Origin of the sequence: Cupriavidus sp. DL-D2 (genome assembly GCF_039710735.1) — a bacterium.
GTDB lineage: Bacteria > Pseudomonadota > Gammaproteobacteria > Burkholderiales > Burkholderiaceae > Cupriavidus.
Map to the genome: position 1 here is coordinate 340,167 of NZ_JBDKXK010000002.1, position 48,100 is coordinate 388,266.

The window sequence follows — 48,100 nt, forward strand, 5'->3', positions numbered from 1 at the left end:
CATCGTACTGCTTGCGATGAAACAACACGTTTGCCTCTTGCTCTTGCAGATCCGGGTGAGTTCCAACGATCTCTGCAGCTTGGCGAAGGCATTCGATAGATCGATCCTGTAGCCCGAGATACTCTTCGTAGATAATCGAAAGCGGGCGCGTAGACGCAATAAGCAAGGCGTCACATTTCCATGCGCTGGCAAGCTCGATTGCTCTGCTAAGAATCGCGCACGCATAGTCCCAACGAGGGGAAGGCCGCTTGGATTCGGCTACCCAAGCACGATCAATTAGTAGGCTGTGATTTGCGAAGAACGGAATGCTGAATGCCTTGAGCATTCGTTCTCTCGAGTGAGAACTGCATGCACTCAGGGCAGTAAGGATGGCATCTTGATACTCGATAGTCTCGCAACGTGAGTACATGAATCCAAAGAGGACCGGTACGAGATCGTCTCCGAGATCGGGCTGGCCTGGCAAGTGCCGGAGTCGGGACATGCCATCAATAAGTTCCGGGAAGCGGGATTCATTGCGTACCAGATCCTCGATGGCGTGAATGATGGTTGCGGCAGAAAGGTTGCCCCCTGTGGCAGCAGAGACGACAAAGGCTCGGATAAATTGACTGCTCTCACGGAGTTGACCGTGAGGCAAGCGTTCAATCTCTTCCGACCATCTGCAGGCCACTTTCTCTAAAAGATCAGGCTTCTCTTGTTGAGCTACTTTGAACTGAAGCGTCCGCAGAAGTATTGAGCAAGTAGCACTGAATGGCACGGCAGGATCTGTGCCGCTTGATCCCATTAGCAAAAGTGGGGCGAGGTCCTCGTACACCGCATTCTTTGCGTCGCCGTCTTCCATTATCAGTGAGGTAAGCATGTTGCCGAGGCGTGCCTGGTCTTTACTTTGCCAAGCATGCATCAGGATTTGAAATGCCTCATTGACTTGGATATTCTTACGCTGGATGAACGCGTCGAAGAGATGTCCGTGGACCTCTTCCACCTTGCGCTCTGGCCAGGCAAGCTTTGCTTGGCCGGAGAGCAGGGGCGTAACTCGAAAGCTGCTTTTCCCTTGGCTTTCTACCCATCGTCCGATTAGCTGATCTAAAACGTCTCCTGGTGCGGACAGCCCATCGATCTTGCTGCCAACGTGTAGTGCCACATCACGTCGGAAGGGTAGGGACGTAAGGCTCAGTGAATAGAGGAGCTCGCGAGCTTCAATCTGTAATGTGCGTGAAGCAGTCTGACGCGCGACTGTGCGGGCTTCGTCAATGCTGTGGGGAGGGGTAATCCACGAGTCGATCGTAGAAGAGGGCCATCCTTCCTCCCGAAGTTCCAGTCCTCGCAAATAAACTAGCTTTGGATGGCCACCGCCGGTTTGGATTAGCGTGCATTTCGCCCAGCGCTGCGCTTCCGTTTCATTGCATCCGAGTGCCCGAAGGAACTCATATATTTCTTCGAGAGATAGATCAGGTACGTCGACTAGTTCGATCTTTGCTAGGCGGACACGTGGGTCAACTGCTTCGATATGTACGCCTTTTGCAGTGATGATCAATTCGTGGTGTCGGGCGTGGCACTCCTCAATGATCAGCCTTAGGCGAGTCCAATTCGCATCCGTAAGCCCTTCACTAACGGGAAAATCGTCCAGTACGATTACCTGTCTATTGCCCGCACTGCGCAGTCGAACTAGTACGGATTCGACCGTCGGCAGCAGCGCTTGGTCGTCAATTCCGGAGAAGTCGATCCAGCGTGCGGGGGCATTGATCCGCCGAGCGGTGAGATTTGCTACCGTTGTCTTACCCCTGCCTTCTGATCCGACGATGAGGACTGCACGCGTCTTCGATAACGCAGACAGAACTCGGTCTATGACGGCAGAACGCTCTAAGGGAAAATCCGGAAGCGGAGGCTGGCCGAGATCCAGAGGTGTTGGTAAGAACGTAAGACGGCCCGAACCGCCCTGAGGAAAGGCTTGGGCAAGGAGCGCATCGCCCATCTGAGCGAGTAGCCCGCTAGCGGCAGGGATCACCAGGCTAGTCTTTGACTCAAATGTCAACTGGCGATCTTCGCAGGTCAAACTTCGCAACTGTGCTGTCGGCTGGCAGGCTGCTTCCCAGCACCGGGCCAAAAACCCGTCCACCGCCGACACGGATATGGAGGCGGAGATGCCGGCGAGTCTTCCCATCTCGATAGTCATCCGCCTTACTGCCAACCGTACTGCTTCGGAATCTTCTTCTTCAGTTACCCAGTCAATGGGCGCGATTAGGCGTTCGCGGAGCTCTGATGGATTCGCCTCCCGCAGAAATTTGTCCAGAGTGGGCGGCGACTCATAACTAGCGAGATAGCGGCCAATTGAAGAAGCAGCGACATCATCGCCGGCTGCGGCCTTTCGCCAGACATCAATCCCTTTTTCTTTGCCAAAAAATTTCGATTGCTCGGCCCGAATGCCACCCCGAGTCAGAAAGCGCAGCGATGGCCGTCGTCCCGGATTTCGCTCGCATAGTTTCCAAAATTGAACGATGGCTGTCCGGACGTCAGCAGAGCCCAACGATATGTCTTCGGCGGAACGCTTGATCTGCACGGCCTGCGCGCTGGTAGCGTTGATTACATCGTAGTCCTCTGCGCACTCTAAGAACAACGTGTCGCCCTCGGAAAGGCGTAGCCATGCTTCAACCGATCGCCAGATTTGGTAGTCGTATCCACCTAAGGCCGCTACGGCCTGACGGCGGGGGTCTCCCAGTAGAGGCCAACGAGCGCTATCGTCGTCTTGTGTGTTCATAGTTCTTGCGCGGATCTGCGGCTGACGATTGGGGTTGCCTGTGTGCTCATGACTTCCACCCGGCAAAATCAATGACTATCGACGGAGTTGGAAGACATGGAAGGCGCGCCTGGCGAGACGAGCCAACTATAGCAGCCTGGCTGTCCCTCCCTTCCAATCCACTGCGGGACACATAGAAAACGGCGTGGCAATGTGGCAACGCCCCTCTGCTGCTCTGTAAGGCGCGATAAATCAAGAAATGCGCGCCCAAGGATCGCCACACAATGAGGTGTGGGGCGTCGCCGATTCCGTGGCTCAAAAAATAGGCAGCCCTTTGAAACTGTGGCACACCGCCTTCTGTCATTTCTCAGCCTTTCTCTCTCTTTCTCTTTGATTTTAAAAGAAAAAAAGAAGGAATGCCGGGGGTGGCGCCGAAACACCCGGTGTGGCAAACGGCGGCCAAAGTGTGGCAAGAGCAAGAGAAATTGTGATGCTTGTTTCCTTATAAATCAAAGACTTACCGGTCGAATTACACGGTGCCACGCCCATTTTTTCATTGCGCGGTATCCAATCCCAATGAGGCTATAGGAAGCGTCGGGCGTGGCTGGAGGAAGCCCGGCAGCAATCTGGGAGAGCGGGCAAAGCCCAAAACAAAGGCCCGCGCATGGCGGGCCTGGTAGAGGGCGGATAGAGGGACCGCTACGGCGCGGCTATCGAGTATCTTCGATTTCGGGTATAGCCGCGAGGCCGAGTCGTTCCAGGCTCGGGACGCTGATGGCGGTCATGTGGGCATGGCGCCGACCATGGATGCGCTTTTCAACATCGTCCAGCAGCTTGCCGGCATGCTTCGGTACGACGCCGGACTGCAGCAACTGCTGTTTGAAGATCCGTGCCGTTTTGATGGGCAGCGAGTCGAACTTCTGCCGCAGGTGCGGTGCTGTCGAGATATGGTCCATGACGTGGCTCGGTCGGACAAACAGGGCCATGACATTTCCTTCGTCAGTCTGCACGGTGTCCCAGCAGCGGGGGAATTCAAAGCGGCGCGCAGCTAGCTCGGACAGCAAAACATCCATTACCCAAAACCACGGCAGGCGTGCGCCATCGGTTTCTGCAATGTGAGCAGTCATTTCCGCTAGGACGTCCTCTACAAAGCCGCCCTGGTCGACATCGATGTCGGTGAACTCGGCCAACAATGCCCACGCTGTCATAACAGCCGCGTAGTTCTCCATCATGCGCCGCGCGGTGGCGTCGGGTGATGCGACACCGCTGCGCTTCACACACTCGGCGATGAAGGCCTCGTGAAGGTCTCTAATGCGCGCAGGCTCAATGGCCGCAAGAAACTGCAGCCATTCCCACACCGGAAACTGTGGCGTGTTGTGCGGGACTATTGCTCCCTGCCTGGCCACCGCCAGTGACGTGCGGCAGATCTTTGACTGCAGGCTCGCTACGTCTACCTCTTCACCGGCCAGCAAGACAGGGGCGCACATCAGGTACGGCGTGAGAGATGAGCCAACACGTGTGAACTCGAAGCGATACGTGGACTGCAGCAGACCGTCGATGTCCGACAGAACTGCCTTGGGCAACTTGGAAAACTCATCCCATCCCACGGGTTGCGTTGTCCATGAGACAGAGGCGCGGCGGCGGTGGTCCGTCTTCAGCATTTGGCCAGACAGAACTTGAAAGGCGAGGGTGCTTTGCAGGCTTTCCAGCAGCTTGGATTTCCCGGAGCCCTTTTCGGCTTGCATCTGCAGATGTGGGTAGAAGCCAAGGACCGTTTTCAGATGCGTTCCAAGCGCCCAAACGAGTCCAATGGCTGCTGCATTGTTTCGGAAGGTTGCCTGGTACGCTTTGATGACCGCGCGAGCGTTCTGGCGCGTTCCACGCGGAAAGGTCATGTTGTAGTACAGGCATTGCTTCTGTGGCTCAATGAAATAGCAATCGCTGCCCTCAAGAGCCGCGAGCTCACCGCCGCGCCACGCCAGCCCAACAAAGTTGACCACATCACGCGCGCCGAGCTCGGCAGCCCGCTCCAAGACGTTGACCATGCGCGCGAAGTTGGCGGGCATCCAGATATGCCCAAATTTTCCCCGCCACCATTCGAGGTTGTAGAGCTTGTCATCGCCAACAACTTCGCGCTGTAAGACTGCTCCATGGCGTGGCACTTGCGCACTGATGCCGAAGACCGTCTCAGGCTGGTTGTCCGGTGTGCCGTTAATGGTCGCCAGATGGCTTTGAATGCGCAAGCGTGAGAAGCTGGCGACGCGGAACGAACAGAGGTCGCCAATTTCTTCAGAGCGGCGTGGTTGGCCATCATCACCGTCCCCCTCCTTGTACTTCTGCACGTATTGCGTGAAATCTTCTTTGACACGGAAGCGCCAGTAGACCGCAAAGTCATGACTCGGCAGAAAAACCCGGCGCGTTCCTTCAAGGCGCTCGCCACCTCCCGGCATGCCTGGTATCAGCCAATGCTCAAGACGCTTGAGCCGCTTGGTCAGCTCATCGACCCCGAGCTGCTGCAGGACATCGTTAATGTCCTGTCCTTCCTCCCAATCCTGCATGTCAACGAACATTGCGCCGATGTCCGCCGCTGTCAGGGCTTCTGACAGCTTCCATGCGGCGGTTAGGCCGGCACGGTTGCCGGTTCGCTCGTTGACGGCATCGGTATGATCGAGCGCAATCATGACGCGCTTGCCGCGGAGAAATGTCCAATCGATCTTGTCCACGTTGGTGGTGCCCCGGATGGCAAACGCCGCAGTGCCGTCGGCAAGATGGCACGATTCGACGGACAGCGCATTGATCGGGCTTTCGACGACAAACACAGTGTGTGCGCGGCGCAGTCGCATGGCGTCGCTCGTCCATCCATGCCCGAGCTTTTCACCTTGGCATTGCGTCTTGACGTTGCCATTCAGCGTGGGGTCTGCATACCGAAGATCCACAGCCACGACGCGACCTGTGCTCGGCTCGCAAACGATGAACGCGGCCGCAGGCCCACCGTGGCCAACTTCGCCAGCCGGAACCTTCTGGCTTTGCCAGGTGTTCCATCCAACGGTGCCGGCCTTAATGGCGCGGCGCGCGACCGCTTCATCGATGCCTCGGCCCAATAGATAGGAAACTGCAGGACTTGCATCAGCGCGAGCTTTATCCGCGATGTATTCCTCCGTGCTTTTCTTAGCCGGAAGGCCGCGCGGCTCGGTACTTGGCATGGGCATCCCGTACCAGTCCCCCAACAACTTGGCTGCGTCCATCGGGCCATCGATGTCGGGGAGGCAATGTATGACGAGATCGATGCAGGAACCGCCTGTCTCGGTAGACCAGTCCTTCCAAGAACGTCCATTGTCATAAATCGACAGAGAAGGGCTCTTGTCGGTGTGGTGAGGGCTGTGATAGTTGCCTTTGGCGCCGCTGCGCCTTAGGTCCAACCGCTCAGCCACGTCGTGCAAATCGATGCTGCGCTTGAGGTCATCGAACCACGCGCGCAAGGCGGGATTGGCCTGTGTATGCATGGGCGACCTCACAACATGTCATGGACATGGCTCAGTGCTTCGTCCAGGCGTTGTTTGAGGGGGCTCAGCAAGCAATGCAGGCTGTGATGGGCGGGGGATCGATCGCTCTCAAGGTCAAGGAAGCGCAGGATGCCTTCGAGGCCGGCGCTTACCCTCAGCAGCTCGTGGCAGCTGTCTTGTGCGGTTTCTCGAATGCTCTCGCTCAGTGCATTGATCTGGGCAACGGCACAGGACAGCTCTGCTTTGGATTGGCGGTTCGCCGGGCGGATCTGCGACACGAGCTGCGACAGCATATCGCGTTGCCGGAAGAAGGCGAGCTGATTGCCTGTGAGGTGCTGAGTCTCATGCATGGCGCACCTCCGCTTGGGCGATGGCTGCGACGGCGACCAGGGCGTCGCCAACGATGTCGAGCGATGCGCGTTCCGTGGGGGCATCAACCGCGTCGCGCAAAGCGACGCGAACAATGGCGAGGATTTGGGGAAATGCAGTCTGCTCAGGACGAGCGAGGTCAATAGGCATTGGAGGCCTCCTAGAACTAAAAAGGAAGCCCGCCGCTCATTTCCACATGAGGGGTGGCGGGCCTGACAGCGGGGGTGGAAAACCGGCGTTCTAGGAAACCGGCCAGCCCGAAGGCTGCCCCGCCCGGCCCGCCATAGAAAGTGTAGGCGCGCGCGTGCGCAACGGACGAAAAAAATGCCGCAAGAGGCGGCTGTCCGCCTAGAACTGATCGGGTTTCCACACCCGGTCACCGCTGTTTCGGTGACGGTTGAATTCTTCATCATCTGCTTCAGGGTGTCAAGGTTGCTATCTCCCCGGCTTCAGCTGGGCGGAAAGTGGTCGGATCCCGGCTTGATCCGGGGCCGGCATTGCGTTGGCCGAGCGGCCTGCGAGCTGCCGGGCAATGTCGGGGTCTGGGATGCAGCTCGGAGAAAGTGTGCGTACCACTTCCACCAGGCTGACAAACGTGTGACCGCAGTTGAGATTCGCGCACTGGCAGTACAGTTCTCGCGTCATGCGGGAGATAGAGCGGCTGGTGCGAATGTTTGCTTTCGAGCCGCAATGCGGGCAGTCCATTCTCATAGGAAACAAGTGCTCCTTCGCAAGGACGGGGATCAAATCAGCGGCCGCCGCCCGTGCGCAGAAATGTCAGCAGTCGGTTGTGATGGTGTCGCTGTGTTGCGACGAGTACCGCTCAGTGTTTGCGGTCAAGCGGGCACTGTCGGACCGGGAGAACATGTGTTCGCAGCGCAAGTTCTTGCAGCGATACAGTGCCTCACGATTTCCACTGCCGCATTCAACGTAGCCTTCGGCGGGTGTCAGGGCACGGCACTTCGGGCATTTTTCTGCTTGCATCATGTTTCCTTAGGAGAGAGTGTCCGCAGCAGCTTCACGGAGCCGTGCTTTGCGCTTGGAAAGTTCGGTGCGCACCCTTTGCACCGTCGCCGCGTAGGCCGGCGGAAAATTGGCACGTCCGGAGGGGCGCTCGATGTTGGAGAGCACGTGGTCGTGCGCAGATGTCTTGCCATATTCCTTGACGCACTTGCGAACGACCGAGAAGGCTTCTTCGAGAGCTGCGTCCATTGCGGTCGCGTAGCCCAGCTTCTCCCATTGAGCGCCGCCTGGGTCTCGCGCTTGGCACGAGTACGCGTCCGCAAGAATATGAATCGCATGGGCAAAGGGCTGGAGCGTCTGACTGCTGGAGCGCAGCAGCTCTTCTGCATGCTGACTTACAAGCCCTGTGTAGGCGTACGATTCCGCGAGATGCGCGACGCGAGCTTCGAGCGTTGCTTCATCCAATGCAAGCTGAACTTCTGCGATGATGGACCGGTAGTCCTCCGCAAGCGTGTAAGCAGCGCGCTCTTTTCCCTTCAGGTCGCGAAGCTGCTTCATCGAAGCATCCGAATCGCGCATCAGTGACGCTGCTTCGTTGCGCGCGGCAAGCGCTTCAGCATCTGCAGCTTGTGCGGCCTTGGTGTGCTTCTCCAAGTCCGCTTTCATTCTGTTCGCTGTGCCTACGGCAGATTCGAATGCGGTCACCGCGTTGCGGTATCGGTCCAAGGCTGTCTGGACTTCCTGGTTGAGTGGTTGTGTGGTCATAGTGGTATGGGTTACGGCCGACGTGACGCAATGCGTGACTGCATCCATTGCCTGATCTCGCTGGAGAGCCAGGCGACGCTTTTGCCAGCCAAGGGCACTGGCTTCGGAAAGTCGCCGCGCCGCATCCTGTCGTAGATGGACGATGCGGGCAGGCCACAAACAGCCACGACTTCAGGCAGTCGCATGAAGCGTTCTGCTTCCGCAGTCCCGGTGTCGTGCAGGACGAGACCGGAAACGGTGCATGCCGTGGAGGTTCCGGCTTGCGGACTCATCATCTGTCTTCCTCATCTAGGTTCAAAGGTACGAACAACACGACTCCGTATTGCTCGGCGTTACTCAATGCTGCTCAGAGCGAACATAGTGTCCCGATAGCGTGCAGATCATCGCAACGGCATCGTGTTGTGCCGTTGTCGTTAACAACAAGGTGGCGGGCGTCACAGGGCGCACGGCACGCAGTTGGACCTGCGGAGCTATCGAGGCGGATGTGCAGCGCACGCTTGCGGCGCGCTCAGGACGCCTGTTGCTCTGCGACGGGATAGGCTGGGCGTTCAACCCTCAGCGCGCGGTTGAGACCCCGCCTCACCCGCGCGCTTCATCGAGCGGTTTTTATGCACCCGTTGTAGAGGCATGGCGCCGCGCTGGTACTGGCTTGCAAGGCAGACGGCACCCTGCAAGGAATTACGCAGAATTACGCACCTCCAGCACTGTTTGTCGGAGTGGAGGGCGACGGGGTGGGATCCCACGGCGGCATGTATGTCGGACGAAATGGAGGGCCGTCGACAATCACGTCGTGTGTCGCCTGCAGCCAAGCCCCAGCGTTCGCGAGATGTGGCGCCTCCCGTGGATGACTCGTGAGGACGTCGACAACGGCGTCGCTAAGAGCATCGACAAGGGAGCGGTTGGACGTTCCGGAATACCACTCATCGATGTGCCTCCGCACGATGCTGCCGATGGTCCCGGGCAGGGCTACTCCTGCATTTCGGGCGGGGCCGCAGTGCATCAACTGCAGCTGGTCCTGCAGGTGTTGCAAGAAACCGATGGACTCCTCGCGATGAAGGCCACCCAATGCCACGAGCTGCCTGTGAAGCTCCGAATAGGGCATGCACGCGCCATGGGTTGCGCAAGTCTCCAGGCGGGTCAGATACCGCGCGGCGGTCTGAGTGCCGGCGAGGTGGGCGCGAGTGCTGGGAGTGGCAGTCATTGGGCTTCCTTCGCATTGAAATTGGCAGGGTCTGCAATCCAGGCATGAACTGCCGAGAAGTCGTAGAGGGTGCAGCGGGTGGTGAGCCGAAGGGGAGGGGGCGCTTTGCCTTCGTTCACGAGCTGGCGCCACTTTTCGCGACTGATGCCGACGAACGGGGCAATGTCTTGCCAGCGCCCGCGCCCAAGTTGGGGTAGTCGCTCAAGTCGCGGGGTGGAGGGATGTCGAGCTTTGGTAGGGGGTGCCGTACCAGTGCGTGTCGAACTTTTGGCTGTGCTTGCCATCGGTAGCCTCATGTAGCGAACTATTGCAGTTCGGATGACGTGAGGCTACGGAGTGATGCGCTGGATGATAAGGTGGGATGCTAGGCGAAAAGTTATTTTGCCTAGCGCCGCTGCTATTTGCTTAGCAAAATGGGTATCACGCTAGGCTCTTGCGAACACATTTAGCCGTGTTGATTCTTCTGTTCCAGGCGATATTCGCGAATGAGTTTTGAGATCTGAGCATGCGACAGATTGAACTCGTTCATGCGGATCATGCGCGAAGCACCGTCTTCGGCGGAAATTTTAGGGCTGATGTGGTCCCTGATGTAGGTCAGAGCCTTGTTCCTGCGCTTGTCATAAGTATTCCCTCGACCCTTCGCCCCTTGCGACGCAATTTGCCGGCGATCCTGCCGCTGCACTATGAGTCCATGGCTTGCTCCGAGGCTGAACTTTGCTTCCAGAAGAAAATGCACGGCCTCGAAAATGAGGTCGTCGTCCAATGACGCCTGTGCCATTTGCAGATTCGTCATGCCCTCGGCAATGCCGTCGAGTATGGGTTCGTTGGTCACGCTGCGCGGTCTCGCTTTGCGCAGGAATAGTTCAGCGGCCTCGATACATGCAATGTCCATGGCGGCAGCTTCTGGAGATGCAGTCGGTGCGGTACCGGCGACGTGCGATTGCATGGAGCGGGCGACCATCCCAAGCAACGCCATGATGTTCCCGTTGGGCCGCACACCAAATTTCTTTTCGTAAGCGTCCTCCACTTCCGGCAAGCCTTCTTCCAGGCGAATGCCGAAGGCTTCCGCAAACATCGTTTCCATTTGCTCGACTGACTCGCGGATTTTCTTTTGCAGCACCGTCTTTGTGTCTCTCGGATCTTGTGTCATGTTTGGTCCCCGTTCCTATGCTGCGGCTTTTTCTGTCGTGCTAGAAGAGGCTGCGCGCTGATCGATGAAGTCAGCCCACCACTGCATTACCCGGCGACGCTCGGGCATGTACTTGGCGTGGTTATATGCCGCAATAGTTTGGTTGGTTTCTTTGTGGGAGAGCTGTGCCTCAATGACGCGCGGATCGAAAAGACCCGACTCATTCAGAAGCGTGGACGCAAGGCCACGAAGCCCGTGGACAGTCTGTTGACCTTTGAAGCCTATCGAATGAAACACCTTGTTCAGCGCCTCGCCAGTGACAGGCTTGAGGACACTCACGGCGCCAGGGAACAGTAGGGCGAAGTGCCCCGTGTATTGCTTCAGGTCTTCGAGAAGGGCGATGGCTTGGCGAGATAGCGGCACCACGTGCGGTGTTCCGGAAAGCTTGTGCCACAGCCGACCTTTCATGCGGCCAGATGGCACGTGCCACTCCGCATTCGCAAAGTCGAACTCCGACCATGCTGCGTACCGCAGCTCTCCGCCGCGAATGAAGGTCAAGACGGCCAGCTTGACGGCGGCGACGGTCTCCGGCCTTCCCGTGTATCGATCGATACGCTGGAGTAAGTCGGGTAGTTGCACGTCTGACACGTGCGGATAGTGCTGAACCGGAGGGCGAGGCTTTAGTTGGGCAACCATTCCTGCAGAAGCATCAACGGTCGCGCGGCCCGTGCCTATGGCGTACTGGAAAATCTGGCCGGCTGTGACCAGGGCACGGCGCGGCATTTCATAGGCGCCGCGCTTTTCGATCTTGCGTGCGACGGTGAGAAGGAATGCGGGGGTGATCGATGCAATGGGGTGCTGGCCGAGGTCCGGATAGAGATCACGTTCCAGCAGTTGTTTCGTCTTCTGGGCGTAACCGGCGCTCCACGTATCGTTCCTGTGTTCCAGCCACTCTTCTGCAACGGCACGGAAGGTGTTGCGTGCGGCCTCGGAGACGGTGGCTCTGGCCACGTCGCGGGCGAGAGCCGGATCGGTGCCATCCGCGAGCTGTGCGCGCGCTTCGTCGCGGCGCTCGCGCGCTGCACTTAGGCCGACTGCAGGATAGTCGCCGAACGTGAGGAGGTTCTCGGATTTGGATCCCGGTTTCTGATACTTCATGCGCCATTTCTTGGCGCCGCTGGGGAGAAGTTCCAGATAGAGACCGCCGCCATCGCGGAGGCGGTTGCCGCCTTCTGCGCTGTATTTGGCCTGGCGACACTGGATGTCAGAGAGGGGGAGGATTCGCTTGGGCATGGTGTAAAAACTCCGTACCCTGAAAACTATACCCCCATACCCGATTACTTACCCCAAAAAGTGATGGTTGGTGCTGGTCAACCACGGGCAACGATAGGCAACAAAAAACCCCGGAAGCCGCTTGGCGCCGGGGTTTTCAGGCAACGTTAGGTGTTGCTGACCATTATACTGGTGGGTGGTACAGGGATTGAACCTGTGACCCCTGCCGTGTGAAGGCAGTGCTCTACCGCTGAGCTAACCACCCCTTTCTGCTTCGTCACCGTTGTTGCTGGTGTCGTGCAGCGGAGAAACGAGATTATGCCGATGGGCCTGTATCTTGTAAAGCCCTTTTTTGGACTTTCTTCGAGAAATTGACTCGGCCTTACTGAACCGTCGCGCCGGTGGGGACTTCGGAAGGGATTTCGATCTTCCATACGGTCTTGCCGCCGCTGGCCTTGTCGAGGTCCTTGAGGACGCTGGCGTGGGCCGAAACCTCCGCTTCGTTGGCAAGCAGCACGGGCAGCGTAAGGACGGACAGGTCAGCCGTGGTGCGGGTTTCGCCCTGGGCGGCGCTGGTGTCCAGCGCATCGATGACCAGCGAGTTCTGGCCGCGCGTCATGGCCAGGTAGACCTCGGCCAGAATTTCGGCATCGAGCAGTGCGCCGTGCAGCGTGCGGTGCCCGTTGCTGACGCCGAGACGGTCGCAGAGGGCGTCGAGCGAGTTTCGCTTGCCGGGAAACATGGTGCGGGCTTCACGCAGCGTGTCGATCACGTTGCCGGCGTGCGAGCGGAACGACGGTAGTCCTTCGCGCTGGAACTCCATGTCCAGGAAACCCAGGTCGAACGACGCGTTGTGAATGATCAGCTCCGCGTCCTGTACGTATTCGCGAATCTGGTGAACGACTTCCGAGAACTTCGGCTTGTCGGCCAGAAAGGCGGCGGTGATGCCGTGGATGGCCACAGCTTCCTCGGGCACATCGCGCTCCGGGTTGACGTAGAAGTGCAGGTGGCGGCCGGTCAGGCGGCGGTTCACCATTTCCACGCAGCCAATTTCGATCAGGCGATCGCCGGTGGCTGGGTTCAGGCCGGTGGTTTCGGTGTCGAGAACGATCTGTCGCATGGGGCGGGATTGTAAACGGTCGGCAGGGGAGGCGAAAATTCAGGCGCGTCGCGGCGGGGCTTCCCGTCGCTCGGTGCGCTCAGGCGTTCAGCGATTCCACACCGCGATTGGCCAGGCGGTCGGCGCGTTCGTTGCCGGGGTGACCGTTGTGGCCGCGCACCCAGTGCCATGAGATGGTGTGTGGCTGGCGGACCTCGTCAAGGATCTGCCAGAGGTCAGCGTTCTTGACCGGTTTCTTGTCGGCCGTCTTCCAGCCGCGCGCCTTCCAGCCAGTGATCCACTCGCTGATGCCCTTCTGCACGTACTGGGAATCCGTATAGATATTGACGATGCACGGCCGCTTGAGCGCGCGCAGGGCCTCGATCACGGCCATCAACTCCATGCGGTTGTTGGTGGTGGGGCTCTCGCCGCCGAACAGTTCCTTCTCGTGTTCGCCGGAGACAAGCACGGCGCCCCAGCCGCCCGGGCCAGGGTTGCCCTTGCAGGCGCCGTCGGAGTAGATCGTAATTTCTTGCATTGCTGAATGTTGGAACCTGACTGGAACCTAGATACTCGAGTCAGGCGTGGTTGTCCGGGCCTTGCCGTGTGTGCCGGTGGGGGTTGCCACGGGAGCCGCCACTGGCTTGAGGGCGGGTTTGGCGGTTTTCCAGCTTGGGCCTACGAGTCGGATGTTCTTGACGCGCTTGACGGCCGAAATCATGTAGACAGAGCCGAAGATCGGCCACCAGCGGTCGCCGGCCTTTTCCATGAACGCCGCGCGCTGCAGCCAGCGGTCGGTCCGGTAGGGCGGGCAGTAGCAGCCGAAGCTGCCGCCGTCGATCTCGAAGCCCAGCAGCTTGAGCCAGTCCTTGATACGGACGAAACCGGTGGTTTGCGCATCGCTGGGCAGGAACGGCGTGGCGCCCAGCCGGTTCAGGCCCTGCCGGGCGCCCCACAGGCTCATGGGGTTGAAGCACGTGACGATCACCCGGCCTTCGGGCATCAGCACCCGAGAGACCTCGCGCAGGACTTCGTGCGGGTCCTCCGAGAATTCAAGCACGTGCGGCAGCGTCAGCAGGTCGATACTCTGCGTTTCGAATGGCAACTCGTCGAACCGGCACAGCAGTTGCCGTGCATCCGGGTGGGTCTGGCGCGGCCCGTGGGGTCCCGCCCGGCCGTCGAGCGCAAGTGCCGAAAACGGCATGCGATTCTCGCGCAAGGTGTCGATATGGGGCAGGCCCAACTGCACGGCGTGGTATCCGAAGATGTCCGCGACCGTCCGGTCGTATTGCTGCGCCTCCCACCGGAGCATGTATTGCCCGGGCGGTGAAGCGAGCCATTCTTCCCAATCTATAATCGCTCGGTTGGACATAGGAGCACACATGTTGAAAGTGGAGCCGATCCCCGCATTCCAGGACAACTATATCTGGGCCATCCATGACGGGCATAGTGCCGCGGTCGTGGACCCGGGCGAGGCCGCGCCCGTCCTGCGCTTTCTGGCACAACACGGTCTGGCACTGGGCGCTATTGTAATCACGCATCACCATGGAGATCATCAGGGCGGCGTGGCCGACCTGCTGGAAGCACATCCTGCAGGTCCGGATGGTGCGCCGGTTCCGGTCATCGGACCCGCGGGCGAGCGCATTGGCCACCGTACCCAGGCCGTCCGCGAAGGCGACTTCGTGACGCTGCGGCATCCGGCTGCCACCTTCCGCGTGCTGGACGTGCCGGGGCACACCGCCGGCCATGTCGCCTACACGGCGGATGCGGCCGGGTTGCCCGGCTCCGGGCCGGCGGTCTTCTGCGGCGATACGCTGTTCGCCAGCGGCTGCGGGCGACTGTTCGAAGGCACACCGGCGCAGATGCTGACTTCGCTGGACAAGCTCGCCGCGCTGCCCGCCGAGACCAAGGTCTACTGCGCTCATGAATACACGCGCAGCAACGTGCGCTTTGCCCAGGCCGTGGAGCCAGACAATGCCGACCTGGCCGCATGGTCGGCGCGCGTCGACGCGCTGCGTCAGGCCGACATTCCCACGGTGCCCACCACGGTTGGCCAGGAGCGGGCCGTCAATCCGTTCCTGCGCTCCCGCGACGCCGCCGTCCGACGCGCCGTGGCTGGGCAGGGCGGCGATGTCAGCAACGATGCCGCGGCATTTGGGGCGCTGCGTGGATGGAAGGACAACTTCCGCTAGGCATGTTCGCCTTCCGTCCTGCGGACGAGGGCCGCACCAAATTGCATCTTGGGGAAAATCTCATTGACGCCAACTCGGCTTTTCCATAGGATCAGCCCACATTTTTGGCGTCACTTTCAGAGAACTTAATGCGATTTGGTCGATTTCTGGCGGTAATTGCGAGTGCCGCGCTGCTTGCAGCGTGTGCCGGCACTCCCAATCCGCCTGCCGGCGAGATGGCCGGTACGCCGACCGCCCTGGAATCCGGTCCGAAGAAGGACCCGCTTAACACCCTCAACAGCACAGGTAGCGCCGGCATCCTGCCCGGCACCGCGGTGGTCAACGTGGACCAGACCAGTGTCGACTGGCTGCGTGGCCCGTCCACCGATATCTGGGACCGGATCCGCAAGGGTTTCGGAATGCCTGACCTCGAAGGCACGCTGGTCGATGATCGCACGCAGTGGTACGCGGCGCGTCCCGACTATATGGAACGGATGGTGGGCCGGTCGAGCCGCTACCTGTACCACATCGTGGAGGAGCTCGAACGGCGCAAGATGCCCACCGAGCTGGCATTGCTGCCGTTTGTCGAGAGCGCTTTCAACCCCCAGGCGGAGTCAACGGCCAAGGCCGCGGGCATGTGGCAGTTCATCCCGAGTACGGGCAAGAGCTACAACCTCAAGCAGAACATGTTCCGCGACGAGCGGCGCGATGTGCTGGCGTCCACCGACGCCGCGCTCGACTACCTCTCGCGGCTCTATGACATGTTCGGGGACTGGCATCTGGCGCTGGCGGCCTACAACTGGGGTGAAGGGGCCGTGTCGCGCGCTATTGCGCGCAATCAGGCGCGCGGGCTGCCCACGGACTACGCCAGCCTGACCATGCCGAACGAGACGCGGTACTACGTGCCGAAGCTGCAGGCGGTCAAGAACATCATCGCCAACCCCGCTGTCTACGGCGTGCGGTTGCCGGGGATTCCGGACCATCCGTACTTCGTCACGGTCACCACGTCACGCGATATCGACGTGGCGCTGGCGGCCAAGCTGGCCAATATGCCGCTGGACGAGTTCAAGGCGCTGAACCCCTCGTTCAACCGCCCGGTCATCCTGGGCGCGGCCAATCCGCAGATCCTGCTGCCGTTCGATAACGCCGAGCGGTTTCAGTACAACCTGAACACCTACCGTGGCGGCCTGTCGAGCTGGACGGCATTGACGGTGGATAGCCGCGAGCGGGTCGAGTCGCTGGCGGCGCGTCTCAATGTCGATGCCGACACCTTGCGAGAGATCAACCGCATTCCAAAGGGCATGCGGCTCAAGCCCGGCTCGACGGTGATGATTCCGCGCTCGGACCGGCATGACCAGGACATCAGCGCGTCGCTGGTGGATACCGCGATGCTGGCCGTGGAGCCCGACGTGCCGGACGCCAAACGCGTGGTGGTCAAGGCCGGGCGGCGTGACACGGTGTCGTCGGTGGCGCGCCGCTATGGCGTGAGCACACGGCAGGTGCAGTCGTGGAACAAGCTGTCGGGCAGCAAGCTCGTGGCGGGGCAGAGCCTGGTGCTGATGCTGCGTCCGAACTCGGCGGCAGCGGCGCGGGCCGAGCGTGGCGACGATGGGGATGATGCGCCCCGGGCTGCGGCGCGCGGCAAGAGCCGGGCGGTCGCGAAATCGTCGAAGTCCACGAAGGTTGCCGCAGAACCCCGCAAGCGCGCCGTGGCCGAAGCCACGCCACGCAAAACGGCCAGCAAGACATCGGAAAAGTCGTCGAGCAAGGCCCCGGCTGCGACCAAGTCCACAGCCAAATCGGCCAAGGGTCATACGCGCTAAGACGCGCCGGGTGTCTGCCGGGCGGACCGATGTGACGGCATCCTGTCCTGCCAACGTGGCGGGACAGGATGTGCATTGACACATCTCAAGGATATTCGTCAACGAAGCAAAGGAAGATGACAGGTTTCCATCCTCCTGCTCATCTCCATGTCCCTGTTCCGAATCCTGCTGGGCATGCCACTCATCGTGGCCTGCCTTGGTGCCGCGTGCGACAACGGTAACGACGACACCACCTCGCCAATCACCGCCGAGACCGCCGCGCCCAAGCTGGTGGCTCATCGCGGCGGCACGGCGGATCGCCCCGAGAACACCCTCGTCGCCATCGAATCGGCGCTGGCCCAGCGTGCGGACATGATCTGGCTGTCGGTGCAGGTCAGCGCCGATGGCGTGCCGGTACTGTACCGGCAGGCTGCGCTGGAGTCTCTGACCAACGGGACTGGCAAGGTCGCCGACTGGCCGGCCGCGACGCTCGCGCAACTGAACGCTGGCTGGCAATTTGCCGAGACCAGCGCCGACGGCATCAAGCAGTATCCGTATCGCACCCGCCCCGTCGGCATTCCCACCTTGCGCCAGGCACTGCGTCTCATACCTGCGGAAGTGCCGATCATTCTCGATATGAAGGCGATGCCCGCCGCTACGCAGACTGCTGCCGTGGCGCAAGTGTTGGCGTCCGAGAACGCCTGGGGTCGTGTACTGATCTACTCCACGGAGCAGGACTACCAGCAGACGTTTGCACAGTGGCCTCGCGCCCGAGTATTCGAATCGCGCGATACCACGCGAGGCCGGCTGGTGAGCGCGACATTGGGGCAGACATGCAGCACACCGGCCCCCGCATCGGGCACCTGGGCGGGGTTCGAGTTGCGCCGCAAGGTGGAAGTGGTCGAGACCTTCACGTTGGGGGAGGGGCGGTCATCCGTGGACGCCTTGTTCTGGACTCCGGCATCGGTCAAATGCTATCGCGCCAAAGGGGCGGCGAACCTTGTGGCCTTCGGTGTCAACGATCAGGCGGCGTACTGTGACGCCAAACGGCTGGGCATTGATGCGGTCATGGTAGATTCTCCAGAAAAGATGGACGGCATCCGTGCCAAGGTGGTGAAGAACCCGGAGGTTTGCGGTAATTAGCTGCAAGCCAGACGCTTCCGAGACTGCACTGCCGGCAACGCCGCTGCCATCCGCACCGCATTCCACACATAGATATAGAAGCGGAGGAGACACATCATGACGGCAAGCCGTGCGCTGCACGCGCGTTCCCTGTCCGACAAGGCGGGATTCTGGGCCGAGCAGGCTGCGAGGATTGATTGGGAGACGCCTTTCGAGCGCGTGCTCGACGATAGTCGCCCACCGTTCGCCCGCTGGTTCGTCGGCGGGCGCACCAATATCTGCCACAACGCGATAGACCGGCACCTCGCCGCGCGTGCGGATCAGCGCGCGCTGGTCTACGTCTCCACCGAGACCGAGACGGAACGCACGTACACCTATCGGGAACTGCACGACGAAGTGAGCCGTATGGCGGCCATCCTCCAGGGGCTGGGAGTGCAGCGCGGAGACCGCGTGCTGGTCTACATGCCGATGATTCCCGAGGCGATGTTCGCGATGCTGGCCTGCACGCGCATTGGCGCCGTGCACTCGGTGGTGTTCGGCGGGTTTGCGTCAGTCAGCCTGGCGGCGCGCATCGACGATGCGAAGCCCAAGGTCATCGTCAGCGCCGACGCCGGATCGCGCGCCGGCAAGGTGGTGCCGTACAAGCCGCTGCTCGACGAAGCCATCCGGCTGGCCGGTCATCACCCCGAGAAGGTGCTGCTGGTGGATCGCGGACTGGCCGAGATGCCACGCACCGCCGGGCGCGACGAAGACTATGCAGCGTGGCGCGACAAGGTGGCCGGTCAGGACGTGCCGTGCGTGTGGATGGAGTCGAGCGAGCCTTCGTACGTGCTCTACACCTCCGGCACCACGGGCAAGCCCAAGGGCGTGCAGCGTGACACGGGCGGCTATGCCGTGGCACTGGCGACCTCGATGGAGTACATCTTCTGTGGCAAGCCGGGCGACACGATGTTTACCGCGTCGGACATCGGCTGGGTGGTGGGGCACAGCTACATCGTCTATGGCCCTTTGTTGGCCGGCATGACCACGGTCATGTACGAAGGCACGCCGATCCGTCCCGACGGCGGGATTCTGTGGAAGATCGTCGAGCAACATGGCGTGAACCTGATGTTCAGCGCACCCACGGCCATTCGCGTGCTCAAGAAGCAGGACCCGGAACTGCTGCGGCGCCACGACCTGTCGAGCCTGCGCCTGCTGTTCCTGGCCGGCGAGCCACTGGACGAGCCCACCGCGCGATGGATCCAGGATGGGATCGGCAAGCCCGTGGTGGACAACTACTGGCAGACCGAGTCCGGCTGGCCGATCATCGCGATCCAGCGCGGCGTAGAGGCGTTGCCGTCCAAGCTCGGCTCGCCGGGAGTGCCGGCCTATGGCTACGACCTGCGGATCGTCGACGAGGTGACCGGCCAGGAATGCGCGCCCAACCAGAAGGGCGTGGTGGCAATCGACTATCCACTGCCACCGGGCTGCATGACCACGGTCTGGGGCGACGACGACCGCTTCCTTCGCACGTACTGGCAAGCGGTGCCGAATCGGCAGTGCTATTCCACATTTGACTGGGGCGTGCGCGACGAAGATGGCTATGTCTTCATCCTGGGCCGCACCGATGACGTGATCAACGTGGCCGGTCACCGGCTGGGCACGCGCGAGATCGAGGAAAGCCTGTCATCGCATCCGGGTGTGGCCGAGGTGGCCGTGGTCGGCGTGCAGGATGCGCTGAAAGGGCAGGTAGCGCTGGGGTTCTGCATTCCTCGCGATGCCAGCCGAACCGGGACCGATGCCGACCGCATGGCTTTCGAGGGCGAACTGATGAAGACCGTCGATCAGCAACTGGGCGCCGTCGCGCGCCCGGCGCGGGTCTATTTCGTCAATGCGCTGCCAAAGACACGTTCGGGGAAGCTGCTGCGGCGGGCGATCCAGGCCGTGGCCGAAGGCCGTGATCCGGGTGACCTGACCACGATCGAGGACCCCACGGCGCTGGAGCAGGTGAAGGCGGCGATCGGGTAACAAAGTGGCGCGCCCCCTCCTAAGATGAAGGGGGCGCGGAAAACCTACTTGCCAACCGTCATCATGCGGCCTAATATTTGAAGCATAAAATATTTAACCTTGATGTAGAGGCCGTCAACGCACTTTAGACGGCAAGCAGGAGACAAGATGCGCGTGCTTTGCATAGGCGGCGGCCCGGCCGGCCTCTACTTCGGATTGCTGATGAAATTGCGCGACCCGTCCCGTGACGTAGTGGTGGTCGAACGCAATCGGCCTTACGACACTTTCGGCTGGGGCGTGGTGTTCTCCGACGCGACGCTGGAGAACCTGAAAGTGGCGGATCCGGTCAGCGCGGCCGAGATCAACGCGGCGTTCAACCACTGGGACGATATCGACATCCATTTCGGCGGGCAGACGATTCGCTCCGGTGGTCACGGCTTCATCGGCATCGGTCGCAAGCGTTTGCTGAACATTCTTCAGGCGCGGTGCGAGGCACTGGGCGTGCGGCTGGTTTTCGAGACCGATGCCACCGACGACCAGGCGCTGGCCCGGCAATACAACGCCGATATCGTGGTGGCCTCGGACGGCATCAACAGCCGCATCCGCACCCGCTACGCCGCAACCTTCGAACCCGATATCGATACGCGCCAGTGCCGCTTTGTCTGGCTAGGCACGCACAAACTGTTCGACGCGTTTACCTTCGCGTTTGAAAAGACCGAGCACGGCTGGTTTCAGGCGCACGCCTATCGGTTCGATGACACGACGTCGACCTTCATCGTGGAAGTGCCGGAACGCGTGTGGCGCGCCGCTGGCATCGAGGGCATGAGTCAGGAAGAGGGCGTGGCGTACTGCGAGAAACTCTTTGCGCGCTACCTCGACGGACACAAGCTCATCAGCAACGCCACGCACCTGCGCGGCTCGGCCAACTGGATTCGCTTCCCGCGCGTGATCTGCCGACGCTGGGTTCACTGGAATACGCTGGCCGATGGCCGTCGCGTGCCGGTGGTGCTGATGGGCGATGCCGCGCACACCGCGCATTTCTCGATTGGCTCGGGCACCAAGCTGGCACTGGAGGATGCGATTGACCTCGCCAATGAAATCGACCAGCGGGGCGCAGCCGGGGTCGATCAGTTGCCCGATGCACTGACGCGCTACGAAGCCACGCGCAGCGTGGAAGTGCTCAAGATCCAGAACGCCGCGCGCAACTCTACCGAATGGTTCGAGAACGTCGAGCGCTATGCGGGCATGGCGCCCGAACAGTTCGCGTATTCGCTGCTGACCCGGTCGCAACGGATTTCGCACGAGAACCTTCGCGTGCGTGATGCGGAATACGTCGAAGGGTTTGAAGCATGGCTGGCTGGCGGGAAAACCTTGCCGCCGATGTTCACGCCATTCCGCCTGCGCGGCCTGACGCTCAAGAACCGTGTCGTGGTCAGCCCGATGGCGATGTATTCGGCCACCGATGGTGTGCCTGGCGATTTCCACCTCGTGCATCTTGGCGCGCGAGCGATGGGCGGGGCGGGCATGGTGGTGGCGGAGATGACCTGCGTCTCGCCCGACGCGCGCATCACGCCGGGCTGCCCGGGCCTGTGGAACGACACCCAGCGCGATGCATGGAAGCGCATCGTCGATTTCGTACACGCGAACAGCGACACGAAGATTGCCATCCAGTTGGGTCACGCGGGCCGCAAGGGTTCGACGCAACTGGGCTGGCAGAAGATGGATTATCCGCTCGCCCAAGGCAACTGGCCGCTGGTGTCGGCCTCGGCATTGCCCTACATGCCCGAGATATCCCAGGTGCCACTTGAAATGACGCGCGACGACATGGATCGCGTGCGCGATGACTTCGTGGCCAATGCACGCCGTGCGGCGGAGGCTGGGTTTGACTGGCTGGAACTGCACTGCGCGCACGGTTATCTGCTGTCGAGCTTCATCTCGCCACTGACCAATGTGCGCGAGGACCAATACGGCGGTCCGCTTTCCAATCGGCTGCGCTATCCGCTCGAAGTCTTCGCCGCCGTACGCGGCGTGTGGCCGCAGGATCGCCCCATGTCCGTGCGGATCTCCGCGCATGACTGGGTGGAAGGCGGCATCACGGCCGACGATGCCGTGGAGATTGCGCGTGCATTCAAGGCGGCCGGCGCCGACATGATCGACTGTTCGTCGGGGCAGGTCAGCCCGGATCAGTCGCCCGTGTATGGCCGCATGTACCAGACGCCATTTGCCGATCGCATCCGCAACGAGGCGGGCATTCCGACGATTGCCGTGGGCGCGATTTTCGAGGCCGATCACGTCGACAGCATCATCGCCGCAGGCCGCGCAGACCTGTGCGCCATTGCGCGTCCGCATCTGGCTGACCCTGCTTGGACGTTGCACGAGGCTGCAAAACTCGGCTTCCGCGATGTGACGTGGCCGAAGCAGTACGTGGCCGGCAAGCGCCAACTCGAAACCAACGTGGCGCGCGCGGCATCGTACGCGCAACCGCCGGGGAAGTGAGCATGGAACGCGAACTGAACGGCCGGCATGCGTTGGTGACTGGCGGTGGACGCGGCATCGGTGCAGCCATCGCACAGCGACTACTGATGGCCGGCGCCAGCGTGACGCTCGTGGGACGCGATGGTGGAGTGCTCGATGCGGCTGCCGATGGGTTGTCATCGTTTGTTGTTGAAGGCGCCGCACTCGGCATTGCACCGGCTGATATCACCGATGCCGATGCGGTTTCCGGTGCCTTCGCGGCAGCAGCGAAAGCGCGCGGGCCGGTCACCGTGCTGGTCAACAACGCGGGGCAGGCGCACAGTGCACCGTTCGGAAAAACCGACCTCGCACTCTGGCAACGCATGCTCGACGTGAACCTGACGGGCACGTTCGTCTGCACGCAGGCCGCGCTGCCCGCGATGCTGGAAAGTGGATGGGGCCGTATCGTCAACGTGGCGAGTACCGCCGGGCTGATCGGCTATGGCTACGTCAGCGCGTATTGCGCGGCGAAGCACGGCGTGATCGGTTTGACGCGCGCGTTGGCGCTGGAACTGGCGACAAAGGGCATCACGGTGAACGCGGTCTGCCCCGGCTACACGGAAACCGACATCGTGCGGGATGCCGTTGCCAACATCGTTGCCAAGACGGGCCGCACGGAAGCCGAGGCCCGTGCGGAACTGGCAGCACGCAATCCGCAGAAGCGACTGGTGCAGCCCGAGGAAGTTGCGGATGCGGTGGCGTGGCTGTGCAGGCCATCGGCATCCGCCATCACAGGTCAGGCGCTGCCGGTGGCAGGTGGAGAAGTCATGGCAGGTTGAATTTCAACTCGCCAACGGTTTGCTCCCCTCTCCCGCATGCGGGAGAGGGGCGGGGGAGAGGGCAAGCGGTGCAAATTGCGACAAGTCAGCAAGCAGAACCTCCAGCCCTCACCCCCAAGCCCTCTCCCACTGCGCGGGAGAGGGGAGAAAGAACAACAGCGAGACAAACAAGCGAGGCACCACCATGACTGACATCGCCCTGGACATGCGCCATCACAAGCGCGCCTTTGCGGACTTTCAACCGAAGCACTTCCTTTGGTCCGTCTCCCCCGATGGTCGCGTGGGCACGATCACATTGAACCGGCCCGAGCGCAAGAATCCGCTGACGTTCGACTCCTACGCCGAACTGCGCGACCTCTTTCGGGGATTGTGCTACGCCACCGACATCAAGTCCGTCGTGATCACCGGCGCGGGCGGCAACTACTGCTCGGGCGGCGACGTGCACGAGATCATCGGCCCGCTCACCAGGATGTCGATGCCCGAACTGCTCGACTTCACGCGCATGACGGGTGATCTGGTCAAGGCGATGCGTGCATGCCCGCAGCCGATCATCAGTGCCATCGACGGCATCTGTGCGGGCGCGGGCGCCATGATGGCGCTGGCTTCGGATATGCGACTGGGCACCGAACACGCGCGCACCGCTTTCCTGTTTGTGCGAGTCGGCCTCGCAGGTGCCGACATGGGTGCCTGTACGTTGCTGCCGCGCATGATCGGCCAGGGACGGGCAAGCGAACTGCTCTACACGGGGCGCGCAATGACTGCCGAGGAAGGATTGCAGTGGGGCTTCTTCAACGCGCTGCACGGCTCGCACGCTGTGCTGGCTGAAGCAGAGGCATTGGCCACGCAAATCGCCACAGGCCCGACTTTCGCGCATGGCGTGACCAAGAAGCTGCTGCATCAGGAATGGAATATGGGCGTGGACGAAGCCATTGAAGCCGAAGCCGAGGCGCAGGCGATCTGCATGCAGACGCGTGACTTCCGGCGTGCCTATGACGCCTTCGTGGCCAAGCAGAAACCCGTCTTCGAAGGCGATTGAGGAACCTGAGCATCCATGAGCGACAAAACCTATCTCGACCTGCCTTTCTTCGATGCGGCCCATCGCCAGCTCGAACGTGAACTCGACGGCTGGTGCACGGAACATCTGAAGGATATCGACCACCACGATGCAGACGCGTCATGCCGCGCGCTGGTGCGTCAACTGGGGACGGCCGGCTGGCTCCGCTACTGCGTGCCGCAAGCCTTCGGCGGCGCGTTGCCGCAACTGGATTCGCGCGCGCTGTGCCTGCTGCGAGAAACGCTGGCGCGTCACGACGGGTTGGCCGACTTCGCTTTCGCGATGCAGGGGCTGGGCTCGGGAGCTATCACGCTCGCCGGCAGCGATGCGGTGCGCGAGCGCTATCTGCCGCGCGTGGCGCGTGGCGAGGCCATCGCCGCATTCGCGCTGTCCGAACCCGAGGCGGGTTCCGATGTGGCCGCGATGCAATGCAGTGCACAACTCTCCGCAGACGGCAGCCACTATGTGCTCGATGGCTCGAAGACGTGGATATCGAACGGAGGCATCGCCGACTTCTATTGCGTGTTCGCCCGCACCGGCGAAGCACCGGGCGCACGTGGCATCACCGCCTTCGTGGTCGATGCCGGTACGCCGGGCCTGTCCATTGCCGAACGCATCGACGTGATCGCACCCCATCCGCTCGCCACGCTTCGTTTCGACAACTGCCGCGTGCCGGTGGAAAACCGACTTGGCGAAGCAGGGCAGGGCTTCAAGGTGGCGATGATGACGCTCGACATTTTCCGCGCCTCCGTTGCGGCGGCGGCACTGGGCTTTGGCCGTGCAGCACTCGACGATGCACTGGCGCGTGCCACGTCGCGGCCGATGTTCGGTGGCGTGCTGGCCGACTTGCAACTGACGCAGGCCGCTATCGGTGACATGGCTACAGCCATCGATGCTGCAGCGTTGCTCACCTACCGCGCGGCGTGGTTGCGCGATGTGAAGCAGCAGCGCACGACGCGCGAGGCCGCGATGGCGAAGATGGTCGCCACCGAGAACGCGCAGCAGGTTATCGACCGCGCTGTGCAGATGTTCGGTGGGCTGGGCGTGAAAGTCGGCACGCGTGTGGAGAGCCTGTACCGCGAGATTCGTTCGCTGCGCATCTACGAAGGTGCCACCGAAGTGCAGAAGCTGATCATCGCGCGCGAGACGCTGGCCGCGCGCCAGGCATAGCCAAATCCAGGAGACAAGCATGGCCGCCCCCCAGTCCGCTACTGTCGCTACCGCTCACGTGGATACCTTCGCGCGCGACCGGCTGCCGCCGCCCGAGCAGTGGCCGGTGTTCACGTTCAATGACGATACGCATTACCCGCCGCGCTTCAATGCCGCAGTCGAACTGGTCGATCGACACGTCGAGCAGGGTAACGGCGCGCGAGTGGCCGTACGCCACGAGCGAGACGGTCGCATCGAGACCGTGACCTACGCCGCGCTGGCGGCACTGGTCAACCGCATCGCGCATGTGCTGGTGGAAGACATGCGGCTGGTGCCGGGCAACCGCGTGCTGCTGCGCGGGCCCAACAACCTGATGATGGCGGCGAGCTGGCTGGCCACGCTCAAGGCCGGACTGATCGCCGTCCCGACGATGCCGCTGCTGCGCGCCAAGGAGCTGCGGCAGGTCATCGACAAGGCGCAGGTGAGCGCGGCGCTCTGCGATGCGCGGCTGCGCGAAGAGCTCGAGACCAACCAGCGCGCAGACAACGAGCACTATTGCCCGACACTGACCACGGTGCGTTATTTCAACGGCGAAGGCGACGATGCTCTCGAAACAGCAATGGCCGGCAAGCCCGACACCTTCGCCGCCTGCGACACCGCTGCCGACGATATCTGCCTGATCGCTTTCACGAGCGGCACCACGGGCCAGCCCAAGGGCACGATGCATTTCCATCGCGATGTGCTGGCGATGTGCGACCTGTTCCCGCGCCATGTCCTGAAGCCCACGCCCGACGACATCTTCTGCGGCACGCCGCCGCTGGCGTTTACGTTCGGACTCGGCGGCATGCTGTGCTTCCCGTTGCGTGCCGGCGCGAGCACGGCGCTGGCCGAGAAGCTCACGCCCGAAACGCTGCTGAAGCTGATTCAGGACCACCGTGCGACCATCGTCTTCACGGCGCCCACGTTCTATCGCCAGATGGCCGCGCTGGCCGGCAACTTCGACGTAGCCAGCCTGAAGAAGAGTGTCTCGGCCGGCGAGGCGCTGCCCGATGCCACGCGGCAGGCGTGGAAGGGTGCCACGGGCATCGAGATGATCGATGGACTGGGCGGCACTGAGATGATGCATATCTTCGTATCGAGTGCAGGTGCCGAAGTGCGGCCCGGAGCGGTGGGTCGCGTGGTGCCGGGCTACGAGGCATGCATTGTCGATAACGACATGCAGCCCGTGCCGCACGGCACCGTGGGCAAGCTTGCGGTACGCGGCCCAACGGGTTGCCGCTATCTCGACGATCCGCGCCAGGAGAACTATGTGCGCGACGGCTGGAATTTGCCCGGCGATACGTTCGTGGCGGACGCCGATGGCTATTACTTCTATCAGGCGCGCTCCGACGACATGATCATCTCGGCGGGTTACAACATCGCCGGCCCCGAGGTGGAAGGCACGCTGATGAAGCACGAGTGGGTGGCCGAGTGCGGGGTGGTGGGCGCGCCCGACGCCGAGCGCGGACAGGTGGTGATGGCCTACGTGGTGTTGCGCCCTGGTGTGGCGGCAACCGATGCCACGCGTGCTGCCCTGCAAGACTACTGCAAGCGTGAGATCGCGCCATACAAGTATCCGCGCCGCATCGAGTTCGTGGCGGTGCTGCCGCGCACGGAGACTGGCAAGCTGCAGCGCTTCCGGCTGCGCCAGATGGCAGCGGAGCAGGGCGTCGACGTGGAGACGCAGCGATGACCGAGGTATTCCGCAACACGGTACGCGTGCGCTTCAAGCATTGCGATGCCGCCGGCATCGTGTTCTATCCGCGCTACTTCGAGATGCTGAACGACTTTATCGAGGACTGGTTCGCCGAAGCCCTCGACTGGCCGTTCGAGGCCATGCATCTCTCCGGGCATGCCGGCATTCCCACGGCAGCGTTGCAGTGTCGCTTTACCGCGCCCAGCCGACTTGGCGAACAACTCACCCGCGAGCTGCGCGTCACCCATCTGGGACGCAGCAGCTTCGGCGTGACCATCCGCTTCATGGGGCCGGGAGGCGCCGACGATGACACGCGCATGACCATCGACCAGCGCCTCGTGTGCGTGGACACGCGCACGATGACCCCGCAGCCCTTGCCCGAGCCAGTACGCACCGCAATGGAGCGCTACCTGGGCACCGAGACTGCCTGACACTGACATAGACACGGAATCGAAGACATCATGCTGAAGACATTGCAACCGCCCGAATGGGCAGCGCCGAAGGGATACGCCAACGGCATCATGGCCGAGATGCAGGTGGGCAGCCGCCTGATCATGGTCGGCGGGCAGATCGGCTGGAACGGCCAGTGCGAATTCGAGACCGACGACTTCGCGCTGCAGGTGGCGCAGGCGCTGCGCAACGTCGTGTCGGTGCTGGAGCAGGGCGGCGCACGTCCGGAGCACATCGCGCGGATGACCTGGTATGTGAAGGACAAGGTCGAATACGTGGCCGCCTACAAGGCCATCGGCCAACATTACCGCGACATCATCGGCAGGCATTTTCCGGCCATGACGGCAGTGGAGGTAGCAGACCTGGTGGAGCCACGCGCGAAGGTGGAAATCGAAGTGACGGCGGTCGTGCCACCGGCCATGTGAACCGGGCGAGTGCGGGTGGACGGTTGGGTGGCATCTGTCTCAAGGGCATCGTAAGTGTTTGAATACTTGAGAATTTGGGCCCAACGGGATATAATTCGAAAGTTTCGCTTTCAGAACCCATCACCCTAGCGCCTACCGTATTCCACCTTCCGCCGCCCCGTTGCGCACGCCGTTTTCATGCACCGCACAAAAGTGATGAAATCGCCATGCGACACTTGCGCCCCAGTGTTCAGACGCGGGGCCGCCACGGGGCACGAGGCGTTGAGCAGGTCGGTCACGGGGTGAGTCCAGCAGGAGCCTTACCCGTGCTACCGTCTTTTCCGTCCGCCATACTCGCGCTTGCAGACGGCACGGTCTTTCGTGGCTATTCCATCGGCGCTTCCGGCCATACGATCGGCGAAGTGGTGTTCAACACTGCTATCACCGGTTACCAGGAAATCCTCACCGACCCGAGCTATTCCCGGCAGATCGTCACGCTGACGTATCCGCATATCGGCAACTACGGCGTCAACCCTGAGGATGTCGAAGCCACGAAAGTCCATGCCGCCGGCCTGATCATCAAGGATCTGCCGCTTCTGGCCTCCAATTTCCGCAAGGAACACACGCTTTCCCACTACCTGAAGCAAGAGAAGGTCGTGGCGATCGCCGGTATCGATACCCGCAAGCTGACGCGCATCCTGCGCGAGAAGGGCGCCCAGAACGGCTGCATCCTGGCTGGCGAGGACAACGTCCAGAAGGCCATCGACCTGGCACGCTCGTTCCCGGGCCTGGCAGGCATGGACCTGGCAAAGGTCGTGTCGGTCAAGGAACCGTACGAGTGGACCCAGACCGAGTGGAAGCTCGGCCAGGGCTACGGCAAGCAGGACAAGCCGCAGTTCCACGTCGTGGCCTTCGACTACGGCGTCAAGTTCAACATCCTCCGCATGCTGGCCGAGCGCGGCTGCAAGGTCACTGTGCTGCCGGCGCAGGCCACTGCCGCTGACGCGCTGGCGCTGAATCCGGACGGCGTGTTCCTGTCGAACGGCCCCGGCGACCCCGAGCCTTGCGACTACGCGATTGCTGCCACGCGCGAGTTCATCGCACGCGGTATCCCGACGTTCGGCATCTGTTTGGGTCACCAGATCATGGCGCTGGCCGTGGGTGCCAAGACGCTGAAGATGAGCACGGGCCACCATGGCGCCAACCATCCGGTCAAGGACCATGACGATGGCCGCGTGGTGATCACGTCGCAGAACCACGGTTTCGCCGTGGATGCCGCGACGCTGCCCGCCAACGCGCGCGTCACGCACACGTCGCTGTTCGACGGCACGCTGCAGGGCTTTGCCCTGACGGACAAGCCGGCATTCTGCTTCCAGGGTCACCCGGAAGCGTCGCCGGGTCCGCATGACATCGCGTACCTGTTCGACCGCTTCACGAAGCTGATGCAGGATGCGCGCGCCAAGGCCGCAGCCTGACGTGACGCCCTGACGTAACGAGAGACCTGAACAGGACCGCCCGCCATGAACGCTTTCATGCATGCCAGCTTCGGCGTCACCGATTTCTGGACCTATGTGCTCGGCACGATCTTCATCGTGCTGCTGCCTGGGCCGAATTCGATGTACGTGCTGTCGGTGGCTGCCCAGCGCGGTGTGCGGGCGGGCTACAAGGGCGCGTGCGGCGTGTTCCTGGGCGATGCGATCCTGATGGTGTTGTCCGCCGCCGGCGTGGCATCGTTGCTGCAGGCCAGCCCGGCGCTGTTTCACGTGGTCAAGTACGTGGGCGCGGGCTACCTGGGGTGGATCGGCTTCCAGATGCTGCGCGGTGCCGTGCGCAACTGGTCGATGCCGGCCAGTCCTGCGGGCGCGCAGGCGGCCGCAGAGCCTTTGGACCGGTCTGCCAACCCGTTCACCAAGGCGCTGGTCATCAGCCTGCTGAACCCCAAGGCCATCCTGTTCTTCATCTCGTTCTTCATCCAGTTCGTGGATCCGCAGTTCGCGTATCCGGCGCTGTCGTTCGTAGCGCTGGGGCTTGTCTGCCAGATCTGCAGCTTCGCCTACCTGACCACGATCATTTTCGTGGGCGCGAAGCTGGCCGATGCGTTCCGCCGCCGGCGCCGCCTGTCCGCAGGCATGTCAAGCGGAGTAGGGGCGATGTTCATCGGCTTCGGCGCCAAGCTGGCCACGGCCACACTGGGCTGACGACGACAACCTGATATCCGGCACGGTCCGCACGACATGCGGGCCGGCCAACAAAGAGAGCGTGCAATGCCAAAGCGCACAGACATCAAGAGCATCCTAATCATCGGCGCCGGCCCGATCATCATCGGCCAGGCGTGTGAATTCGACTATTCCGGCGCACAGGCCTGCAAGGCGCTGCGCGAGGAAGGCTTCAAGGTCATCCTGGTCAATTCGAACCCGGCGACCATCATGACGGACCCGAGCACGGCGGACGTCACGTACATCGAGCCCATCACCTGGGAAGTGGTCGAACGCATCATCGAGAAGGAACGCCCGGACGCGATCCTGCCGACGATGGGCGGCCAGACCGCGCTGAACTGCGCGCTGGACCTGCATCGCCATGGCGTGCTGGACAAGTACAAGGTGGAGCTGATCGGCGCATCGCCGGAAGCCATCGACAAGGCCGAGGACCGCCAGAAGTTCAAGGACGCGATGACCAAGATCGGTCTCGGTTCGGCCAAGTCCGGCATCGCCCACTCGATGGACGAGGCCGTGGCTGTGCAGTCGCGCATCGCCCAGGAGACGGGCACCACCGGCTACCCGATCGTGATTCGCCCGTCGTTCACGCTGGGCGGCTCGGGCGGTGGTATCGCCTACAACCGCGAAGAGTTCGAAGAGATCTGCAAGCGCGGCCTGGACCTCTCGCCCACGCGCGAACTGCTGATCGAAGAATCGCTGCTCGGCTGGAAGGAATACGAGATGGAAGTGGTCCGCGACAAGGCGGACAACTGCATCATCATCTGCTCGATCGAGAACCTGGACCCGATGGGTATCCACACGGGCGACTCGATCACCGTGGCCCCGGCGCAGACGCTGACGGACAAGGAATACCAGATCCTGCGTAACGCCTCGCTGGCCGTGCTGCGCGAAATCGGCGTGGACACTGGCGGTTCGAACGTGCAGTTCTCGATCAACCCGGTCGATGGCCGGATGATCGTGATCGAAATGAATCCGCGCGTGTCGCGTTCGTCGGCACTGGCCTCCAAGGCCACCGGCTTCCCGATCGCCAAGGTCGCGGCCAAGCTGGCCGTGGGCTACACGCTGGACGAGCTGAAGAACGAAATCACCGGCGGCCAGACCCCGGCATCGTTCGAGCCGTCGATCGACTACGTGGTCACCAAGGTGCCGCGTTTCGCCTTCGAAAAATTCCCGCAGGCCGACAGCCACCTGACCACCCAGATGAAGTCGGTGGGTGAAGTGATGGCGATGGGCCGCACGTTCCAGGAATCGTTCCAGAAGGCACTGCGCGGCCTGGAAGTTGGCGTGGACGGCCTGGACGAGAAGTCCACCGACCGCGACGAGGTGATCGAGGAAATCGGCGAAGCCGGTCCGGACCGTATCTGGTACGTGGGCGATGCGTTCCGTCTGGGCATGTCGCTGGAAGAGGTGTACGCCGAGACGTCGATCGATCCGTGGTTCCTGGCACAGCTCGAAGACATCATCAAGACCGAAGGCCTGGCCCGCGGTCGCACGCTGGACAGCCTGTCGGCTGCCGAGCTGCGCTTCCTGAAGCAGAAGGGCTTCTCGGATCGCCGCCTGGCCAAGCTGATGAAGACAGATGCCAAGGCCGTACGCGCGGCACGTCACGCCCACAATGTGCGTCCGGTCTACAAGCGCGTGGACACCTGCGCGGCCGAGTTCGCCACCAACACCGCGTACATGTACGGCACGTATGAAGCCGAACATGGCGAGTGCGAGGCAGAGCCGACCAACAACCGCAAGATCATGGTGCTGGGCGGTGGCCCGAACCGGATCGGCCAGGGTATCGAGTTCGACTACTGCTGCGTACACGCTGCGCTGGCACTGCGCGAAGACGGGTACGAGACCATCATGGTCAACTGCAACCCGGAAACCGTGTCGACCGACTACGACACGTCGGACCGCCTGTATTTCGAGCCGCTGACGCTGGAAGACGTGCTCGAAATCGTCGAGAAGGAAAAGCCGGTTGGCGTGATCGTCCAGTACGGCGGCCAGACCCCGCTGAAGCTGGCGCTGGATCTGGAAGCCAACGGCGTGCCCATCATCGGCACAAGCCCGGACATGATCGACGCGGCGGAAGACCGCGAGCGCTTCCAGAAGCTGCTGCACGAGCTGGGCCTGCGCCAGCCGCCGAACCGCACCGCGCGCGCCGAGGACGAAGCCCTGCGCCTGGCCGAGGAAATCGGCTACCCGCTGGTGGTGCGTCCGTCGTACGTGCTGGGCGGCCGTGCCATGGAAATCGTGCATGAGCCGCGCGACCTCGAACGCTACATGCGCGAGGCCGTGAAGGTTTCGCACGATTCCCCGGTGCTGCTGGACCGCTTCCTGAACGATGCGATCGAATGCGACGTGGACGCGCTGTGCGACGGTCAACGCGTGTTCATCGGCGGCGTGATGGAGCACATTGAACAGGCTGGCGTGCACTCGGGCGATTCGGCCTGCTCGTTGCCGCCGTACTCGCTGGCGCAAGCCACGATCGACGAACTGAAGCGCCAGACCGCCGCGATGGCGAAGGCGCTGAACGTGGTCGGCCTGATGAACGTGCAGTTCGCCATCCAGCAGAAGAACGGCGAGGACATCGTCTACGTGCTGGAAGTGAACCCGCGCGCCTCGCGTACCGTGCCGTACGTGTCGAAGGCGACCGGCTTGTCGCTGGCGAAGATCGCCGCGCGCTGCATGGCCGGCCAGTCGCTCGACTCGCAAGGCATCGGCGCGGAAGTGATTCCGCCGTATTTCAGCGTCAAGGAAGCGGTGTTCCCGTTCAACAAGTTCCCGGGCGTGGATCCGGTCCTCGGACCTGAAATGCGTTCCACCGGCGAAGTGATGGGCGTGGGCAAGGTGTTTGGCGAGGCCCTGTTCAAGAGCCAGCTGGCCGCCGGTTCGCGTCTGCCCGAGAAGGGCACGGTGCTGATCACGGTGAAGGACAGCGACAAGCCGCGCGCCGTGGCCGTGGCCCGCATGCTGCACGACCTGGGCTACCCGATCGTCGCCACGCGGGGTACGGCGTCGGCCATCGAGGCCGCCGGCATTCCGGTTCGCGTGGTCAACAAGGTGAAGGACGGCCGTCCGCACATTGTCGACATGATCAAGAACGGTGAACTGGCGCTGGTCTTCACGACCGTGGACGAAACGCGTACGGCGATCGCCGATTCGCGCTCCATCCGCATCGCCGCACTGGCCGGCCGCGTGCCTTACTACACCACCATCGCCGGCGCCAACGCCGCGGTGGAGGGTTTGAAGCACATGCAGAGCCTGGAGGTCTATGACCTGCAGAGCCTGCACAAGCAGTTGGCCTGATGCCACGTAGTTGCTGCGCTGCCGCGTAACGGATGCGGCGCAGCCGGGCCGCCGCCGGGTTGAAACTGGCGGCGGTTCTGGCCTACACTACGTTTTGAATTCGCAGATCGACCGGCCTGGAGCCGGTCGATTCCATCTGAAAGCCGCGGTTTGAGCGGGCGTGCCGCCTGGCAGAAGTTTGCCGGGGCATGAATCCCACTCCGCTGCGGCTCATTTTTTTGTTGAACGAGACATGAGCACCATTCCGATTACCAAGCGTGGCGCCGAACTGCTCAGGGAAGAGCTGCAGCGCCTCAAGGCCGTCGAACGCCCTGCGGTGATCAACGCCATTTCCGAAGCGCGCGCCCAGGGTGACCTGTCGGAAAATGCCGAGTACGACGCTGCCAAGGAAAAGCAGGCCTTTATCGAAGGCCGCATCCAGGAAGTGGAGTCCAAGCTGGGCGCGGCACAGGTCATTGATCCCACGCAACTCGACACCGATGGCCGCATCGTTTTTGGCGCCACCGTGGACCTTGAGGACCTGGAATCGGGCAAGCCCGTGAGTTACCAGATCGTTGGCGATGACGAAGCCGACCTCGAAAGCGGCAAGATCTCGGTGAGTTCGCCGATCGCCCGTGCGCTGATCGGCAAGTTCGAGGGCGACGTGGCCACCGTGCTGGCCCCGGGCGGCGACCGCGAGTACGAAGTCATCACGGTTCGCTACATCTGAGCGACGGGATGTTCTCGTCCTCTTACTCGAACCTGCCGCCGCTGCCGCATCGCGTCTTCTTGTTGCTGACGGTGGTGTGGGCCGGGAGCCTCTGGACGGTTGGCTACATGGTGGCGCCGACGCTCTTCTCCGTGCTGCAAAGCCGGGAAACCGCAGGCATGATTGCCGGGCATCTGTTCCGCTACCAGGCGATGATCGGTGTGACGGTCGGTGTGCTCCAGCTCGTACTGTGCAATGTGCTGATTCGCCGGGGTGCGGCGCGCTACCGGACACTGCGGTGGATCGTGCTCGCCATGCTGGTATGCGTGCTGGCTGGCTATTTCGGCGTGCAGCCGTTCATGGAAGGACTCAAGGTGAAGGCACAGGCATTGAACCTGGGCGTGTCGGAGTCACCATACAAGCGCGAGTTTGGCATGCTGCACGGCGTGTCGAGCGTGTTCTACCTGGTCCAGAGCCTGCTGGCGCTGGTACTGGTCTGGCGCGCGAGTGCGCCCAGATCGTCGGGCGAGTGATACGCGGAGTAATACGCGGGAAACAAGCAGGAGCGATCAGCAAAGCGCAAAAAAGGCGGCCGGGGCCGCCTTTTTCATGGAACCGATCGGCCGCCGGCCGATCAACCCAAGGACTTCTTTTTCTGGCTGGCCGGGCGGGCGCGCGAGCGCTTGACGTTGCCGCCCTGGGTCACGCGCTCGTTGCCGAGCACACGCACCGACGAACTCTTCGGACGACGCATGCCCCCGGTGGCCGGCTTGCGCACCGTGACGGTACGCGGTGCGGCGCCAGCGCCCAGACGGCGCTTTTCGACTGCGCCGAAGTCTTCGGGCTGGTTTTCCTTCAGGCGGGCAGGGCCGGGGCGCCAGATGACGAGCAGCTTGCCAATATGCTGGATCGGCGCGGCGCTGAGTTCGTCGCAAATGGCTTCGTAGATGGCGACGCGTGCGTCACGATCATCGCCGAGCACCCGGACCTTGATCAGGTCGTGCGAAGCCAGGCTGCGGTCGATCTCGGCAAGCACGGAAGGGGTCAGGCCTTCCGCACCGATCATGACCACGGGGTTGAGGCCGTGGGCGCGCGAGCGCAGTTCGGAACGTTGGGCGGAAATCAGGTGAAGGGCTGGCATCGGGAAGGCTAATATCGAATTGGCGCGTATTATCCGCCAAAATGTCGCCGGCAGGCGGCAAGGATCACCAAAATCGGGAGATAAAGCTGTGATCTGTCGCAAAACGTGACGGGCAGCTCCCGCAGAAAGGCATGTCGAGGCAATGGCCAAGGGCAAGAACAAATTCAATCAGTCGTGGCTGCACGACCACATCAACGATCCCTATGTGAAGATGGCGCAGCGCGAGGGCTATCGCGCCCGCGCGGCCTTCAAGCTCAAGGAGATCGACGAGCAGGACAAGCTGATCCGGCCGGGGCAGGTCATCGTGGACCTGGGCGCCGCGCCGGGCAGCTGGAGCCAGTACGCGCGGAACCGGCTCGCGGACTCTCCCCGGGCCAAGGACGGCAGCATCGACGGGGCGGTCATCGCGATCGACATCCTGCCCATGGAACCCGTGGCGGACGTCACGTTCATCCTGGGAGACTTCCGGGAGGAAAGCGTGTTCCACGAACTGGAAAAGGTGGTGCTGGAAGCCTCCGGCGGTTCGCGAATCGACCTTGTTATCTCGGACATGGCCCCCAATTTGTCCGGTGTGGCCTCGGCTGACTCGGCGCGGATCGAGTATTTGTGCGATCTGGCGATGGAATTTGCCCAGGCGCACCTGAAACCGGAGGGTTCGCTGCTGGTAAAGTGTTTCCACGGCTCGGGCTACAGCCAGATCGTGGAAAAATTCAAACGTCAGTTCAAGGTGGTGGCGAGCCGCAAGCCCAAGGCGTCGCGCGACAAGTCTTCAGAAACCTTCATTCTTGGGCGTTACCTGAAGTCGTTGGACTGAAAGTTGAGGGATTGGGGTTTTGCCGGGTGACGCCGGCTTGCCCTGAAGCGGCTGGCTCGGGCACTATCAGGCCCATAGAATCAGATTTCCCTGTGGGGACGGGCACTGCATTACAATGCAATGCAGCTTCCCGTTGGCAAGGCAATTGCAAAGGAGTTCGGCCTTGAATAACAACCTGTTTCAAAAGGCGGCAATCTGGCTCGTAATCGCGCTGGTTTTGTTCACCGTCTTCAAGCAGTTCGACAAACCGCGTGCCCAGGACGGTGTCACCTACTCGCAGTTCATGGATGACGCCAAGAACGGCAAGGTGTCGCGTGTCGACGTGCAGGGCCGTAACCTCGTGGTGTCCCCCAAGGAGGGGTCCAAGTACACCATCATCTCGCCGGGCGACATCTGGATGGTCGGCGACCTGATGAAGTACGGCGTCCAGGTGACCGGCAAGGCCGATGACGAACCGAACGTGCTGGTCCAGGCGCTGTATTACCTGGGACCGACGTTGCTGATCATCGTCTTCTGGTTCTACATGATGCGGCAGATGCAGGGCGGCGGGAAAGGCGGTGCCTTCTCGTTCGGCAAGTCCCGTGCGCGCCTGATCGATGAAAACCAGAACGCGGTGACCTTCGCCGACGTCGCAGGCTGCGACGAATCGAAGGAAGAAGTCGTCGAACTGGTCGACTTCCTCAAGGATCCGCAGAAATTCCAGAAGCTGGGCGGTCGTATTCCGCGCGGCGTGCTGCTGGTTGGCCCTCCGGGTACCGGCAAGACGCTGCTGGCGCGCGCCATCGCTGGCGAAGCCAAGGTGCCGTTCTTCAGCATCTCGGGTTCGGACTTCGTTGAAATGTTCGTCGGCGTAGGTGCAGCCCGTGTCCGCGACATGTTCGAGAACGCCAAGAAGCAGGCGCCTTGCATCGTGTTCATCGACGAAATCGACGCGGTCGGTCGCCATCGCGGCGCCGGCATGGGCGGCGGTAACGACGAGCGCGAGCAAACACTGAACCAGATGCTGGTCGAGATGGACGGCTTCGAAGCCAACTCGGGCGTGATCGTGATCGCTGCGACCAACCGTTCGGATGTGCTGGACAAGGCGCTGCTGCGTCCGGGCCGTTTCGACCGCCAGGTCTATGTTGGCCTGCCGGACATCCGCGGCCGCGAGCAGATCCTGAAGGTTCATATGCGCAAGGTGCCGATCGGCAACGACGTGGACGCGTCGGTGATCGCACGCGGTACGCCGGGCTTCTCGGGCGCCGACCTGGCCAACCTGGTCAATGAAGCTGCACTGTTTGCCGCCCGCCGCAGCAAGCGCGTGGTGGACATGCAGGACTTCGAGGACGCCAAGGACAAGATCTACATGGGTCCGGAGCGCAAGTCGACGGTCATGCGCGAGGAAGAGCGCAAGGCCACGGCTTACCACGAGTCCGGCCACGCGGTGGTGGCCAAGCTGCTGCCGAAGGCCGACCCGGTCCACAAGGTTACGATCATGCCGCGCGGCTGGGCACTGGGCGTGACGTGGCAGTTGCCGGAGCATGACAAGTACTCGAAGTACAAGGACAACATGCTTGAGGAAATCGCGATCCTGTTCGGCGGCCGTGCCGCGGAAGAGGTCTTCCTCAACGCCATGAGCACCGGGGCTTCGAATGACTTCGAGCGTGCCACCAAGATTGCCCGCGACATGGTGACCCGCTTCGGCATGAGCGATTCGCTCGGCGCGATGGTGTATGTCGATACCGAGCAGGATGGCATGTTCGGCAAGCTGTCGTCGAAGACGGTTTCGGAAGCGACGCAGCAGAAGGTCGATGCAGAAATCCGCACGATCATCGATACGCAGTATGCGCTGGCCAAGCGCCTGCTCGAAGAGAATCGCGACAAGGTCGAAGCCATGACCAACGCGCTGATGGAGTGGGAAACGATCGACGCCGAACAGGTGAACGACATCATGGCCGGCAAGCCGCCGCGCCCGCCGCGTCACCTGCAGGGTCCGAGCGGTGGCGGCAGCACGCCTCCGGGCGGCGGTTCGCCGGTGACCCCGTCCAACGCGCCGGCCACGGCACGAGTCGACGACACGGTGTAATACGGCGAGGAGCCGAGCGTAAGCGACCGTTTCCGACGGTTTCAAACGCGGTGGTTTCTGATAGCCTGCGAAGCCGGTGCCTGGTGCACCGGCTTTTTTGTTTTTCAGGACGTCAATCTTGTCGAGCGAGTTTTTCCAGTGCGGGCGTTACCGGTTCGCCCGCGACCGCCGCCCACTCGTGATGGGCATTCTCAACGTGACGCCCGATTCGTTCTCGGACGGCGGGCGACATGCCTCGCGCGATGCGGCTATCCGGCATGCGGAGCGGATGATCGCGGAGGGCGTCGATATCATCGATATCGGCGGCGAATCGAGCCGTCCAGGTTCCGCTGCACTGCCGCTCGATGAGGAACTCGCACGCGTGATGCCCATCGTCGAAGCGCTGGCGAATTGCGGCAAACCGTTGTCAATCGACACGTACAAGCCCGAGGTGATGCGCGCCGCGCTGGCAGGCGGAGCCGATTTGATCAACGATATCTGGGGCTTTCGTATGCCGGGCGCGGCGCAAGCCGTGGTTGCCGGGCAAGCGGCGCTTTGCATCATGCATATGCAGCGTGACCCGCAGACGATGCAGGAAGACCCGCAATACGATGATGTAGTCGCCGAGGTGGAAGCATTCCTGCGCGAGCGCGTGTCAACCCTTCGGGCGGCGGGCGTGGACGATTCGCGCATTTCGCTCGATCCGGGCTTTGGCTTTGGCAAGACGCCGGATCATAATCTGCGCCTGCTGGGGCAGATGACGCGGCTGGCGATCGATGGGCTGCCGGTGTTGGCTGGCCTGTCGCGCAAGTCGACGCTTGGTGCCATCGTGGGTGGGAAGCCGCCGCAGGAACGTGTGGCAGCCAGTATCGCCGCGGCGGTCTGCGCCGCCGAGCGGGGCGCATTCATCGTGCGCGTGCACGACGTGGAACAAACCGTGGATGCCCTGAAGGTCTGGTGGGCGATCCGCCATGAATCGGTAGCGCCGTAAGCGACAGCCGCAAGAACCGACGAACAGGCCAGCAGACGCATAGACGTACGGCAAATACAGTAACCACGGTGATCGTGGTGAGAATTGGGAGAAACAGAACGATGACTCGCAAATATTTCGGGACGGATGGTGTGCGTGGACGTGTTGGCGAAACGCCGATCACGCCGGATTTCGTGATGCGGCTCGGCTATGCGGCCGGCAAGGTGCTGGCCCTTGGGCAAAAGACCACGCAGGGCAAGCCGACCGTATTGATCGGCAAGGACACCCGCGTCTCTGGCTACATGCTTGAAGCCGCGCTGGAGGCTGGATTCACGGCCGCAGGGGTGAATGTGCAACTGACCGGTCCGTTGCCGACACCGGCGATTGCTTACCTGACCCGCGCGCTGCGCCTGGCGGCAGGCGTGGTGATTTCCGCCAGCCACAATCCGTACTACGACAACGGCATCAAGTTCTTCTCGGCCTCGGGCGACAAGTTGCCTGATGAACTCGAAGCCAAGATCGAAGCGCAACTCGATGAACCGATGCTATGCGTGCGCTCCGAGGACCTGGGCCGTGCGAAGCGAATCGACGATGCGGCGGGCCGTTACATCGAGTTCTGCAAGAGCACGTTCCCGTACGAACAGGATTTGCACGGGCTGCGCATCGTGGTGGACTGCGCCCATGGCGCCGCGTACCACATCGCACCGCATGTCTTTCACGAACTGGGTGCCGAGGTGGTGCCGATCGGTAACCAGCCCGATGGCCGCAACATCAACGCCGGGTATGGCGCTACCGCGCCGGAAAAACTGGTAGAGGCCGTGCGCCATCATCGCGCTGACCTGGGGCTGGCATTCGATGGCGATGCGGACCGGCTGCAGGTGGTGGACGGACAAGGCCGCCTCTACAACGGCGATGAACTGTTGTACCTGATCGTGCGCGATCGCCTGGCTTCCGGTCAGAAGGTGGAAGGCGCAGTTGGCACGTTGATGACCAACATGGCGGTGGAACTGGCGCTCAAGCGCCAGGGCGTCGAGTTTGTCCGCGCCAAGGTGGGCGACCGCTACGTGCTCGAAGAACTCAACAAGCGCGGCTGGCAACTGGGTGGCGAAGGCTCGGGCCACTTGCTTTGCCTGGATCGCCATACCACGGGCGATGGTATCGTCTCGGCGCTGCAGGTGCTGGCTGCCCTGCGCCGTAGCGGCAAGACGCTGTCGCAACTGCTCGATGGCGTGAGCCTTTTCCCGCAAACGCTGATCAACGTGCGCGTGGAGAAGGGCTTTGACTGGGAAAGCCATGCGGGCTTGAGCGCGGCACGCGCGCAAGTCGAGCCGGAACTGGAGGGCCGCGGCCGCGTGCTGATTCGCGCCTCGGGTACGGAGCCGGTCGTGCGCGTGATGGTGGAAGCCGAGCAGGTGGAGACCGCCGAGCGTGCGGCCCAGACGCTGGCCAACGCGCTGCGCGCTGCCTGACGCGATTCAGTCACCGTAGGTTCCAGACGAAAGCCATGGCTCCCGCCGTGGCTTTTTTTTTTCAAATTTGGCAATTAACCGCCGGACAGGGTGCAGCACAGAATGTGACAGCACGGTCATGGAGGAAGAGGAGGGCAGCGCAAAATCGAGTGGCGATTACAGCACGGCGGTGCGACAAATTCGTGACGAAGGCGCGGATATCGGCCATATGGCGGAGAGCTTGAAGAAGATTTGGGGATGTCATGGAACTGTCACACAGGGAGCATAAAGTTCGCCTTGTCAAAAATTTGTCATTCCCCAACCATGTTCTCTGGAGGACATATGAAGCTGGTCAAGACTGCCGTAGCAGGCATCGTTTCGATGGTCGTAGCGGGTACTGCGTTCGCGGCGGAAATTACCGGTGCAGGCGCCTCGTTCCCGGCGCCCGTGTATTCCAAATGGGCAGACGCCTACCAAAAAGCAACGGGTAACAAGGTCAACTATCAATCGATCGGTTCGTCGGGCGGCATCAAACAGATCGGCGCCAAGACCGTTGATTTCGGTGCCTCGGACGCTCCGCTGAAGGACGAAGAACTGGCCAAGGGCAACCTGGTCCAGTTCCCGACCGTGATCGGCGGCGTGGTGCCTGTGATCAACCTGCAAGGTGTGAAGCCGGGCGAACTGACCATCACGGGTGACGTGCTGGCCAACATCTACCTGGGCAAGATCAAGAAGTGGGACGATCCGGCCATCAAGGCGCTGAACCCGAAGGTTTCGCTGCCGAGCCAGGACATCCTGCCGGTGCGCCGCGCTGACGGCTCGGGCACGACGTTCATCTTCACGAACTACCTGTCGAAGGTCAGCCCCGACTGGAAGAGCACCGTGGGTGAAGGCACCACCGTCAACTGGCCGGGTGGCGGCACGGGCGGCAAGGGCAACGAAGGCGTGGCCGCCTTTGTGCAACGCCTGAACGGCGCCATCGGCTACGTCGAGTACGCCTACGCCAAGCAGAACAAGATGACCCACCTGGTCATGAAGAACGCTGCTGGTGAAGTGGTGCAGCCGAGCGACGACGCGTTCAAGGCTGCTGCTGCTGGCGCCGACTGGAACAAGTCGTTCTATCAGATCCTGACGAACCAGTCGGGCAAGGGTGCATGGCCGATCGCCGGCGCCACCTTCATTCTGGTCCACAAGACCCAGGACAAGGCTGCGCAAGGCCAGGAAGTGCTGAAGTTCTTTGACTGGGCCTACAAGAGCGGTGGCGCGATGGCCACGGACCTGGACTACGTGCCGCTGCCGGAAGCGGTCGTGAACCAGATCCGCGCCACGTGGAAGCAAAGCGTCAAGGACGGTTCGGGCAAGTCGCTGTACTAAGTCCCTGTACTAAGCTCTGTCTGTCAGCAGGACTTTGGCAACCCGCAGTAGTGGGTTGCTGAAAGCAAGACCTGTCGCCCGATGTCGCTGATGCGGCACAGGGCGGCGGTGCCGCGGTGGCCGGAATGGCGCCGCGGCAACCGATCCACCCAACGTTTCCCCATCATGGCGACTACGTCCGATCTCCCAGCCGTCCGGCCTCCAAGCCGTCTTGGCGACATCCTGTTCGGCGGCCTGACCCGCGGCGCCGCCATCGTGACGTTGTTGCTGCTGGGCGGCATCATCGTGTCACTGGCCATCAGCGCATGGCCGTCGATCAAGCAATTCGGCTTCGCGTTCCTGTGGACCGCCGAGTGGGATCCACCCGCCGACGTCTACGGCGCGCTCGTGCCGATCTACGGCACCGTGGTGACGTCGCTGATCGCCCTTATCATCGCTGTGCCGGTCAGCTTCGGCATTGCACTGTTTCTTACCGAGCTGTCGCCAGTCTGGCTGCGCCGGCCGCTCGGCACTGCCATCGAACTGCTTGCAGCGGTGCCGTCCATCGTCTACGGCATGTGGGGTCTGCTCGTGTTCGCGCCGATCTTCGGCGAGTACTTCCAGAAGCCGCTGTCGAATACCGTGGGCCAGTTGCCCGTGATCGGCAAGCTGTTCCAGGGTGCCCCGCTGGGTATCGGCCTGCTGTGCGCAGGCGTGATTCTCGCGATCATGATCATTCCCTACATCGCCTCGGTGATGCGCGATGTGTTCGAAGTCACGCCGGTGCTGCTCAAGGAGTCGGCCTACGGTGTGGGTTGCACGACGTGGGAAGTGATGTGGCGCGTGGTGCTGCCCTACACGCGTGCCGGTGTCATCGGCGGCGTGATGCTCGGCCTGGGCCGTGCGCTGGGTGAAACCATGGCCGTCACGTTCGTGATCGGCAATACCAACCTGCTGGACAACGTGTCGTTGTTCTCGCCGGGTAACAGCATCACCTCCGCGCTGGCCAACGAGTTTGCCGAAGCCGGCGCTGGCCTGCACACCGCGGCGCTGATGGAACTGGGCCTGATCCTGTTCTTCATTACCTTCGTGGTGCTGGCGCTGTCCAAGCTCCTGCTGCTGCGCCTAGCCAAGAATGAGGGTGGCAAATGAACCAAGCCAGTCACACCATGTCTTCGTCGTCGATTCCGGCAGTTCGCCCTGATGCGGACGTCGTGCGCGGCCGCCTGCAGAACAGTCGCCGCCGTATCAACCTGATTGCACTGGCTGCCTCGCTGGGCGCCATGATCTTCGGCCTGTTCTGGCTGGCGTGGATTCTCTGGACCACGATCACGCTGGGTGTGGGCGGGTTGTCGATCGACCTGTTCACCCAGATGACGCCGGCGCCGAATACCGCCGGCGGCGGTCTGGCCAATGCCATCTTCGGCAGTTTCGTGATGGTGGGCGTGGCCACGCTGATCGGCACGCCGCTGGGCATCCTGGCCGGTATCTACCTGGCCGAGTATGGCCAGAAGTCGTACCTGGCCAGCTTCACGCGCTTCATCAACGACATCCTGTTGTCGGCGCCGTCGATCGTGATCGGCCTGTTCGTCTATGCCCTCGTGGTGACTCGCATGGGCCACTTCTCGGGTTGGGCCGGCATTTGTGCGCTGGCGCTGCTGCAGATTCCCATCGTCGTCCGCACCACCGAGAACATGCTGAACCTGGTGCCGAATGCACTGCGTGAAGCGGCCGTGGCGCTGGGCACGCCCAAGTGGAAGATGGTGCTGTCGATCACGGTCAAGTCGTCGTACGCAGGCATCATCACCGGCGTGCTGCTGGCGGTGGCACGTATCGCTGGCGAAACCGCGCCGCTGCTGTTCACTGCGCTGTCGAACCAGTTCTGGACCAGCGACCTGAACAAGCCGATGGCCAACCTGCCGGTCACGATCTTCCGCTTTGCCATGAGCCCGTTCACGGAATGGCAGCAACTGGCCTGGGCCGGTGTGTTCCTGATCACTGTTGGTGTGCTTGCGCTGAACATCATCGCGCGCATGCTGTTCAAGAAATAACCGGCACCCAGCCCGACTACCGAATTCAAGCGAGACATCAGCATGACCTCTACCGTCATCGATATTCCCGATACCGTGCGCGCCAAGATCGACGTGCGGAACCTGAACTTCTTCTACAACCAGTTCCACGCGCTGAAGAACATCAACATGTCGATCCCGGACCGCAAGGTCACGGCGTTCATCGGCCCGTCCGGCTGCGGAAAGTCCACGCTGCTGCGCACGTTCAACAAGATGTATGCGCTGTACCCGGAGCAACGCGCCGAGGGCGAGATCAACATGGACGGCACCAACCTGCTGACCAGCAAGGAAGACATTTCCCTGCTGCGCGCCAAGGTTGGCATGGTGTTCCAGAAGCCGACGCCGTTCCCGATGTCGATCTATGACAACATCGCATTCGGCGTGCGCCTGTTCGAGAAGCTGTCGCGCTCGGAAATGGACGACCGCGTGGAGTGGGCGCTTTCGAAGGCCGCGCTCTGGAACGAAGCCAAGGACAAGCTGCACCAGTCCGGCTACGGCCTGTCCGGCGGCCAGCAGCAGCGTCTGTGTATCGCCCGCGGCATCGCCATCCGCCCGGAAGTGCTGCTGCTCGACGAACCGTGCTCGGCGCTGGACCCGATTTCCACGGGCCGCATCGAGGAACTCATCGCCGAACTCAAGGACGAGTACACGGTGGTGATCGTGACCCACAACATGCAACAGGCGGCGCGCTGCTCGGACTACACGGCGTATATGTACCTGGGCGAGCTGATCGAATTCGGCGAGACCGAGAAGATCTTCATCAAGCCGCACCGGAAGGAAACCGAAGACTACATCACCGGCCGCTTCGGCTGATTCGCAGGTTAGAGGCCAGGAGAAGACCATGACTGACAAGCACCTTTCGACCCAGTTCGACGCAGACCTCAACGCCATCAATACCAAGCTGCTGCAAATGGGTGGCCTGGTGGAAGCGCAGATCGAACTGGCCATGCGCGCGCTGGCCGATTTCGACGCCGATCTGGCCGATCAGGTCATCGCCCGCGAACACCAGCTCAACGCGCTGGAAGTGGAGATCGACGCGGATTGCGGCAACATCATCGCCCGCCGCCAGCCCACCGCGCGCGACCTGCGCCTGGTGATGGCCATCTCGAAGACGATCACGAATCTTGAGCGTGCGGGTGACGAGGCCGAGAAGGTGGCCAAGCGGACCAAGCACATCATGGAAGATGCCGCCGCGCACAACATCAACTACGCGGAAGTGAAGCTGTCCGGCGAAATGGCGATCACGCTGCTGCGCCAGGCGCTGGACGCGTTCGCACGGCTCGACACCGTGGCGGCTGCGCGCATCGTCAAGGACGACAAGGCGATCGACGAGGAATTCCGCGCGTTCGTGCGCAAGCTGATCACGTACATGATGGAAGACCCGCGCACGATCTCGGTGGCGCTGGATTTCCTGTTCATCGCCAAGGCCATCGAACGCATCGGTGACCACGCCAAGAATATTGCAGAATTCATCATCTACATCGTGAAGGGGACGGACGTTCGCCACACTTCACGGGAAGACATGGAGCGCGAAGCCCTGAGCTGATAACGCGCCAGCATCGATAAGCGGAGAAAAAACTACATGCCAAGCAGTATTCTCGTTGTTGAAGACGAACCGGCAATCGCCGAGCTGATTGCCGTCAATCTCCAGCACGCGGGGCACTATCCGATCCGCGCGTACAACGCCGAGCAGGCGTTGTCACTGATGAGCGATGTCCTGCCCGACCTCGTTCTGCTGGACTGGATGCTCCCGGGCAAGTCGGGCGCCACCTTTGCCAAGGAACTGCGCACCAACGACCGTACCAAGCAGATCCCGATCATCATGCTCACCGCGCGCAGCGAGGAGCAGGACAAGGTCATGGGTCTGGAAGCCGGTGCGGACGATTACGTCACCAAGCCTTTCTCGCCCAAGGAACTGCTGGCACGTATCAAGGCGGTTCTGCGCCGCCGTGCGCCCCAACTGACCGACGACGTGGTGGCGATCAACGGCTTGCGTCTGGACCCCGCAACGCATCGCGTCACGGGGCAGGACGAGACCGGTCCGATCAAGCTGGACCTGGGTCCTACGGAGTTCCGCCTGCTGCACTTCCTGATGACGCATCCGGAACGGGTGCACAGCCGGTCGCAACTGCTGGATCAAGTCTGGGGCGATCACGTTTTCGTTGAGGAGCGCACGGTCGACGTCCACATCAAGCGCCTGCGTGCGGCACTGACGCCGGGCGGCTACAGCAACATGATCGAAACGGTACGCGGCAGCGGCTACCGGCTGGCGCGTTCGCCGAGCCACTGATCTTCGTTGTCCTGGTCGGGGGCGGTGCAGCGAGGGCCGCCCAGACCGATGTCGGATAATCCAGGCGTCATGCCACCTGCATACGCTTTCGTGGCACACTTTGTCGCAATGCGACTGCCGACCGAACCTTTTTCCCTCGCATGAATGTCATCTGGGCCCGTTCCGTGGCCATCCTCGTCAGCCTGATAGCCATTGCCGCAGGCCTGTACGCCGCGGCGGGCGCTATCACCGGCCTGCTGTTCCTTTCCGTTTCCCTGCTCCTGCTGCTGAGCTATTACCTGTTCCAGATCAATCGGCTGTGGCGTGTGCTGGATGCTCCAGCCTATGGGGAAATTCCTAGCGCGTTGGGTCTGTGGGGCGAGGTCTACTACCGCCTGCACCGGCTGGTCAAACGGTGGCGCACGCAGGTGTTGTCGGTGGAACAGCAACACACGCGATTTATCCAGGCCATCCAGGCATCGCCATATGGTGTGCTGATGCTCGATGACGCCGATCAGATCGAGTGGTGCAATGATGTGGCCGAGCAGCATTTCGGCCTGAACGCCAAGCGCGACGTGCGCCAGCGCATCACCCACTTGATACGCCGTCCGGAATTCGTTCACTATCTGACGCGCGAGCGTTACGACGAGCCGCTGGTGATGCGCGATATGGGCGAGCACAAGCGCAACATCACTTCGGTGCAGATCCTGCCCTACGGCGAGAATCGCAAGCTGGTGCTCACCCAGGACATCACCAAGGTGGAGAACACCGAGGCGATGCGCCGCGACTTCGTGGCCAATGTCTCGCACGAACTGAAGACGCCGCTCACAGTGCTGACTGGTTTCCTGGAAACCGTGCGCGACTTGCCAGTGTCGGAGGAAGACCGCAATCGCTATATCGAACTGATGCTTGTGCAGTCGATGCGAATGCAGCATATCGTCGAAGACCTGCTGGCGCTGGCCAAGCTGGAGTCGGATGCCCAGCCGCCATGCCATGAGCGCGTCAATGTGGGGGCGCTGATGGCCCATCTGGTACACGACGCGGAAGCGCTTTCGCAGGATCGCCACGAGATCCGCAGCGAGATCGACCCGGGCGTGACGGTACGCGGTGCCGAGGGCGAACTACTGTCGGCGCTCGGGAATCTGGTGTCGAACGCGGTGCGCTACACGCCAGAGGGCGGCCGCATCGCGATCCGCATGACATACACCGACGGACATGCCGTGTTCTCGGTCAGCGATACGGGGCTGGGGATCGCCCCGGAACATATCCCGCGTCTCACCGAACGTTTCTATCGCGTGGACCGCAGCCGTTCGCGCGACACCGGTGGCACGGGCCTGGGGCTGGCCATCGTCAAGCACGTGCTGTCGCGCCACCATGCGGACCTGCGCGTGACCAGCGAAGTGGGCCGTGGCAGCACGTTCCGCATCGTGTTTCCGGTGGACCGCAGCGGGTATGAAGCGGATACGACGAAGCACGCGGCGTAAAGTCTTTTTCTTTTCCCTTGTTTGCTCCCCTCTCCCGCATGCGGGAGAGGGGCGGGGGAGAGGGCAGGCGGTTCTGCTTGCCAACGATGGCAACTTGGACTGCCGA

General features: G+C 62.1%; 40 protein-coding genes and 1 tRNA gene (1 of these 41 running past the window's edge). 27 read left to right on the forward strand and 14 right to left on the reverse strand.

Annotated features, from left to right (window positions below):
- From ABDB81_RS02645 to ABDB81_RS02705, 13 genes are all read right to left on the reverse strand, one after another.
- Positions 1–2,752 carry the 5' portion of a hypothetical protein gene (locus tag ABDB81_RS02645; RefSeq protein WP_346809638.1) on the reverse strand. Its footprint begins 1,367 nt before the window's first position, so 2,752 of the gene's 4,119 nt are visible here — the first part of the coding sequence; the start codon lies at positions 2,750–2,752; its stop codon lies beyond the left edge, outside the window.
- A gap of 689 nt (positions 2,753–3,441) precedes the next feature.
- The gene (locus tag ABDB81_RS02650) at positions 3,442–6,234 is read right to left on the reverse strand and encodes a toprim domain-containing protein (RefSeq protein WP_346809640.1); all 2,793 of its coding nucleotides are present in this window, start codon (positions 6,232–6,234) and stop codon (positions 3,442–3,444) included.
- Between the two features lie 8 nt (positions 6,235–6,242).
- Complete coding sequence (locus tag ABDB81_RS02655) at positions 6,243–6,584, reverse strand: DUF1484 family protein (protein WP_346809642.1); 342 nt, start codon at positions 6,582–6,584, stop codon at positions 6,243–6,245.
- The gene (locus tag ABDB81_RS02660) at positions 6,577–6,753 is read right to left on the reverse strand and encodes a hypothetical protein (RefSeq protein ID WP_346809643.1); all 177 of its coding nucleotides are present in this window, start codon (positions 6,751–6,753) and stop codon (positions 6,577–6,579) included. The genes ABDB81_RS02655 and ABDB81_RS02660 overlap by 8 nt, the downstream gene beginning before the upstream one ends.
- Before the next feature lie 285 nt (positions 6,754–7,038).
- The gene (locus ABDB81_RS02665; RefSeq protein ID WP_346809645.1) at positions 7,039–7,314 is read right to left on the reverse strand and encodes an ogr/Delta-like zinc finger family protein; all 276 of its coding nucleotides are present in this window, start codon (positions 7,312–7,314) and stop codon (positions 7,039–7,041) included.
- Between the two features lie 282 nt (positions 7,315–7,596).
- Positions 7,597–8,379, reverse strand: coding sequence for a hypothetical protein (locus ABDB81_RS02670; protein WP_346809692.1), 783 nt, complete (start codon positions 8,377–8,379; stop codon positions 7,597–7,599).
- Entirely contained in the window at positions 8,343–8,606 is a 264-nt protein-coding gene (locus ABDB81_RS02675; protein WP_346809647.1) for an AlpA family transcriptional regulator, read from the reverse strand. Before ABDB81_RS02675 ends, ABDB81_RS02670 begins: the two co-directional genes overlap by 37 nt.
- A gap of 1,371 nt (positions 8,607–9,977) precedes the next feature.
- Positions 9,978–10,682 (reverse strand): hypothetical protein, encoded by a 705-nt coding sequence (locus tag ABDB81_RS02680; RefSeq protein WP_346809649.1) that lies wholly within the window; start codon positions 10,680–10,682, stop codon positions 9,978–9,980.
- A 15-nt stretch (positions 10,683–10,697) separates the two neighbouring features.
- Entirely contained in the window at positions 10,698–11,954 is a 1,257-nt protein-coding gene (locus ABDB81_RS02685; protein WP_346809651.1) for an integrase arm-type DNA-binding domain-containing protein, read from the reverse strand.
- 169 nt (positions 11,955–12,123) lie between these two features.
- Positions 12,124–12,198: transfer RNA gene (locus tag ABDB81_RS02690), tRNA-Val, on the reverse strand.
- 117 nt (positions 12,199–12,315) lie between these two features.
- Positions 12,316–13,053 carry a DNA polymerase III subunit epsilon gene (gene dnaQ, locus ABDB81_RS02695; RefSeq protein WP_137924229.1) on the reverse strand — a complete coding sequence of 246 codons (738 nt, stop codon included), beginning with the start codon at positions 13,051–13,053 and terminating at the stop codon, positions 12,316–12,318.
- Between the two features lie 79 nt (positions 13,054–13,132).
- Positions 13,133–13,570 carry a ribonuclease HI gene (gene rnhA, locus ABDB81_RS02700; RefSeq protein ID WP_137924228.1) on the reverse strand — a complete coding sequence of 146 codons (438 nt, stop codon included), beginning with the start codon at positions 13,568–13,570 and terminating at the stop codon, positions 13,133–13,135.
- Positions 13,571–13,597: 27 nt separating this feature from the next.
- Positions 13,598–14,404, reverse strand: coding sequence for a methyltransferase domain-containing protein (locus ABDB81_RS02705; RefSeq protein ID WP_346809653.1), 807 nt, complete (start codon positions 14,402–14,404; stop codon positions 13,598–13,600).
- Between the two features lie 10 nt (positions 14,405–14,414).
- Here ABDB81_RS02705 and gloB point away from each other — a divergent pair, with 10 nt between their 5' ends.
- The 16 genes from gloB (at position 14,415) to ABDB81_RS02785 (ending at position 34,932) form a co-directional block, all read left to right on the forward strand.
- Positions 14,415–15,224 carry a hydroxyacylglutathione hydrolase gene (gene gloB, locus ABDB81_RS02710; RefSeq protein ID WP_346809655.1) on the forward strand — a complete coding sequence of 270 codons (810 nt, stop codon included), beginning with the start codon at positions 14,415–14,417 and terminating at the stop codon, positions 15,222–15,224.
- Between the two features lie 128 nt (positions 15,225–15,352).
- Positions 15,353–17,026, forward strand: coding sequence for a transglycosylase SLT domain-containing protein (locus ABDB81_RS02715; RefSeq protein ID WP_160472680.1), 1,674 nt, complete (start codon positions 15,353–15,355; stop codon positions 17,024–17,026).
- 147 nt (positions 17,027–17,173) lie between these two features.
- Positions 17,174–18,148, forward strand: a complete 975-nt coding sequence (locus ABDB81_RS02720; RefSeq protein ID WP_346809657.1) for a glycerophosphodiester phosphodiesterase family protein — start codon at positions 17,174–17,176, stop codon at positions 18,146–18,148.
- Between the two features lie 96 nt (positions 18,149–18,244).
- Positions 18,245–20,134, forward strand: coding sequence for a propionate--CoA ligase (locus tag ABDB81_RS02725; RefSeq protein ID WP_346809659.1), 1,890 nt, complete (start codon positions 18,245–18,247; stop codon positions 20,132–20,134).
- Between the two features lie 147 nt (positions 20,135–20,281).
- Positions 20,282–22,609 carry a bifunctional salicylyl-CoA 5-hydroxylase/oxidoreductase gene (locus ABDB81_RS02730; RefSeq protein WP_346809661.1) on the forward strand — a complete coding sequence of 776 codons (2,328 nt, stop codon included), beginning with the start codon at positions 20,282–20,284 and terminating at the stop codon, positions 22,607–22,609.
- 2 nt (positions 22,610–22,611) lie between these two features.
- Positions 22,612–23,406, forward strand: a complete 795-nt coding sequence (locus tag ABDB81_RS02735) for an SDR family NAD(P)-dependent oxidoreductase (protein ID WP_346809663.1) — start codon at positions 22,612–22,614, stop codon at positions 23,404–23,406.
- A 184-nt stretch (positions 23,407–23,590) separates the two neighbouring features.
- Complete coding sequence (locus ABDB81_RS02740; protein WP_137924221.1) at positions 23,591–24,442, forward strand: enoyl-CoA hydratase family protein; 852 nt, start codon at positions 23,591–23,593, stop codon at positions 24,440–24,442.
- Between the two features lie 15 nt (positions 24,443–24,457).
- Positions 24,458–25,630 carry an acyl-CoA dehydrogenase family protein gene (locus ABDB81_RS02745; RefSeq protein WP_160472676.1) on the forward strand — a complete coding sequence of 391 codons (1,173 nt, stop codon included), beginning with the start codon at positions 24,458–24,460 and terminating at the stop codon, positions 25,628–25,630.
- Between the two features lie 19 nt (positions 25,631–25,649).
- The gene (locus ABDB81_RS02750) at positions 25,650–27,341 is read left to right on the forward strand and encodes an AMP-binding protein (RefSeq protein WP_160472675.1); all 1,692 of its coding nucleotides are present in this window, start codon (positions 25,650–25,652) and stop codon (positions 27,339–27,341) included.
- The gene (locus tag ABDB81_RS02755) at positions 27,338–27,775 is read left to right on the forward strand and encodes a thioesterase family protein (RefSeq protein WP_137924218.1); all 438 of its coding nucleotides are present in this window, start codon (positions 27,338–27,340) and stop codon (positions 27,773–27,775) included. The genes ABDB81_RS02750 and ABDB81_RS02755 overlap by 4 nt, the downstream gene beginning before the upstream one ends.
- 33 nt (positions 27,776–27,808) lie before the next feature.
- The gene (locus tag ABDB81_RS02760; RefSeq protein ID WP_346809690.1) at positions 27,809–28,219 is read left to right on the forward strand and encodes a RidA family protein; all 411 of its coding nucleotides are present in this window, start codon (positions 27,809–27,811) and stop codon (positions 28,217–28,219) included.
- Between the two features lie 305 nt (positions 28,220–28,524).
- Positions 28,525–29,673 (forward strand): glutamine-hydrolyzing carbamoyl-phosphate synthase small subunit, encoded by a 1,149-nt coding sequence (carA, locus tag ABDB81_RS02765; protein ID WP_137924216.1) that lies wholly within the window; start codon positions 28,525–28,527, stop codon positions 29,671–29,673.
- Between the two features lie 45 nt (positions 29,674–29,718).
- Entirely contained in the window at positions 29,719–30,396 is a 678-nt protein-coding gene (gene leuE, locus ABDB81_RS02770) for a leucine efflux protein LeuE (RefSeq protein WP_137924215.1), read from the forward strand.
- Positions 30,397–30,462: 66 nt separating this feature from the next.
- On the forward strand, positions 30,463–33,711 hold the full coding sequence (gene carB / locus ABDB81_RS02775) for a carbamoyl-phosphate synthase large subunit (protein WP_137924214.1): 3,249 nt from the start codon (positions 30,463–30,465) through the stop codon (positions 33,709–33,711).
- Positions 33,712–33,943: 232 nt separating this feature from the next.
- Positions 33,944–34,420, forward strand: coding sequence for a transcription elongation factor GreA (gene greA, locus ABDB81_RS02780; RefSeq protein ID WP_137924213.1), 477 nt, complete (start codon positions 33,944–33,946; stop codon positions 34,418–34,420).
- Between the two features lie 8 nt (positions 34,421–34,428).
- Positions 34,429–34,932, forward strand: a complete 504-nt coding sequence (locus ABDB81_RS02785; protein ID WP_137924212.1) for a DUF4149 domain-containing protein — start codon at positions 34,429–34,431, stop codon at positions 34,930–34,932.
- 101 nt (positions 34,933–35,033) lie between these two features.
- Here the strand turns inward: ABDB81_RS02785 and ABDB81_RS02790 are convergent, their stop codons facing one another.
- Entirely contained in the window at positions 35,034–35,540 is a 507-nt protein-coding gene (locus tag ABDB81_RS02790; protein ID WP_346809667.1) for a YhbY family RNA-binding protein, read from the reverse strand.
- A gap of 142 nt (positions 35,541–35,682) precedes the next feature.
- Between ABDB81_RS02790 and ABDB81_RS02795 the strand changes: the two genes are divergently transcribed.
- From ABDB81_RS02795 to phoR, 11 genes are all read left to right on the forward strand, one after another.
- Positions 35,683–36,354, forward strand: a complete 672-nt coding sequence (locus ABDB81_RS02795; RefSeq protein ID WP_137924210.1) for an RlmE family RNA methyltransferase — start codon at positions 35,683–35,685, stop codon at positions 36,352–36,354.
- Positions 36,355–36,517: 163 nt separating this feature from the next.
- Positions 36,518–38,422: an ATP-dependent zinc metalloprotease FtsH gene (ftsH, locus tag ABDB81_RS02800; protein WP_137924209.1), complete on the forward strand. Its 1,905-nt coding sequence runs from the start codon at positions 36,518–36,520 to the stop codon at positions 38,420–38,422.
- Positions 38,423–38,540: 118 nt separating this feature from the next.
- Positions 38,541–39,392: a dihydropteroate synthase gene (folP, locus tag ABDB81_RS02805; RefSeq protein WP_346809669.1), complete on the forward strand. Its 852-nt coding sequence runs from the start codon at positions 38,541–38,543 to the stop codon at positions 39,390–39,392.
- 101 nt (positions 39,393–39,493) lie between these two features.
- Positions 39,494–40,840 (forward strand): phosphoglucosamine mutase, encoded by a 1,347-nt coding sequence (glmM, locus tag ABDB81_RS02810; protein ID WP_346809671.1) that lies wholly within the window; start codon positions 39,494–39,496, stop codon positions 40,838–40,840.
- Positions 40,841–41,161: 321 nt separating this feature from the next.
- Entirely contained in the window at positions 41,162–42,193 is a 1,032-nt protein-coding gene (gene pstS / locus ABDB81_RS02815) for a phosphate ABC transporter substrate-binding protein PstS (protein ID WP_160472670.1), read from the forward strand.
- A gap of 165 nt (positions 42,194–42,358) precedes the next feature.
- A complete protein-coding gene (gene pstC, locus ABDB81_RS02820) occupies positions 42,359–43,324 on the forward strand; it encodes a phosphate ABC transporter permease PstC (RefSeq protein ID WP_137924205.1) in 966 nt (321 codons plus the stop codon).
- On the forward strand, positions 43,321–44,223 hold the full coding sequence (pstA, locus tag ABDB81_RS02825; RefSeq protein ID WP_137924204.1) for a phosphate ABC transporter permease PstA: 903 nt from the start codon (positions 43,321–43,323) through the stop codon (positions 44,221–44,223). The genes pstC and pstA overlap by 4 nt, the downstream gene beginning before the upstream one ends.
- Before the next feature lie 42 nt (positions 44,224–44,265).
- A complete protein-coding gene (gene pstB / locus ABDB81_RS02830) occupies positions 44,266–45,054 on the forward strand; it encodes a phosphate ABC transporter ATP-binding protein PstB (protein ID WP_137924203.1) in 789 nt (262 codons plus the stop codon).
- A gap of 28 nt (positions 45,055–45,082) precedes the next feature.
- Complete coding sequence (phoU, locus tag ABDB81_RS02835; RefSeq protein WP_137924202.1) at positions 45,083–45,787, forward strand: phosphate signaling complex protein PhoU; 705 nt, start codon at positions 45,083–45,085, stop codon at positions 45,785–45,787.
- Between the two features lie 36 nt (positions 45,788–45,823).
- Positions 45,824–46,531, forward strand: a complete 708-nt coding sequence (gene phoB, locus ABDB81_RS02840) for a phosphate regulon transcriptional regulator PhoB (RefSeq protein WP_137924201.1) — start codon at positions 45,824–45,826, stop codon at positions 46,529–46,531.
- 140 nt (positions 46,532–46,671) lie between these two features.
- Entirely contained in the window at positions 46,672–47,994 is a 1,323-nt protein-coding gene (gene phoR, locus ABDB81_RS02845; protein WP_160472669.1) for a phosphate regulon sensor histidine kinase PhoR, read from the forward strand.
- Positions 47,995–48,100 lie beyond the last annotated feature (106 nt).

Excerpts from the sequence above, each read along its gene's own strand:
- ABDB81_RS02650 (WP_346809640.1), bottom strand. The coding sequence starts at position 6,234 with ATGCATACACAGGCCAATCCCGCCTTGCGCGCGTGGTTCGATGACCTC.
- ABDB81_RS02655 (WP_346809642.1), bottom strand. The coding sequence starts at position 6,584 with ATGCATGAGACTCAGCACCTCACAGGCAATCAGCTCGCCTTCTTCCGG.
- ABDB81_RS02660 (WP_346809643.1), bottom strand. The coding sequence starts at position 6,753 with ATGCCTATTGACCTCGCTCGTCCTGAGCAGACTGCATTTCCCCAAATC.
- ABDB81_RS02665 (WP_346809645.1), bottom strand. The coding sequence starts at position 7,314 with ATGAGAATGGACTGCCCGCATTGCGGCTCGAAAGCAAACATTCGCACC.
- ABDB81_RS02670 (WP_346809692.1), bottom strand. The coding sequence starts at position 8,379 with ATGGATGCAGTCACGCATTGCGTCACGTCGGCCGTAACCCATACCACT.
- ABDB81_RS02675 (WP_346809647.1), bottom strand. The coding sequence starts at position 8,606 with ATGATGAGTCCGCAAGCCGGAACCTCCACGGCATGCACCGTTTCCGGT.
- ABDB81_RS02680 (WP_346809649.1), bottom strand. The coding sequence starts at position 10,682 with ATGACACAAGATCCGAGAGACACAAAGACGGTGCTGCAAAAGAAAATC.
- ABDB81_RS02685 (WP_346809651.1), bottom strand. The coding sequence starts at position 11,954 with ATGCCCAAGCGAATCCTCCCCCTCTCTGACATCCAGTGTCGCCAGGCC.
- dnaQ (WP_137924229.1), bottom strand. The coding sequence starts at position 13,053 with ATGCGACAGATCGTTCTCGACACCGAAACCACCGGCCTGAACCCAGCC.
- rnhA (WP_137924228.1), bottom strand. The coding sequence starts at position 13,570 with ATGCAAGAAATTACGATCTACTCCGACGGCGCCTGCAAGGGCAACCCT.
- ABDB81_RS02705 (WP_346809653.1), bottom strand. The coding sequence starts at position 14,404 with ATGTCCAACCGAGCGATTATAGATTGGGAAGAATGGCTCGCTTCACCG.
- gloB (WP_346809655.1), top strand. The coding sequence starts at position 14,415 with ATGTTGAAAGTGGAGCCGATCCCCGCATTCCAGGACAACTATATCTGG.
- ABDB81_RS02715 (WP_160472680.1), top strand. The coding sequence starts at position 15,353 with ATGCGATTTGGTCGATTTCTGGCGGTAATTGCGAGTGCCGCGCTGCTT.
- ABDB81_RS02720 (WP_346809657.1), top strand. The coding sequence starts at position 17,174 with ATGTCCCTGTTCCGAATCCTGCTGGGCATGCCACTCATCGTGGCCTGC.
- ABDB81_RS02725 (WP_346809659.1), top strand. The coding sequence starts at position 18,245 with ATGACGGCAAGCCGTGCGCTGCACGCGCGTTCCCTGTCCGACAAGGCG.
- ABDB81_RS02730 (WP_346809661.1), top strand. The coding sequence starts at position 20,282 with ATGCGCGTGCTTTGCATAGGCGGCGGCCCGGCCGGCCTCTACTTCGGA.
- ABDB81_RS02735 (WP_346809663.1), top strand. The coding sequence starts at position 22,612 with ATGGAACGCGAACTGAACGGCCGGCATGCGTTGGTGACTGGCGGTGGA.
- ABDB81_RS02740 (WP_137924221.1), top strand. The coding sequence starts at position 23,591 with ATGACTGACATCGCCCTGGACATGCGCCATCACAAGCGCGCCTTTGCG.
- ABDB81_RS02745 (WP_160472676.1), top strand. The coding sequence starts at position 24,458 with ATGAGCGACAAAACCTATCTCGACCTGCCTTTCTTCGATGCGGCCCAT.
- ABDB81_RS02750 (WP_160472675.1), top strand. The coding sequence starts at position 25,650 with ATGGCCGCCCCCCAGTCCGCTACTGTCGCTACCGCTCACGTGGATACC.
- ABDB81_RS02755 (WP_137924218.1), top strand. The coding sequence starts at position 27,338 with ATGACCGAGGTATTCCGCAACACGGTACGCGTGCGCTTCAAGCATTGC.
- leuE (WP_137924215.1), top strand. The coding sequence starts at position 29,719 with ATGAACGCTTTCATGCATGCCAGCTTCGGCGTCACCGATTTCTGGACC.
- carB (WP_137924214.1), top strand. The coding sequence starts at position 30,463 with ATGCCAAAGCGCACAGACATCAAGAGCATCCTAATCATCGGCGCCGGC.
- greA (WP_137924213.1), top strand. The coding sequence starts at position 33,944 with ATGAGCACCATTCCGATTACCAAGCGTGGCGCCGAACTGCTCAGGGAA.
- ABDB81_RS02785 (WP_137924212.1), top strand. The coding sequence starts at position 34,429 with ATGTTCTCGTCCTCTTACTCGAACCTGCCGCCGCTGCCGCATCGCGTC.
- ABDB81_RS02790 (WP_346809667.1), bottom strand. The coding sequence starts at position 35,540 with ATGCCAGCCCTTCACCTGATTTCCGCCCAACGTTCCGAACTGCGCTCG.
- ABDB81_RS02795 (WP_137924210.1), top strand. The coding sequence starts at position 35,683 with ATGGCCAAGGGCAAGAACAAATTCAATCAGTCGTGGCTGCACGACCAC.
- glmM (WP_346809671.1), top strand. The coding sequence starts at position 39,494 with ATGACTCGCAAATATTTCGGGACGGATGGTGTGCGTGGACGTGTTGGC.
- pstS (WP_160472670.1), top strand. The coding sequence starts at position 41,162 with ATGAAGCTGGTCAAGACTGCCGTAGCAGGCATCGTTTCGATGGTCGTA.
- pstC (WP_137924205.1), top strand. The coding sequence starts at position 42,359 with ATGGCGACTACGTCCGATCTCCCAGCCGTCCGGCCTCCAAGCCGTCTT.
- pstA (WP_137924204.1), top strand. The coding sequence starts at position 43,321 with ATGAACCAAGCCAGTCACACCATGTCTTCGTCGTCGATTCCGGCAGTT.
- pstB (WP_137924203.1), top strand. The coding sequence starts at position 44,266 with ATGACCTCTACCGTCATCGATATTCCCGATACCGTGCGCGCCAAGATC.
- phoU (WP_137924202.1), top strand. The coding sequence starts at position 45,083 with ATGACTGACAAGCACCTTTCGACCCAGTTCGACGCAGACCTCAACGCC.
- phoB (WP_137924201.1), top strand. The coding sequence starts at position 45,824 with ATGCCAAGCAGTATTCTCGTTGTTGAAGACGAACCGGCAATCGCCGAG.
- phoR (WP_160472669.1), top strand. The coding sequence starts at position 46,672 with ATGAATGTCATCTGGGCCCGTTCCGTGGCCATCCTCGTCAGCCTGATA.